Genomic DNA, 57,671 nt, shown 5'->3' with positions numbered 1-57,671 from the left:
TAATGCTTTTTATATCTTAGGAGTAATCTATATGGTGTTAATTATCTCTTCTGCAAGATATATTGAAAAACCTCCTGTAGGTTATGTTCCTGAAGGGTACAATGAAGGAGAAGGGAGGGTTATTAAAGAAGATTTATCTAATATTACTGCTATTGAATCTTTAAATTCACCTCGTTTTTACTATATCTGGATAATGATGTTTATTAACATTGCTTGTGGTATTGCAATTATTTCTGCAGCAAGTCCAATGATGCAAGAAAAGTTAGATTACACACCTATGCAAGCAGCAGCAATTGTTGGTTTTATTGGAGTTTTTAATGGATTAGGAAGAATTACTTGGTCTACATTATCTGACTATCTAGGCAGAGCAAATACTTTTATTTTATTTTTTGCTTTTCAAGTTTTAGCATTCTATTTCTTACCTAAAATTGGAGTTGAAAGTGTTTTCTTAATAATTTTATTTACAGTAATTACAATGTATGGTGGTGGTTTTGCAATGTTACCCGCTTTTTTAGGAGACTTATTCGGAACAAAACAATTAGGCGCAATTCATGGAATGGTATTAGCAGCATGGGGATTAGCAGGTGTTATTGGACCCACAATTTATGATATGGTAAAAGAACAAACAGGTTCTTTAGATACCACTTTAATCATTTTTTCAGGATTATTTGTTGTTGCTTTAATCGTTTCTATTTTGATGAAAATATCTATTACAAAATCAGAAAAATTAAAAGAGAGTGCGTTAATTATAGCAGCTTAATTTTTTTATTAAAATAATTTATAAAAAGTGCTTTCATTTATTGGAAGCACTTTTTTGTGGTTAAATAGTACAAATTAGTTACTGAAATTATGAGACGAATACTTCCTTTTTAGTTTATATAATTTATCAAAAATTAAAAATCTGTACACTTTATTTAATAGAAAAATTAAAACTTTAAATTTAATTTAAAACACTCATTAGATGATTTTTATCAGTTTTAATTACTTGGTTTAATAGTACTTTTAGGAGTGCTTATGACGAAGCAAATATTAAAATTTTATAAATCAAACATATTATGGAAGTATTACAAAAAGTAAAACCCCGTGTGTATAAATTTGGGGATAAACAAGCTGATGGAAACAGCAAAATGAAAAATTTATTAGGAGGTAAAGGAGCTAATTTAGCTGAAATGAGCGCTATTGGTATTCCGGTTCCTCCAGGATTTACAATTACTACAGAAGTTTGTACAGAATATAATTTATTGGGTCAAGAAGCAGTTGTAGAAATGATTAGAAAAGAAGTAGAAGCTTCAATCGAAAACATTGAAACTTTAATGGGAACTAAATTCGGAGATAAAGAAAATCCGTTATTAGTTTCTGTACGTTCAGGAGCCAGAGTTTCAATGCCTGGAATGATGGATACTGTTTTGAATTTAGGAATGAATGATAAAGTTGTTTTAGGTTTAGCTAAAAAAACAAATAATGAGCAATTTGCTTGGGATTCTTATCGTCGTTTTATACAAATGTATGGTGGTGTTGTTTTAGGAATGAAACCTGCTTCAAAAGAAGACATAGATCCTTTTGAAGAAATCATGGAAAATCTTAAAGAGAAAAGAGGCATTGAGTTAGATACTGAGTTTACAATTCAAGATTTAAAAGACTTAGTGTTCGATTTTAAAGATGCGGTTAAAAAAAGTACAGGCCACAACTTTCCAACAAATCCTTGGGATCAACTTTGGGGAGCAGTTGTTGCTGTTTTTAATAGCTGGAACGGAAATAGAGCCGTGTATTACAGAAACATGCATGGATATCCTGCAGATTGGGGAACCGCCGTAAATGTACAAGCAATGGTGTATGGAAACATGGGAGAAAATTCTGGTACAGGGGTTTGTTTTACGCGTGATGCTGGTACAGGAGAAAATGTTTTTAACGGAGAATATTTAATTAATGCGCAAGGAGAAGACGTTGTTGCTGGCGTAAGAACACCACAACAAATTACAAAATTAGGTTCTCAACGTTGGGCGCAATTAGCAAAAGTTGAAGAGGAAGATAGAATAGAAAATTATCCGTCATTAGAAGAATTAATGCCTTCAATTTTTGGTGAATTAAATGCGTATCAAAATACCTTAGAAAAGCATTATAGAGATATGCAAGATATGGAGTTTACAATGCAAGATGGTAAACTTTGGATTTTACAAACTAGAAACGGAAAAAGAACAGGTTCTGCAATGGTTAAAATTGCTATGGACTTGCTAAAAGAGGGAATGATTGATGAAAAAGAAGCGTTATTGATGGTAGAACCAAATAAACTTGATGAATTATTACATCCTGTTTTTGACTCTAAAGCATTAAAAAGTGCGAATGTAATTGCGCAAGGTTTACCTGCTTCACCAGGAGCAGCAACTGGTAAAATTGTCTTTTTTGCTGATGAAGCAGGTAAGTACAAAAATAGTATTTTAGTAAGAATAGAAACTTCTCCTGAAGACTTAGAAGGAATGAATATTGCTAAAGGTATTTTAACAGCAAGAGGTGGTATGACGTCTCATGCAGCTGTTGTGGCTCGTGGAATGGGTAAATGTTGTATTTCTGGAGCAGGAGCTTTAAAAATTAATTATAAAAAAAGAACGTTAACAGTAGATGGTCATGAATATCATGAAGGAGATTGGATTTCTTTAAACGGTTCTACTGGTAATATTATTGAAGGAAAAGTTGCAACTATGAAACCAGAATTAAGTGGTGAATTCGCAGAATTAATGGAACTTTCAGACAAGTACGCAGTAATGAAAGTTAGAACCAATGCAGACAGTCCTAAAGATGCAAAAATTGCACGTAGTTTTGGGGCACAAGGTATTGGTTTAACAAGAACTGAGCACATGTTTTTTAATGTAGATAGAATTAAGGCAATGCGTGAAATGATTTTGGCAGATACTGTAAAAGGTAGAAAACAGGCTTTAAAAGATTTATTACCAATGCAACGTGAAGATTTTGAAGGTATTTTTGAAGCAATGAAAGGTTTCCCAGTAACGATACGTTTACTTGACCCGCCTTTACACGAGTTTGTTCCTCATCAATTAGCAACTCAAAAAGATTTAGCAGAAGAAATGCATATTTCATTACAAGCGGTTAAAAATAAAGTAGCTGAATTAGAAGAGTTTAATCCGATGCTAGGTCATAGAGGATGTAGATTAGGAAATACCTATCCAGAAATTACAGAAATGCAATCGCGTGCAATTATTGAAGCAGCTATGAATCTTAAAGAAAAAGGGATCATTTGTAAACCAGAAATTATGATTCCTTTGGTAGGAACTGTAAAAGAATTTGAAGCACAAGAGCAAATTGTTAGAGCTACAGCAAATGCAATTTTTAAAGAAAGAAATAGCAAAGTTGAATATTCTGTAGGAACCATGATAGAAGTTCCAAGAGCAGCTTTAATGGCTGATAAAATAGCAGAAAAAGCAGATTTCTTTTCTTTCGGAACAAATGATTTAACACAAATGACTTTTGGTTATTCTCGTGATGACGCTGGAAGATTCTTACCTATTTATATTGAAAAAGGAATTCTTAAAAATGATCCTTTTGAAGTTTTAGATCAAGAAGGGGTAGGGCAGTTAGTAAAAATAGGTACAGAAAGAGGTAGAAGCACAAAACCAGGTTTAAAAGTTGGTATTTGTGGCGAACATGGTGGTGAACCAAGTTCTATAGAGTTTTGTTATAATACAGGAATGGATTATGTAAGTTGTTCTCCTTATAGAGTGCCAATTGCAAGGTTAGTTTCTGCTCAAGCAACCATTAAGTCAATTAAGTAATATTTCCATAAATTTAACTTGATTAAAAAACCCAGAAGTGTACTACTTCTGGGTTTTGTTTTATATAAAAAAGGCTTTTTGATAATAAGCACTAATTTTTTAATGTTATAAAAGTAAAAAAGACCAAATAATTAAATTTGATCTTTTAAACTTCGTAGCAAATATTATTATTATTATTAATAACAATAACACATTTTCCCCACACTAAACTCATTAATGAGCTTAGTACGCAGCAAATATATTAAGGTTTTAAAAAAAAAAAATGTAAAAAAACGTAGAAGTTTACTTTTTTAAGTATGTTTTTAAACCTTGACTCCTAAACAATTTAAAATCTTTATAAGAATAAGAAGAATTCTAATAATTAGGAATTTTGTTATAATTCAGGATTGGATTATGTGGTTTTTTCGCACTACAGAACGGTAATTTCGAAATCAGTATCAGTCTAGGCGGTAATTAAATATATGAAGTAATTTTTTATAATTTCACTTTATGAAAAATCCAGAAGCGCACTACTTCTAGGTTTTTTATAAAAAATATTTTTCAGTAAAAACTATTAATTTCTTTAATGTTGTAAAAGTAAAAAGACCAAATAATTAAATATGAAGTTTTTAAACTTCATAACAATAATTATAACCATAAAAACTATAAAGTCCTCTAACTAAATGTATTAATTATTATAACTATAAATGCTGTAAAAAAAACGGAGAAGTTTACACTTTTAAGTATGTTTTTAATAATGGGTAATCTTCTTTAAAAAATGTTTTTAAATCTTGATTCATAAACAATTTAAAATCCTTAGAAAAATGAGAAGAATCATAATAGTTATAGTTATAAATTAAATCTCTAAGTTTAATTTCTTTAGAAAGGTATTTCTTCATTAAATTAAGAAAACGATATTGTCTTATATATCTTCCTGGGGTTAAACCTACTATTTTTTTAAAATGTACTTCTAATGATTTTTGTGACATCGAGATTTCATCTACAATGTCTTGTACACTCAATAAACCATTTTTTTCTCTAATAAGAGAAATAGCTTGATCAATTTGTTTGGTGTTTTTAGTTATATGCAGTGACATTTTTAAAAAAAACAAATTTAAATTACTAATCAAGTCATTAGAATCTTTAGAGTCTTTAAAAATTAATAAAAGTTCATTATGAAAGGTTTTATTAATTTGAGATAAAGGTGCGTGTTTGTTTTCTAATTTAGAAACATCAATATTTAGTAATTTATGAAGCGCTGTTGGGTGTAAATTAGCGCCTTTAGAACTTGTAATAGAATCTGTTGAAAAATAATATGACCTAAAGTATTGCCCAGTAACCATAAGACCTTTCATCGATGTTTCATTACCATCAAAAGTCACTTTTTGAACGCCCGTTCCAATATAAAATAAATGTGTTACTCCAAGAGGTATAATAACGGATTTAAAGGGAAGATCACTTTCACTAAAAGAAAGATCGAAATATTCTTCAATTAAATTAGGTACTTTATTAGAGTCAAAATAAGTATGTTCCATAGCGATTCAAATGTAAGACTGCTATAAACTAATTATATGTAAATAATCGTAAATAATTAGTTTTCACCTTCTTATTCTTATTAGAAACTTTTGTTTATAGATACTTTGTGGTATACTCGTTTCAATTGGCATGAGAAGACTCAAGATATTTGTAAATTTAAACGATAAGTTAAATTTCTTTAGCGCGGTATTTTCTCTGTAAATGCAGGGAATTAAAAGTGAAATGATACTCGAAGGTAGTTATTTATTATTTGGACGCTTAAACGGTCTTTTTACGACGATTTTTACCGAAGAAAGTAAAAAGGATACTGTTTGATTTTCTACTACAAAAAAAAATCAGCTTTTAGAAGAATCTAAAAGCTGATTTAATTATAATATAAGTTTATACTTATTTGTTTTCAATCCAATTTTTAGCATTTACAAAAGCTGCTAACCAAGGAGAAACTTCATCTTTTCTGCCTTCTGGATAGTTTGCCCAATTCCATTGGAAAGTAGAACGCTCAATATGTGGCATTGTAACTAAATGTCTTCCCGTTTTATCACACAACATCGCGGTGTTAAAATCAGATCCATTTGGGTTGTTCGGGTATCCTTCATAACCGTATTTTGCTACAATATTATAGTTTTCTTCTGCTTCTGGTAAATTGAATTTTCCTTCTCCATGAGAAATCCATACGCCTAATTCTGTGCCTGCTAAACTAGATAACATTACAGAATCATTTTCTTGAATTTTTACAGAAGTAAAAGAACTTTCATGTTTTTTAGAATCATTATGAACTAATTTACCATGTACTTTATGTTCAGGATTAATTAAATCTAATTCCATCCATAATTGTGCTCCGTTACAAATACCAACAGATAAAGTGTCTTCTCTCTTAAAGAAGTTCTTTAAAGCTTTCTTTGCTTTTGCATTGTATAAAAATGCACCAGCCCAACCTTTAGCAGAACCTAAAACATCTGAATTAGAAAAACCACCTACAGCACCAATAAACTGAATGTCTTCTAAAGTTTCACGACCAGAAATTAAATCTGTCATGTGAACATCTTTTACATCAAAACCAGCTAAATACATTGCATTCGCCATTTCACGTTCAGAATTTGAACCTTTTTCACGAATAATTGCTGCTTTGGGACGAGATTGCTTCGTTCCACTCGCAATGACAGGAAGTTTTCCTGTAAAGTTCTCTGGAAATTTATACGATAAAGGCTGATTTTTATAATTATCAAAACGATCTTGAGCTAAATTATTAGCCGTTTGTTTTTGATCTAATAAGAAAGAAGTTTTATACCAAACATCTCTCATTTCAGCAACATCAAAGGTGAATTTTTCTTCACTATTTTGAATGTTTACAGTTCCTGAATTGTTTGCGGTTCCAATATTGAAAAATTCAATGTTATTTTCTGATAAAATTGTTTCTACAGAAGCATCTGCTTGAAAAACAATTCCTGAATTTTCAGCAAATAAAACCTTTATAGCATCTTCTTCATTTAATGATGAGATGTTAAAATCTGCTCCTAAATTAACATCCGCAAAACACATTTCTAATAAAGTTGTAATTAAACCACCAGAAGCAACATCATGTCCTGCAGTAATTTTATCCGCTTTAATTAATTCTTGAATTGTATTAAAAGTGTTTTTTACAAAAGCAGCATTTTTTACATCAGGAGCTTCATTACCAATCGTATTTAAAACTTGGTAAAAAGAACTTCCACCTAATTTAAATTCATCTTGAGAAATATTAATATAATAGATGTTTCCTCCATCAACTTTTAAAAGAGGTTCCACAACTTTACTTATTTCATTACAGTTTCCTGCAGCTGAAATAATAACAGTTCCTGGAGCAATTACTTCATCATCAGCATATTTTTGCTTCATTGATAAAGAATCTTTTCCGGTAGGAACATTGATTCCTAAATCTATAGAAAATTCTGAAACTGCTTTTACTGCTTTGTATAAACGAGCATCTTCACCTTCATTTTTACAAGGCCACATCCAGTTTGCAGAGAGCGACACGCTCTTTAAGTTCTCTTTTAAAGGTGCCCAAATAATATTTGTTAAAGATTCTGTAATTGCATTTCTACTTCCTGCAGCAGGATCAATTAAGCCAGAAATAGGCGAGTGCCCAATTGAGGTTGCAACGCCTTCTTTTCCATTGTAATCTAACGCCATTACACCAACGTTGTTCAACGGAATTTGTAACGGACCAACACATTGTTGTTTGGCAACTTTACCACCAACACATCTGTCTACTTTGTTTGTTAACCAATCTTTACAAGCAACCGCTTCTAATTGTAAAACTTGCGTTAAATAGTTTTTAAAATTCTTAACTTTATATCTAGAATTCTTATAGTTTCTTTTTACAGTCTTATCTGTTAACACCGTTTTAGGAGAAGCACCAAACATGTCTTCTAAAGCTAAATCCATTGGTTTTTCACCTGTTGATTTAGATTCAAAAGTAAAACGGTTATTTCCTGTAACTTCACCAACATCATAAATAGGAGAACGCTCTCTATCTGCAATTTTATGTAAAGTATCTAAATGTTCTTCAGCAATAACCAATCCCATTCTTTCTTGAGATTCGTTACCAATAATTTCTTTTGCTGATAATGTAGGGTCTCCAATTGGTAATTTATCTAAATCGATTTTACCACCTGTATCTTCTACGAGTTCTGATAAACAATTTAAATGTCCACCAGCACCATGATCGTGAATAGAAACAATAAAGTTTTCTTCACTTTCTACCATTCCACGAATTGCATTTGCAGCACGTTTTTGCATTTCTGGATTCGAACGTTGTACCGCATTTAATTCAATACCGGAATCTAATGCACCTGTATCTGCAGAAGAAACTGCAGCGCCACCCATTCCAATTCTGTAGTTTTCACCACCTAAAATTACAATTTTGTCTCCTTCTTTTGGAGTATCTTTTAATGCTTGATCTGCTTTTCCATAACCAATTCCACCCGCTTGCATGATTACTTTATCATACCCTAATTTTCTTGGTTTAGATGCACTAGAAGAAGAGTTTTCTTCATGTTCAAAAGTTAATACAGAACCCGTAATTAATGGTTGTCCAAATTTGTTTCCAAAATCGGATGCTCCATTAGAAGCTTTTATTAAAATATCCATTGGAGTTTGGTATAACCAATCTCTAGCTTCAAATTTGTTTTCCCAATATCTTGTGTTTTTAACTGAATCTATAGAAGCTTCTAAACGAGAATAAGAAGTCATGTAAACAGCAGTTCCTGCTAAAGGTAAAGAACCTTTTCCTCCTGCAAGTCGATCTCTAATTTCACCACCAGAACCAGTTGCAGCTCCATTAAAAGGCTCTACTGTTGTTGGGAAATTGTGTGTTTCTGCTTTTATAGAAATTACAGAATTAAAATCTTCTGTTTGATAAAAGTCTGGTTTGTCTGCTGTTTTAGGAGCAAATTGTTCCACTTTTGGGCCTTTTATAAAAGCAACATTATCTTTATATGCAGAAACAATATCGTTTGGAAACTGTTTAGACGTTTCTTTTATTAATTTAAATAATGATGTTGGCATTTCTTCTCCATCAATAACAAAAGTTCCGTTAAATATTTTATGTCTACAGTGTTCTGAGTTTACTTGGCTAAATCCAAATACTTCAGAATCTGTTAATTTTCTTCCAATTTTTGTAGCAACACTTTCTAAGTAGGCTACTTCTTCATCACTTAGTGATAAACCTTCTTCACTATTATATGCAGCAATATCTTCAATATCTAAAATTGCCTCTGGTTTGATCTCGATTGTAAATGACTCTTGATGTAAACCATTAAATTTTTCAGAAATCATTGGGTCAAAATCAGTAAAATCTTCAGTAGAAGTAACAAATTCTTCAATCCTGATGATATCTTTAATCCCCATATTCTGAGTAATTTCAACTGCATTTGTACTCCAAGGAGTAATCATTGCTCCTCTTGGACCAACAAAAAAAGCATCGATGGATGTTTCTTCTATTTTTGGTTGATTAGCAAATAACCAAGTCAGTTTAGTAATTGTTGTCTTCGCTAAATCTTTTGTTGTTTGAACAGCGAAAACTTTACTGTCTTTATTTCCAAAGAAATGAATCATTATAGTGTGTGTTTGCTTATTGTTTTAAAAATGCAAATTTACTTTTTTTCAATTTAAAAACGTAAGGTTATTTTAATTGAAATTTAATAGTTGTTTACGTGTTTATTAAACAAAAAAGACTGTCAATAAAGACAGTCTTTTAAAAGATTTTCAATTAAATATTAATTTTTTAATTTTTAATCAATTTTTTAGTAATTGATTTATTATCAATACTCATTTTCACGATATATATTCCTTTCGATAACTTAGAGACATCTATGCTATTTTTGTTTGCTGTTATTTTTACAGACTTTACAATTTTACCTAATACATTGTAAATATGAACATCTGTATTGTTGCTTGTTTTAATGTAAATTGTATTTCCGTTTGTTGGGTTTGGATAGATTTTAAACGTGTTTAAAATACTATTATCTTTAACACTTAAGGTACCATTGTAATTACCAATATCACTTACTGTGTTAGAAGGGAAATAACTCCATTCACCTTGCTCGCTATATTCTGTGTTTGGTTCTGTTATATCGTTATTTCTTCGTAATGTTATATTTTGCGCAAACATATCTGTACCATCTAAATCTCCAATAATATCTATTAAAACATCATTTTTAAAAAGACCAACTCTATCATTGCCATTAAAATTCATCGGTGTTACGTCTGCAACTTCCAAATCTTTTTCCTCATGTAATTTAGTTAAGGTCGTAGATCCGTTTATAATTACATACACATCATTAATAGTAATACTTCCTACTAATTGTAATGGACTTTCCCAATTGCCTTCGGATTGTCTTTTGATGGTATACGGAGATAAATCGATGTTGTTACTTGTTAAATTTACAATTTCTAAAGCTTTGTTTTCTACAGAACCTTCAACGTATTCCGAGAAAAACAATTCTGAGACATCACTACTACCGTCTGAAGTAGTTCCATTAACAGCTGTAGATTGTTCAGACATATTACTTGCAGAATCTTTAGCTAAAACACGTACACTGTAAGTTGTGGAAATGGCTAAACCGGTAACATCATAACTAGTATTCGCAGTAGATCCGTTTAGCGCTCCGTCAATAAAAACTTCATAAGCCGTTACAGTAGAATTATCTGTAGAAGCAGTCCAGTTAACTCTAAAGCTTGCTCCTGTTTGATTGGATATGGTAATGTTTGTAGGCACAGTTGGTGCTTCATTATCTGTTAACGTAGTTCCATTGACGGCTGTAGATTGATCAGATTTATTATTGGCAATATCTTTTGCTAAAATTGTAACCGCATAAGAAGTGTTAGAGCTTAAACCCGTTAAGGTATAGTTTGTAGACGCAGTTTCTCCGTTTAACGTTCCATTAGCATATACTTCATATTTTGATACTGCTTCATTATCTTCAGAAGCAGTCCAACTAGCATCTATAGTAGAAGTAGTTGCATTACTAAGGGCAACATTTGTGGGCACTGTTGGTGCTTCATTATCATTAGAAGTATAAATCCCCCAAGAATCTTCCGCAGGTGTTCCTCCCCAAATTCTAGTTGCTAAATAAGCGTTGTCTATAAATGGATTTCTATTTCCTTGAGAATAGTTCTCATTTGAATCGTGATAAGTATTTCTTTGTCTTTCAAAATCAGAAACAGGATCTGCTGCATTCCATTCTAAAAAAAGATCAATCATATTTGCATCTATACTATTTACATTACCCACACCTACTCCTTTTGGTAGACATTGATTGCCGTAACGCAAATACATATACATCATCATTCTTGAAATATCACCTTTCCATTCTTCACCAGGGTACCAACCTCCAGAAACACTGCCTGAATTACCAGAACCATTTGCAAATTTTAAGCTTCCTCTTTGACTATTGTATTGAACATCTGAAGGACGTAAATGATGTGCATCTGCTCCAGGACCAGAAGTACCAAGATTTGGGTTTCCTAAAGATTTTGCGTAGGTATGTTCCCTATTCCAATCTCCTTGATCTCCACTATTGTCATTTATTCCTCTTGTTCTTGCGGTTGTTCCGCTTGATGAATATCCATAAATTAATAAAACTTCTGAACTATTCTCTGGATTTACATCCGTAGCTTTTAGTGCGTCCCAACCATAAGATAAAATATTTGTATGCGCATTTATCGTTTTAGTTGCTAAGTTTTCTTTTAGACTTAAGCCGTCAGCAGTTAGGTCTACATCGTTATAATAAGATTCTGCTTGCGCATTTATTAATAAAGTAAAAAAGACTGATAAGAAAAGTAGTATTTTTTTCATTTTTTAGTGTATTACAATTAGAATATAAAAACGACTCATTTTGAGTCGTTTTAGTGAATTTCTGTAAAAATAAAAATTAGTTTTTAATTAATTTCTTAGTAATAAATTGTTTGCCTGAATTAATTTTAACTAAATAAATTCCTTTAGCTAATTTAGAAATATCAATAGTATTGTTACTTTTTGTTACTTCTGATGTTGCAACTGTTTTTCCTAAAACAGTGTATATGTTAATTGTTGCATCTTCAGTAACACTAAAATAAACGCTATTTCCATTTGCTGGATTTGGAAACATTTTAAATGATTCAAAAACAACATTTTTAGTACTTAAAGTGGAAGAATGACTACCGATACCATCAAAAGTATTTGCATCTAAAATATCCCATTCAGCAATGTTAAATGTTGTGTTTGTCTCAGAAATAGTTGCTTTTCTTCTGTATGTTTTATTTTGAATATGATCACTAGAATTACCTTCTTCACCAATAATATCTATTAAAATACCATTTTTATACAAACCAACTGGGTCATTACCATTAAAATTTAAAGGAGATCCATATCCATAAGGAGAAGTTTCTATATTTGGTGGCCCAAATAAATCAGCCTCATTTAAAAGTTCTGGTTCTGTTACATCAGCATAGGCAATAACAAAAACATCACCAGGAATAATACTGGAGTTTCCTAAAGGATAATTATCTACCCAAGCACCACCATTAGATTGTTTCTGAATAGAATAGTCTGCTAAATTTATGGTACTTCCTGTAAGGTTTACAATTTCAATTGCTTTTTCATTACTACTTCCTTCAACATATTCAGAAATAAATAATTCTGTAATTCCGTTAGAAGTACCGGCTGTTGTAGTTGCAGTTACGGCATTACTTTTAGCGGATTTATTATTGTCTGAATCCGTTGCTAAAACTTCTACGGTATAGGTTGTAGAGGTATTTAATCCGGCTACGGTGTAAAAAAGAGCTGTTGTCGTTGCATTCAAATTGCCATCAACAAAGACTTCATAACCACTAATACTATTATTATCTGTAGAAGCAGACCAAGAAACTTTAAACGAAGAATCTGTTTCATTGCTTACAAGAACATTGCTTGGTATTGTTGGTGCCTGTGTGTCGCCATCAGTAGTGCCATTTACGGCAGCACTTAAAGGGGACATATTGTTGATAAGGTCTTTTGCAAGAATAGTAAAACTATAGGTTGTATTCGTGTTTAAATCAGAAATGGTAACATTGGTATTGGTTGTTTGAGCTTCTAAAACACCATCTACAAATACATTGTATCCTGTTACACCCTTATTATCTGTGGATGGATTCCAAGAAATATCAATAGAATTTAAATCAATGTTACTTAGCGTAACATTTGATGGAGTAGTTGGTGCTTCTATATCTGTTTTTTTATAATAATCCCATCGATCTTCTGCAGAGTTTCCACCCCAAATTCTTGTTGCTAAATAAGGGTTGTCTATAAATGGATTTCTATTTCCTTGTGCAGCACCATTTGTTGTATTTTCGTGATACGTATTCCTAGCAATTTCAATATCCGAAACAGGGTCATCTACATTCCATTGTAAAAATAAATCAATCATATTATCTTCTGTAAACTCATTGCTACCCACGCCTACATCAGAGGGCAAACAAACGGAGCCATAATGAATGTACATGTACATTAACATTCTTGCTGCATCCCCTTTCCATTCATCACCAGGATACCAAGCGGATGTGTTTGGGCCGTCTAAACCAGGAAAAGTATCGGTAGAGAACTTGGAGTTACCAGTCCCTCTGCCGTATTTTCTGTTGTTTCTTGTTGAATTACGGGTTCTATCCGCAGCTCTTAAATGGTGTGCATCAGTAGCTGGGCCAGGAATGTCTGTATCTAATGGTGGATTTGCCAAAGACTTAGGGAAAACATGTTCTCTGTTCCAAACAAAACTATCTCCGTCTCCAATATCTTGCAATCTTTCATCCCTAGAATAGTCATTTGTAATGTCGGAATCCGAGCCATTTTCCCAACCATAAAATAAAATAACATCTCCTTGAAAACTTGCATTTACGTAGGCATCTGTTGCTATAACCGCGTCCCAAGTATCAGGAGAACTGCTAGTGTATGGTAGTATATTTGTATGTGCTGCTATTGTTTTAGCTGCTAATTCATCTTTAAGTTGAATTCCAGCTAATGTTAGATCTACATCATTATAGTAAGACTCTTGAGAAAAAGAGACTGAAAATGATGTAATAAAAATTAATAAGAGTAGTTTTTTTACCATTTAGATTGAGATTAAATTAATAAACAAATACTTTCTTTTTCTGCAATTATAACTCTAAACCTAGCAATAAATTAGGAGTTTTATTTTCTTTCTAAAAGCGCCATATAAAATCCGTCAAAACCAGAAGTATGTGCTAATACCTTTTTGTCTGATACAAATATAAACTCTTTTCCGGCTTCAGATGTTAAGAAAGTCTTAACTTGTTCTTGATTTTCTGATGGTAAAATAGAACAAGTTGCATACACCATTTTTCCACCTGGTTTTACCATTGTAGAATAACTTTGCAATATTTCTTGTTGTATTTTTTTAATATTGTCTATAAATTCAGGTTGTAATTTCCATTTAGAATCTGGATTTCTACGAATAACACCTAATCCAGAACATGGAGCATCTATTAAAACTCTATCAGCTTTACCGTGTAATTTTTTTATAGGTTTTGTAGAATCTATAACACGCATATCTATATTATGCGCTTTGTTTCTTTTTGCACGAACTTTTAATTTACGTAATTTACTTTCGTAAATATCCATTGCAATAATTTGCCCTTTATTTTCCATTAAAGCAGACAAATGCAATGTTTTACCTCCTGCACCAGCACATGTATCAATAACTTTCATACCTGGTTTTACGTCTAAATATGCAGCAACTAATTGAGAAGAAGCATCTTGTACTTCAAAAAATCCATTATGAAAAGCTTCTGTTTTAAAAACATTTGCCCTTTCTGGTAAAATTAAAGCATCTGGATGATTAGGAACAAATTCTGTAATTACATTTTCTGCATGTAACTTTTTTTGTAGAATTTCTCTAGAAATATTTAATGTATTTGTTCTTAAAATTACTTTTGCTTGCTGATTTAAAGCGGCTATTTCTTTGGTCCAAAGATCTTCTCCTAATTCAGAAACACACAATTCATCCATCCAATCTGGAATAGATTCTCTGTATTTTCTTGTTCTAGACAGTTCTGCAAAACGACCTTTAATTTTTCTTTCGGGTACATCACCAATTTGGTTCCAATCTGGTAAAGGAATTCCTCTTAAAATACACCAAACAGAAAATATTCTCCAAATATTATCTCTATCAAAAGGTGCTTTTACTTCAGCAATTTCTGCATATAAACGATTCCATCTAACAATTTCATAGATAGTTTCTGCAACAAACTTTCTATCTCTTGCTCCCCAACGTTTATCTCTTTTTAATGCTTTTTCTACAGCTTTATCTGCATAAACGCCTTCGTTAAAAATATCACGAATACTATCTATAACTGCAAAAGTTAAATTTCTATGTAATCTCATTTGTTAATTTCTATAGGAATACAAAACTACAATATATATAAATGTTTTGCTTTGTACTTCGATGTTTTGTTAAAATTGTTTTTAAAAATAAAAACTTTCTTGAAAGTTACCGTTTTATAGTAAAAATCAAGAAAGAATTTTATTTATGCTACACATTTAAGTGTATTAATATTTAAAAAGTGAAGTCTATCTTTCTTTACGTCTTCTTCCAAAACCACCAGAATTTCTATCTGCACCAGAATTTCTGTCTGGTCTGTCAGAAGTTCTTCCTCTACTAGAAGAAGAATCACTTCTTCTAGATGAAGGTCCATCTGAATCTCTTTTTCTTCCAAATCCACCTTCTTTTTTATTACCAAAAGGTTTTCTACCTCCACCACCTCTTCGTCCGCCGCTACCGCCACGATCTTTTTTAGTGATTTCTATATTTACAGAACGACCATCAAAATCTGGTTGATTAGAAGAGAAAGCTTCTAATGTTTTGTCCTCGTAATTTTTATCAATTTCAAAGAAAGAAAAAGTGTCTAAAATATCTATAGAACCAATTTCAACTTTATCTCCAATATTTTGTTCGTTAATTAAACCAATTAATTTACCAGGATTCAAATTGTCTTTTCTACCAATATTGATAAAGAAGCGAGTCATGTTTTCATCTGTAGCTCTTGCTCTAGAGTTATCTTTTGAAGACAAGTCATTTAAATCTTTTGCATTTTCATAGTACTTTAACATTGTGTTAAATTCTAATGAAACAAATTTTTGAATTAACTGTTCTCTATCTAAGCCTTCTAACTTTTCGTAAATACTTGGTAAGAACTCGTTAATTTCAGATTCATTTACTTCAGTAACTTGCACCTTATCAATTAAATTCATTAATTGATTTTGAACAATTTCTTTACCCGTAGGAACTTTTGTTTCTACAAATTTCTTTTGAATGATTTTTTCGATTTGGCGTAATTTACCTTTCTCTTTTCCATTAACTAAAACAATAGAAATTCCTTTATTTCCAGCTCTACCAGTTCTACCACTTCTATGTGTGTAGTTTTCTATTTGATCTGGTAACTTATGATTTAATACATGTGTTAATTCAGTAACATCCAGTCCACGAGCTGCAACATCTGTAGCAACTAATATTTGAATTGTTTTCTTTCTAAATTTACCCATTACAGAATCTCTTTGCCCTTGAGATAAATCTCCATGCAAAGCATCTGCACTATAACCGTCTTTAATTAAATTGTCTGCAACCTCTTGTGTTTCTCTACGAGTTCTACAAAAAATGATTGCATAAATATCAGGATTTAAATCTGCAATCCTTTTTAAAGCTGGGTAACGTGTTCTTTCTGTAACAGAATAATACTCGTGACTTACATTATCTGAACCTTGATTCTTTTGACCCGAAGTAATTTCTATAGGGTTGGTCATGTAGTTTCTAGCAATAGATTCTACTTCTCTAGGAAATGTTGCAGAAAATAATAGTGTTTGTTTTGTGTCTGGTGTAGCTTCTAAGACTTTATCTAATTCATCTTTAAAACCCATGTTTAACATCTCATCAGCTTCATCTAAAACAAGCCATTGAACGTTTCCTAATTTTAAAGCTCTTCTTTTAATTAAATCTACTGTTCTACCAGGAGTTCCAACAACAATTTGAGACCCTCTTTTTAGAGATCTAATTTGATCTTCCATACTAGAACCTCCATAAACAGTTGTTACCTTAACATCAGGTAGATATTTACAAAAGTCTTTTATATTATTACCAATTTGTACAGCTAACTCTCTTGTTGGAGATAATATAATTGCTTGTACATTACCATTACTTTCATCTAAAAGCTCTAGTATTGGTAAACTAAAGGCAGCAGTTTTACCTGTACCAGTTTGTGCAAATGCCTTTAAATCGTCTTTTGAAGAAATAATTTGTGGAATTGCTTTTTCTTGAATAACAGTTGGTTCTTCATACCCTAAATCTGTTAATGCTTTGTTGATAGGTTCTTTTAAACCTAACTCTAAAAATGTTGACATACTGTGTTTTTTGTAGATTCACAGAACGCCCACCTGCAAATCCGATTTATATTTATCGACTTGTTTATTTTTGAGTTTATTACCCAGAAATTTAACCGTGCAAAGGTACAGTAAAATAAGCTGAAAATAAGAACTAAATTAGTTAATTATTTTTCACTTAATTTCTTAAGCTGAGAATGTATGTTTTTTGAAGAAATTGATGCATACCCATTTTCTACTATTCCTTTTTTATTAATAAGTATTACTCTAGGCATTTTGCTAGTTAAGAAGCTGTTATCTTTGCTTTTAGTGTCTATAAAAAATTGATTTTTTATATCTAATTGATCAATTTTATCATTTTTACTACCGTTAATTTTTACTTGGATAAATTGTATTTCAGGAAATTTATTAGATAAAAAACCAATTCTTGAAGAGATATATTCTTTAGAAACAAATTCTGGGTTCCAAAAAAATAGAAAAGTATTCTTATCCGTAATGATTTCTTTAATTGAATGCCTTGTTTTATTAAAATCTATAATTGAAAAATCAGGTATTTTATTTCCTTTGTGTAAAGACTTATTGTCTGCTAAAAGTTTTTTAATAATAGATTTATCTTCTTTATTGGAACTTAAGTCAAAAAAAGTTTCAAAAGCATTTTGATTAACATTACAGCTAGATTTTCTGTAAAAATGCCCAAGAACTGTTTGTTTTAAAAATGCATTTTTAGATTTTTCTGAACTTATTTTAGTATTGATAGTCTTTAATAAATCTACCGTAAAATTAGAAGAGTATTCATTAGTCATAGGTTTGTGACCTAAAGAATAGGTAACATTGTATAAGTAATTTCTCACATATGTAATGTAAGGCGCATAATACATTAAAGAATCTTTATTAAAATTTAATGTTTCTCTATACGTGTAAAAAGAGTTTTTAATTTCTGGAAATTCTTTCGAGTTAGAGTGCTTTACATACATAATAGGATATCTTTCTGCTCTTGCAAAAAGAGGGTAGGTTAGTGCTACTTTTAAGATATCTCTATATCCTTCCGTTTCATCTGTATGGTTTTCTATGTAGTAATTATAAGTAATTAATTTTGTATTGATTAAAGAGTCTATCTTCCATTTAAACTTGTCCGGGTCTAAATTATTAAAAATGTAAAAATTCTTTTCATCTTTTTCGTCCTCTAAAAAACAATCAATTAAAATATTATTTCTTTCAGCTCCTTTACCTGCAAAAACTAAAGATTCATCAAAATCCCAAGTATTTAAACGCAGCATTAAACTGTCTTGTGGTTCTAAATAAATATATTGATTTTCTTTACCGTGAATAAAATAGTAGAGACCTTCTTTTGCATTCTCTAATTTACCAAAAAACTTGTTGTTTTCATCTAAAAATAAAGTATCAACAACTTCTTCTTTAGAATATAAGATTACATATTTAGATTTTGGATTTATTATTTTACCACCAAAATATGTAGAAACATTTTTAGGACTTGAATTACAACTAACCAAAGCGATAAGTAAAAAAAATGGGATGTAATTAAATAATTTTTTTATCATATGTTAAATTGAGGGGTCATAAAATCTTCCATCAAATTTAGGGATTCAGCTTTGTTAATATTGTTAATTCGATGTTAAAAAAGTGGTAAAAAGAGGATTCAATTTTAACACTTTCAATTCTTTAAAAAACCGTTGTAAAATCTACCCTAAAAAGAGAAATCAATTTAGTACTTTTGCACAAAATTAAAAAACAAGATTATGTTATCAGTTTCTAATTTATCTGTACAGTTTGGTAAGCGTATACTATTTGATGAAGTAAATACAAAATTTCACACAGGAAACTGTTATGGAATTATTGGCGCAAATGGAGCGGGGAAATCAACATTTTTAAAAATTATTTCAGGAGTTCAAGAACCAACATCTGGTCAAGTTCACTTAGAATCAGGTAAAAGAATGTCTGTTTTAACCCAAGATCATTATGCTTTTGATGAGTTTCCGGTGTTAGAAACTGTAGTAATGGGAAATAAAGATTTGTTTAAAATTAAAAAACAAATTGATGATTTATATGCAGATTATACAGATGAAAATGCAGAGAAGATAGGAGAACTTCAAATAGTTTTTGAAGAAATGAATGGATGGAATGCAGATTCTGATGCTGCTGCCATGTTATCTAATTTAGGAATTAAAGAAGATTTACATTTTACTTTAATGAAGGATTTGGATGGTAAACAAAAAGTACGTGTTTTAATAGCGCAAGCACTTTTTGGTAATCCAGATGTTTTAATTATGGATGAACCAACCAATGATTTAGATTTTGAAACGATAGCTTGGTTAGAGAACTTTATTGCAAATTTTGAGAACTGTGTAATTGTAGTATCACATGATAGGCACTTTTTAGATGCAGTTTGTACACATATTTCAGATATAGATTTTAGTAAAATCAATCACTATTCTGGTAATTATACTTTTTGGTATGAATCGAGTCAATTAGCATCAAAACAAAGAGCACAACAGAATAAAAAAGCAGAAGATAAGAAGAAAGAATTAGAAGAATTCATCCGTCGTTTTTCTGCCAATATGGCCAAATCTAAGCAAGCAACTTCTCGTAAAAAAATGATCGAGAAATTAAATGTTGAAGATATTAGACCCTCAAGTAGAAGGTATCCAGCAATTATTTTTGATAGAGATAGAGAAGCGGGAGATCAGATTTTACATGTAGAAGGGTTATCTAAAAGCTTTGAAGGCGAGAAATTATTTAATGATGTTCACATCAATTTAAATAAAGGAGATAAAGTAGCCGTAATTTCTAAGAACTCTAGAGCAATTACAGCTTTTTATCAAATTATTACTGATAATGAAAAAGCGGATACTGGAGAATATAATTGGGGAGTTACAACGACACAATCATATTTACCACTAGATAATTCATCGTTTTTTCAAGACGGAGAATTAAATTTAGTAGATTGGTTAAGACAATATGCACAAACAGAAGAAGAACGTGAAGAAGTTTTTTTACGTGGATTTTTAGGAAAAATGATTTTCTCTGGTGAAGAAGCTTTAAAGAAAAGTAACGTTTTATCTGGAGGAGAAAAAGTACGTTGTATGTTATCTAGAATGATGATGAAAAGAGCAAATATTCTAATATTAGATGAACCTACAAATCACTTAGATTTAGAATCTATTCAGTCTTTAAATAATTCTTTAATTAACTTTAAAGGAACCATGTTGTTTTCTACTCATGATCATGAGTTTGCACAAACAGTTGCAAATAGAGTTATTGAGTTAACACCAAAAGGAGTTATAGATAGATATGCTACTTTTGATGATTATTTAGCAGATCCAAAAGTGAAAGAATTACGTGAGAAAATGTATTCTTAGTAATTAAAAATATTTAATTTAAAAAAGGAAGCTATTTAGCTTCCTTTTTTTTTTGAATATATAAGTGATAAATTATTTTTTCTGTAAAGGACTAATAATTTTTACATCAGAAAAAGAAATTGCACCTCTAATAACACCATCAATAGTTTTCTTTAAAGCCTCAATTAATTGCATTTTTAATTGCGATTTATGGTAAATTAAACTCACTTCCCTTGCTGGTGGAGGATTTGTAAATTCACGTAAATAACTTTTATCAACGTCATTTAAATCTAATGTATGTAAATAAGGCAGCAACGTCATTCCTAAACCTTCTTTAGAAAGTTTAATCAAAGTATCAAAACTTCCACTTTTTACTTGAAATCTTTTTTTATTATCAGTTTTATGTGTTCTACATAAATTAAGAACACTATCCTTAAAACAATGTCCGTCTTCTAATATTAAAATATCATCCATTTCTAACTCATCTGCAGTAATTGTTTTATGATTATATAGTCTATGGTTTTGAGGTACTAAACCTACAAAAGGTTCATAATATAATGGTTTTTCTTTTATGTTTTCATTCTCTAAAGGAGTCGCAGCAATAGCCGCATCTATATGTCCATCTGTTAGTTTTTTAATAATTTCTTCTGTAGTCAACTCTTCAATAATTAATTTAACTTTTGGATGTTTTTTTGTAAAATTATTTAAAAACATTGGTAATAAAGTGGGCATAATTGTAGGGATAATTCCCAATTTAAACTCACCTCCAATAAATCCTTTTTGTTGATGAACAATATCTAGAATTCTATTACTTTCATCAACAATAACTTTTGCCTGTTGTACTATTTTTTTTCCAACTTCGGTTAATTCAATTGGTTTTTTAGATCGATTAAATATTTTCACATTCAATTCATCCTCTAACTTTTGAATCTGCATGCTTAATGTTGGTTGCGTAACAAAACTGTGCTCCGCTGCAACAGTAAAATTTTGATACTCTGCAACTGATAGAACATATTTTAATTGAGTAATAGTCATTGGTATAAAAATTTTTGATAAAGATATTAAAACTATCAATTGTAATTATAGTTTTAAGGCTTAAATTTATCATAAATTTACGGTATTAATAAAAAAGGATAAAGACATGAACAAAACAATTTTAGGATTAGATAAAAAAGAAACTGAATATTTAGCACTAAATTTAAACGGGTTATTGGCTAATTTTCAAATATATTATCAGAACTTAAGAGGTTTACATTGGAATATTAAAGGAAAGAACTTTTTTGAATTACATGTAAAGTTTGAAGAGTTTTATACAGATTCTCAAATTAAAATTGACGAAATAGCAGAACGTATTTTAACTTTACAAGGAACACCATTACATACTTTTTCAGACTATATAAAAGAAGCTTCTGTGCCAGTAGGAAATAATATTTCTAATGATGTAGAGGGTGTTGAGTTGGTTGTAAATTCTCTTTCTGAATTACTTAAAATCGAGAGAGTAATTTTAGGTCTTTCAGATGAAGCTTCTGATGAAGGCACAAACTCTATGATGAGCGATTTTATAGCTGAACAAGAAAAAACAATTTGGATGTTAAATGCGTGGTTAGGAAAGTAAAAAAATAAAAATTTAAAATAAAAAAAAGGAACTCAGTTGAGTTCCTTTTTTTTATTTTAATAGGTAAGAAAATCCAATGTCTAAACCTAGAATATTGTATCCATCATTTGGTTTTTGAAAATTTAAATTAGAAACATGCCCAAAGCTGGTTCCAAGATATAGTTCGTATCTTTTTAATGTTTTATATGAAAACCCTAAAGAGAAATTTTCTATAAACGTAAATCCTTTTGCTAAACGTTCTGTTCTTGCATCAATGTAAGAAAAACCTAAACTTATTGCTCCTAGTAAATTTAACTTTTCTGTTAATTTCTTTTTTGCTCCAAAACCAAACTCTAAACCATATAAGTTCATGTTTTTGACTTGTGTAAATTCAGTTCTTTTTTCTAAATAATTTTCCTGATCTGGAGTTATAAATTGCTCGTTAATCAACTGATGTTTTATAAATTGGATCTGAGGCTGTATTATTAATTCTAGGTCAATATTTTTCCAATTTCCAATGTTAAAAAAAGCCTGAGCTTTATAAGTACTTGTAGTATATGTATAATCTAAATCATCAAAAAAAAAATTTTCATTTGTACCAAAACTGTATAAAAAACCAACTTTATAAGGTTTTAGAATAGGTTTATTTTTCTCTTGACTATAAGAAAGCAGCACAACAAAAAGTAAAAAAATACTTAAAAAACTATTTTTCATTAAGAAAACATTTTTGCAACCTTTTCAGCTTTTCTATTCTCTGAATAATCGTAAAAACCTTCACCAGATTTTACACCTAATTTTCCAGCCATTACCATATTTACTAATAACGGACAAGGAGCATATTTAGGGTTTTTAAATCCATCATGCATTACATTTAAAATAGACAAACAAACATCTAAACCAATAAAATCTGCTAATTGTAAAGGTCCCATTGGATGCGCCATTCCTAACATCATAACCGTATCAATTTCTTTAACACCAGCAACTCCGTTGTATAAAGTTTCAATAGATTCGTTAATCATTGGCATTAAAATTCTGTTGGCAACAAAACCAGGATAATCATTCACTGCAACCGGAGTCTTATTCACTTTTTTAGAAAGTTCAACCGTAAATTTCATCACATCATCAGAAGTATTATAACCTCTAATAATTTCCACCAACTTCATAATAGGAACAGGATTCATAAAATGCATTCCAATCACTTTATCTGGTCTACTTGTAACAGCAGCAATCTGAGTAATAGAAATTGAAGACGTATTTGTTGCCAAAATTGTGTCTTTTGGGCAAGCTTCGTCTAATTCTTTAAAAATTTTAGATTTTAAGGCTAAATTTTCAGTAGCAGCTTCAACAACCAAACTTGCATTTGTTACCCCTTCTTTTATAGAAGTATAGGTAGTAATATTACTTAAAGTTTGTTTTTTATCAGCTTCAGAAATTTTTTCTTTAGCAACCATTCTATCTAAATTCTTAGAAATAGTAGCCATTCCTCTGTCTAAAGCAGCTTGTGAAACATCAATTAATTGTACATTATAATTAAACTGAGCAAACGTGTGGGCAATTCCATTTCCCATTGTTCCAGCTCCAATAATTGCTATATTTTTCATTGTAAAAAGTTTTTATTTGGGCGTTTTAACAGGCTTTCGCTACTCGCTTTTTTGTCAGAAAAAGACAAAAAGAGCTCAAACAAACCGCTCAATCCCTAACGCGTTTATTTATTAATTTTTAGAAACAATCTATAATTTGTTGTGCAACTCTAAGAGCTTCAGCTCCTTGGTGTAAACTAACAATAGGTGTTGTATTATTGTTTATTGCATCTGCAAAAGAATCTAGTTCATCTAAAATAGCGTTGTTTTTACCAACTTCAGGATTATCAAAATAAATTTGTTTTTTAACACCTTCTGCATTTTGTAAAATCATTGCAAATTCATCTGGTTTTTTAGGAACCTCTTTCATTCTTACAACTTCAGAACTTTTTGCTAAAAAATCGACAGAAATATAAGCGTCTTTCTGAAAAAATCTAGATTTACGCATATTTTTCATAGAGATTCTACTTGCAGTTAAGTTTGCAACACAACCGTTTTCAAACTCAATTCTAGCATTTGCAATATCCGGAGTTTCAGAAATAACAGAGATCCCACTTGCGTGCACACTTTTTACTTTAGAGTCTACAACAGAAAGAATAATATCAATATCATGAATCATTAAATCTAAAACCACAGGAACATCTGTTCCTCTAGGATTAAATTCTGCTAATCTGTGAGTTTCAATAAACATTGGTGTATCAATCATTTTATTAACTGCTATAAATGCGGGGTTAAAACGCTCTACATGACCAACTTGTCCTTTTACATGATGTTGACTCGCTAATGTTTTAATTGCATCTGCTTCTAAAACAGTTTTTGTAATTGGTTTTTCAATAAAAATATGACGTCCTTTTTCAATAGCTAATTTTGCACAATCAAAATGAGAAAGCGTTGGTGTTACAATATCTACAACCTCTACTGCATCAATTAAATCTTCAATAGAATCAAATAATTTATACCCAAAGTCTTTAGCAACTTTTTGTGCATTTTCTGTAAACGGATCATAAAATCCTACTAATTCATATTTCTCTGATTGTTCTAATAAACGAAGATGAATTTTTCCTAGATGACCTGCACCTAATACTCCTGCTTTTAGCATAAACTCTTGTTTTTGTATGTTTTACGATTTTTAAAAAACCGACAAAAACAAAGATACAATTTTATAAGAATTTATTTAGATTTATTAGTATTTTTAGACTTTAGAAAAATAGAATAATTGAAAGACACTGCAAAACATCAAGGGCTTAGAAACCAATTGGCTAACGTATTAGAATTAAAAGGAATTACAGATAAAAATGTATTGAATGCAGTGCGTCAAATTCCACGTCATTTATTTATAGATAGTAGTTTTGAAAACCATGCATATCAAGACAAAGCATTTCCTATTGCAGCAGAGCAAACAATTTCTATGCCTTATACAGTAGCGTTTCAATCGCAAACGTTAGAAATTAAAAACGGAGATAAAGTTTTAGAAATTGGTACAGGTTCTGGTTATCAAACTGCCGTTTTGTTAGCGTTAAAAGCAGAAGTATATTCGATAGAAAGACAACGAGAATTGTTTAAAAAGACCTCTTTGTTTTTGCCAAAATTAGGCTATAAGCCAAAGAAATTTATTTTTGGTGATGGTTATAAAGGTTTACCAGAACAAGCACCTTTTGATAAAATTATAGTTACTGCTGGTGCGCCATTTGTACCAAAACCATTGTTAGCACAATTAAAAGTAGGAGGGCTGTTGTTAATTCCTGTTGGAGATAAAACACAAATTATGACCTTGTTTATAAGAAAATCTGCCAAAGAATTTGAAAAACATGAGCTAGGCGATTTTGCTTTTGTACCAATGTTAGAAGAAAAGAACTAAAAGCGTAATTTTTTTGGTATTCTAAAAATGGATGTTATTTTTTTTACTAACTGCCAACTGCCAACTGCCAACTGCCAACTGCGAACTGTTCACCGCTAACCGCTAACCGCTAACTGAATACTAATCAACTCTTTCCCAGTAAGCTGTTTTTCCAAAAAGAGAGATCCCTATATAACCGCGTAATTTTAATTTATTACCTTTTATTAGTCTCACATAGCATTTGTAAACTTTTCCATTTCTAGGATCTAGAATTTCTCCGCCAGACCATTCATCTCCCTCTTTTTCTAAACCTGTTAAAATGTTTAAACCTAAAATAGGTTGGTCTTTACTTTCTCCTTCACAATCTTTGCAAAGTGCATTTTTTCTTTTAGGATTTGTAATTTCTACCACTTTAGCAAAAGCTCTTCCTTCTTTTTCATAAACTTCAATAACAGAGTCTATTTTACCAGTTGCATCATCTTTAGAATTCCATTTTCCAAAAATAGTTTGTGATTGCGTGGTAATTGTTATTACAAAAAATAATAAAATAAAGGATTTTGTTTTCATAAAATGACTTTTTGTAAATATAGAAAAACTTTATAAAAACTTGTTACCTACAATTAGGCAGTTTTTATTTAGTCATATTTTGCATCAAAGCTGTGTACCCATTTTCCTTGAACTAAAAGTATTTGTTCAATGACATCTCTAACACAACCTTCACCACCTTTTTTGTTAGAAATATATTTACTAATTTTTTGAATTTCTTGAACAGCATCATTTGGGCAAGTAGGCAAACCAACCAATTTCATAACCGGAAAATCAGGAATATCATCTCCCATATACAAGACATTCTCTGGTTTTAAATTATACTTTTCTACCAATTCATTGTATTGTTTAATTTTATCATGAGCGCCTAAGTAGATATCTTTTATTCCTAAATTGGCTAAACGTTTTCTTACACCTTCATTTGTTCCTCCAGAAATAATACAAACATTTAAGCCTTTATCTACAGCAGTTTTAAGGGCAAACCCATCTTTAATATTCATGTGTCTTACCAACTCTCCATCTGGCATTATTGTTACCATTCCGTTTGTTAGAACTCCATCTACGTCAAAAATTAATGTACTTATATTGTGTAATAATTGTTTATAGCTTACTTCCATTTTGGATTGATTTTGTAATTGTTTTATAAATTTCTTGTTGATTTTTATTTAGTAATTCTAAATGATTTTCAATGGTATTTTTATCATTTCTAATTGCAGGTCCTGTTTGTGCTTCTTTAGGTGAAAGTATTTCAATTTTTGAAGCCGTTTCTTTAATTAATGGTTTTAAAACGTCAAACGGAACATTGTGTTCGTTGCAAATGTCATTCCCGATTTTATATAAATGATTTGTAAAATTATTTACAAAAACGGCAGCAACATGTAATGCTTTGCGTTGCTCAGAATTTACAGAATATACTTTTTCTCCTATTGATTCAGCTAATTTTTTAAGTACTAAATAATCATTTTCATTTTCAGCTTCCAAACAAAAAGGAATTTTAGAAAAGTCGACTTTTTTATCTTTAGAAAAAGTTTGAAGCATATAAAAGACACCTTTTCTTTTACTATTTTTTAATACGTTTAAATCTGAAGCTCCAGAGGCATGAACAACAAAAGAGTTTTCTATTTTTGATGAAACTTCTGCAATTGCATCATCAGAAACTGCAATAATAGTAACATCTGCTGCTGGAATATTTTCTAATTTTCTAGAATTAATTTGTGTAACTGTTACATCTTCAGCTTTTAACAAAGCATTATTAAGATGTGTAGCTACGTTTCCCTTACCTATTACTACTACTGAAATCATAAAACGAAGATATTGAAAATTATTGGAGGATTAGAAACGTATTTAGTAAATTAGCTATAAAATAGGATACAAATGAAAGAATCAAAAAAACTAGGAATAAACACAACTTGCGTTCACGTTGGTGAAGTAAAAGATGAGCAATTTAAAGGAGCAATCTCGCCAATTTACATGTCTACTTCTTATGCTTTTGATGGTGTAGATGTTAAACGGTATCCACGATATTTAAATACACCAAATCAAGAAATGTTGCGTAAAAAAATAGCAGCTTTAGAGCATACAGAAGATGCTTTGATTTTTAGTTCAGGAATGGCTGCAATTTCTAATGCTATGTTAGCTTTTTTACAAAAAGGGGATCATGTAATTATTCAACAAGTAATTTATGGAGGCACGTATAATTTTGTAGTTTCAGAATTTGATAAATACGGAATAGAATATTCTTTTACAGAAAGTGATAATGCGGATGATTTTAAAAGCTTAATCAAAAAAAACACCAAGATTCTTTATATAGAAACACCTTCAAATCCATTATTAGGGATTACAGATATGAAAGCAATTTCTAAAATTGCCAAAGATCATAGTATTATAACAATGATTGATAATACGTTTGCATCACCTATCAATCAAAATCCTGTTGATTTTGGAATGGACATCATTTTACATTCTGCAACAAAATATATGGGTGGTCATTCTGATATTTCTGCGGGTGCAGTTGCGGCATCAAAAGAGCATATAGAGCAGATTTGGAAAACAGCTATTAATTTTGGTGGTAATTTGAGTGATCAAACAGTTTGGTTATTAGAGAGAAGTTTAAAAACCATGAATTTGCGTGTAAAGGAGCAAACAAAAAATGCGCAGATTATGGCTGAATACTTTGAAGGTAATCCTAATATTGATAGCGTTTATTATCCAGGATTAAAAAGTCACCCACAATATGAAATAGCAAAAAAACAAATGAAAGGTTTTGGTGCCATGCTATCCTTCGAATTGAAGAAAGGAATTGATGCAATGAAATTTCAAAACAGTTTACAATTGATAAAACCTTCTATGAGTTTAGGAGGTGTTGAGAGTACAACTGTAAGTCCTACACAAACTACACATGCGCTATTAAATGAAGAAGAGCGCCTAGAAAGAGGAATTAAAGATGGATTAATCAGGTTTTCTGTAGGTATTGAAGAAACAGAAGATTTAATTTCTGATATTGAACAAGCAATAAAAAAAGCAAAGAATTAAATCTTTGCTTTTCTGAAATCAAACTTTAGATGAAGTTGTAAAGACAATCTGTTAAAACTTTTTGTCTTATAACTATGTCTTGCATATCCGAATTGCAAATTCATGTTTTTATTAATTTTGACACCTAAACCCGCATACGCTCTGTTTTGGTGAAAATCTAACCCGTTCATTAAATGATAATGAATTTCATCATAAATAGAAATAGAGACCCTTTTATTAATTGGAAATGAACTTTTAAAACGATAACGGATTCTATTCTTTAATTTATATGCTGTTGCATATTCAATAAAACGTTGTTCTAATCTGAATCTATGTGATAGAGAAAATGTATTTACTTTATGTTTTACATTAATTTGTTCAAGAATTCTATTTTCTATTAAATATGGGGTACTTGTTTCTTCAAAAGTAGTGTCTATGCTGCCGTAACCATATCCAACACCAACAGAAACTGCTTTATTAATAGTATAGTTTAAACCTATAATTCCTAATAATAAATGTTGATTATCTAAAATTTCATAATTCCAGTTCGTTAAAGAACCACTGATCGTAAATTTATCAGAAATTTTGTTTGAGCTTGTAATTTCAAACCAAGACCCTAAAGTATTTTTACCTGTATTCTGAGCATTTATTTTTATAATTGTAAATAATAATAAGATGTATACTAGTCTTGTTTTCATAATGTCTACTCCTAATCACTTGTTATTTAAATAATGATTTTTATTGTTTAAAATGGCCAAATAATTGGGACTAATAATAATGTTGTAATAATGAATAGTATTAAAAGTGGAAGACCTACTTTAAAATAATCCATAAATTTATAATTACCAGAACTCATAACCATCGCATTTGTAGTTGTACCAATTGGTGTTAAAAATGCAGTTGATGCACTAATTGCAACTGTAATTAGTAATGGTTCAGGTGAAATTCCTATTGTGCTAGCAGCTAAAAGAACAATTGGTGCCATTAATACAGCTGTTGCAGAATTATTAATAAACTGACTAAATGTGGTAGTTAAAATAAAGATTCCTGCTAATAATAAGGTTGGATTATCTTTTCCTAAGAAATTAATTAAAGAATTAGAAATCATTTCTGCTGCACCCGTTTTCTGAATTGCAACGCCCATAGGAATCATAGCAGCAATCATTACAACACTTGTAAAACTGATACTTTTATAAGCCTTAGAGAAAGGTACGCACCCTGTAAATAAAACAATACCTGCAGAAATTAAAGCAGCAATTGCTCCAGGAACTATTTTTGCTACTAACATAATAATCATTAAAGCTAATGCTCCTAATGCAATGTAAGATTTTGGTGTTAAGTCATCTACATCTTTTAACATTTCTTCTGGGCTCCCAACAACAACAATATTTTTATGTTGGTTTTTTAATTTTTCAATGTTTTCCCAAGGACCTCTAATAATAAAGCTATCTCCTGCTTTTACAGTTATTTTATCTTCTAAATAGGGTTTTTTATGTCTAGAAGTTGCTAATAATTGAATTTCATATCTTTTAAAGTAGTCTTGTAATTTAATTTCTCTACCAACTAAACGAGATTTTGGAGTTACAATAACTTCAGACATACCAACTTCTTGATTAATTAAATTGGTTCTTAATTCTGTTTTTGCAGATTCTTTTGGTAATAAACCTAATCTAAATTCAATCATTAATTTATTAATATCTTCGGTTTTACCTTTTATAGTAATAATATCATGATATCTTAATTCTGTATCATTTTCTGGTATCTCAATATAAGGTTGCGTCCCTTTTAGTCTATTTGGATGTCTTCTTTTTAAACGGATTACATTCACATGAAAATTGGTTTCTAAATCCCAATCACTAATTTTAGTATTAATTAATGGCGAGATAGAACGTATTCTTAATCTGTAATAATTATCTTCAATTTGATAAGCTTCAATCCATTCGTGTAAAGTAGAGTCTATATTTATAGGTCTATTATTCGTTTTGTTTTCTGGTAATAATCTAAAACCAATATATCTAAAATAGACTAATGCTATAATTAATAGCGGTAAACCTATTAAGCCAAATTCAAAGAATGAAAAACCTTCAAAACCAGCATCAATTAAAGCATTATTTGCAATAATGTTTGGTGGAGTTCCTGTTAATGTTAATAATCCACCTGTATTAGAACCAAAAGCAACAGGAATTAAGATCTTTGATGGCATTGTACCAATACTCCAAGCAGAAGATATCGTTGCAGGTAATAAAGTAGCTACAGTACCAGTATTACTAACAAATCCTGATAAAACTCCAGAACCCAATGTAATAATAACTAATAGCTTTGGTACACTTTTACCCGCTAATTCAATTAATTTCTTACCTGCTAAAGCTGTCCAACCTGTTTGAGATAAACCTTCGCCAATAATAAAAAGAGCAGCAATCATTATAACTGTAGGATTGCTAAAGCCACTTAAAGTTTCACTTAAGTTCAAAATTCCGCATAAAAATAAACTCAGCATAGATACCAATGCAATTACATCTGGAGCGTATTTTCCCCAAACAAATAATCCAATGGTAATTGCTAAAATAACGAGCATTAAAATCATAATTTTTTTTTATAGTCTTGTTGTTAGATGGTGTAAAATTATGCTGATTAGACAGGTGTTTTTATGACATTTATCATACCTAGAAATAATCTCTAATTTTTATGATAATCTTAAAAAAAAGACCCAATTTTATCTAAATACAAATACGAAAACGTAATAGAAATAACGCCTTCTTAATTTTTCTTTTAAAATTGATTATTTTTGAGGATTCATTTTATTCTTTAATTGAAGATTAATGAAAAAAAGTATAAAATTGTTGTCTATTTGTATAACAATAGAATGTTTTTTATGATAAAAACGGATAAAATTTTAATATGTTTTAAATGAGTACATTAGGTATGAAACTAGATATTTTAGCTTTTGGAGCACATCCAGATGATGTAGAATTAGGTTGTGGAGCAACTATTGCAAAAGAAATTTCCTTAGGAAAAAAAGTAGGTATTGTAGATTTAACTCGTGGAGAATTAGGGACACGTGGTTCTGCTGATATAAGAGATGTAGAAGCAGCAAATGCTGCAAAAATCTTAGGCGTTACTGTTAGAGAAAATCTTGGTTTTGCAGATGGGTTTTTTGTGAATGACAAAAAGAACCAATTAGAGGTTATTAAAATGATACGTAAATATAAGCCTGAAATAGTATTATGTAATGCTATTGATGACAGACATATTGATCATCCGAAAGGAAGTGATTTAGTTTCTGATGCTTGTTTTTTAAGTGGATTATTAAAAATTGAAACAGAGGTAGAAGGGAAGCGGCAGGAAAAATGGAGACCAAAACAAGTCTATCATTATATTCAGTGGAAAAATATTGAACCTCATTTTGTTGTTGACGTAACAGGATTTATGGATCTTAAGATGAAATCGGTATTTGCTTACACTTCTCAGTTCTACGATCCTAAGAGTAATGAGCCAGAAACGCCAATTACGAGCAAGAATTTTACAGATAGTATAGATTATAGAGCAAAAGATCTAGGAAGGTTAATAGGAGTTGAATATGCAGAAGGTTTTACCTCAGAACGTTACGTTGCTGTAGAAAATTTAGATAAATTAATTTAATTTTATTTCTTTAAAAAGGAAAAAAATATTTATATTTGCACCCGCAATTATATGGTGGTTGTAGCTCAGTTGGTTAGAGTATCGGTTTGTGGTACCGAGGGTCGCGGGTTCGAATCCCGTCTTCCACCCAAAAATAGAATCCTTCTCATTATGAGAAGGATTTTTTTTTACAATAGAATTTAAAATGAATTTAATACTTCCAACACCTCATTTTTTTTTCTAACAGAAACAGGAACGTTACTTTGATCCTTTAAAATTAAATAGCCTCCGTCAGACTTTATAAACTCTTTAATGTATTTGGTGTTTACAAGGTGACTTTGATGAACTCTTAAAAAACCCACTTCTTTTAACATATCTGCATAATATTTTAATGTTTTTGAAACCAAAATATTTTGTTGATCATTAAAATAGAAAGTAGTGTAATTATTATCAGATTTACAACGGACTATATCTTTAAGATTAACAACAATAATTTTATCTGAAGTATGCAAAGAAATTTTTGTAGGTTTCTTATTAGGAGCTATTACTGCTTGTTGTAGAACATTTAATTGCTCTTTATCTGGTTGAATTTGATTTTGTGCCTTTTCTATAGAATTTGCTAAATCTTCATCAGAATAAGGTTTTAAAACATAATCTATTGCAGCAAATTTAAACGCTTTAATCGCATAAGCATCACTTGCCGTTACAAAAATGATTTTAGATTTTAATTCTGGAAAAATTTCTAAAATATCAAAACCAGTGCCGTCTCCAAGCATAATATCTAAAAATAAAATATCTGGTTGTTTTTTACGTAACAATTTGGCAGCTTCTACAACACTTTTTGCAGTTCCTATAATTTCTATTTCAGAATGATTCTTAGAAATGTCATTGGTTAACATTTCTAATGCAATTGGCATATCATCTACTAATATTGCGGTTCGTTTTTTCATAGAAATTTTTAATAATCTGTTTTTAAAGGTATTTTGAAGCTCACTTTGGTCCCTGATGTTTTTCCTTTATTGTTTGTTTCTTCAATTAAAAAAGAACTTTTTTTAGATAGGTTTTTAATTCTTTCTTTGGTTACTTTTAAAGCAACTGAATGATGACTCTCATTCTCTTTTTGTTTTTTAGATTGATGAATTCCTATTCCATTATCAGAGATTCTACACTGTAAAAATTGGTGTTTTACTTCAAAAGAAATAGTGATTTTTCCCTCTTTAGAATTTAGCTGAATTCCGTGTTTTATACTATTTTCTATAAAGGGTTGTATTAACATTGGTGGAATTAAAATTTCTTCTGAATCTATATTATTTAATGATGTTTCTATAAAATACTCAAAAGTTTTTGAACTCATTTGTTTCTCTAATTCCAAGTAATTCTTTAAAGATTCAATTTCATCTTTTAAGCTAATTTCTTCTAAGCGAGAATTGTTTAAGACACTTCTTAAAAGAAGGGAAAATTGTGAAATAGTTTTATTTAATTCAATTATTTTTCCTGAATTACCCAGTGCTTTTATTCCGTTTAAAACATTAAAAATAAAATGCGGATTCATTTGCAACTGCAACGCTTTTTGCTCTAAAGTAAGTAAATGATTTTCTAATTGTAATTTTTTTACTTCTTGTTGATTTTTCTTTTTAATCTTTCTAATAGTAACATCAATTAAAAGAGCAAATAATAAAAGAATAAAGGCAAAACTTAATATTAAAAACCAAGGTTTTTTATAGATAGGAGTGTCAATAGAAAAAGAAAAATATTTTTCTTCACTTAATTGTAAACCTTTTTTAGATTGTACTACAAATGTGTAATTTCCTTCATTTAAATTAGCAAATTTAACGTTGTTATTTTTGCTCCAAGGAGAAAAATTACCTTTTAATTTGTATCTGTATTTAATGTTTTTTGGGTTGCTTAAATCTACTGTTTTATAAGAAAATGAGATGTTGTTTTCTGTTGGTTTTAAAAGTAAGTTACTTGTGTTTAATGAAGAGATACTTTTATAATTAACGCTTATATTGGCAATAAAAATAGTTGGTTTTATTCCTTTTTTCTTTCTATTAGAATGCTTATTACTATTAAAATCTGAGTTTGTATACTTATAAAGTCCTTCTTTTTTTGAGGCAATCCAAATATTATTTTGATTGTCTTTAAAAACGGTATTTATCTCATTTGAAATTAAAGAATTGTATTTGTTTATTTTCTTTTGAAAAGAGAAATCATTGAGGTTATAAACCTCAATTCCGTTTCCATTTGTGATCACCCAAAGTTCAGTATCAATCTTCTTTATTGAAGTGGTCTTAACTTCAGAATTTATGCTTCGTTCAACTTTAAGATTCGTAATAATTTTAATGCCATTTTTAGAAGTTGCTACTATTATTTTGTTCTTTTCTAAAAGGAGCGAAACACTATTGTCTTCTAAAACTTTATTAATTCTTGTTGGTTTTACAAGTTGATCTATATTCCATAAAGCTCTATTTGTAGCTATGTATATTGAGTTTTCTGCAAAAAGAACATCATTTATAATAGAAAAATCTATTTGTGTACTAATTGGTAAAGGTTGTAAATAACCTTCTTTGAATTCAAAAATTCCCTGGGTTGTGCAGCATATAATTTTATTATCGATAGAAACAATTTTTATTACTTTTTCTTTTCCTAAAGAGGTGATTTCGTGCTCTTTTTTAATGAATAATCCATGGTTATAACCAATAAATAAGGCATCGTTTTTATAAAAAAGAGCATTTGCTTTTGAACTACTGTGTAAATTAAAATGTTTGAATTGATTTCCATCAAACCGAACTAATCCTTTATCTGTTGCCAGCCATAAATAACCAATTTCATCTTGAATAATGTCATTAATAGATAAACTTGGTAAGCCATCTGATAGTGTGAATATCTGTAATTTATTTCGTTGAGAAGCAATCTCAACAGAAATAAAAAGTAGTACAAACAATAAGACTTTACTATATATATTCATCAGAAACAAACTTACTAATTAAAACGTCATTACACCATTTTTAATTTTGTGTAATGACGTTTATCAATTTAAAAAAGCTCCTTGAGGCTTTGCATCAAGGTTTCTTATATAATTGTCATTCCCGTTATATTTTACTTCATAGCGTATAATCGCTTGTTATCTGTGTCTGGTTCTATGTGTTGTAATTCTCCATAAGGTTTAATTAATGGTTTTAAAACACATAAAACAGTGGTAGTTCCTTTAATTATTAATTTGCTGTTTTTTAAACTCCAATTCCATCTAAATTTCTCAATTGGCACATTGTATTTGCTTAATTCTAACTTTAATTCTTCTTGTTGTTCAATCCAATCCATTACTTCTTCTTGCATTGTAAACGTTGGTATTTCATCATCAGAATTGTGGTAATCAAATTCCCATTTTAGTGGAATATTAAATTGTATTGTATAGGCTTCACCAACATACCTTTCTTCTTTATTATTTAAAGCATCAAACCAATCTATCTCTTTTTCTTCTAAATATTTTCTTGAAATTTCTTTCGATAAATCTGTTTTCCCTGGTGAATTTGCAGTTGGATAAAAAACGTAATATGGTTTTGCTAAATAATGTTTAGAGAATTCTCCGCCAAAAACTGTATGATAAGGAGATGCTACAATTTTTGGGATTGTAATATTACAAAAAGCATCTTTTAGAGTTTTCATTAATTCCTTGTTTTCTGATAAACCAGAGGCGTGAAATACAATTTTTGAGTTGGGATTTACTACTTCTTCTAATGCGGGTAAATTTCCTTGCGTAATATTTTTTCGGAGTGTTTCTGCAGTAACTTTTTGTCCATTAATGACCGTTTCTAAATCCATTCCTTTAAAAGGGTTGCTTTTGGTTACAATATGGATTTCTCCAAAAGGAACTTGAGAAACATTATTATTTAGCCAAGAAATGATTTCTTCTAAAGAATATTGTTGGTTAATTATTTCAAACTCTTTTTCTTGAAAAAATAATCTTGCATCCGCATAAAAAGTTGCATCTCCTTTATCTATTCCTGCAATAAATACAACAGGTTTTCTTGTAAAAGTTTCAACCATTTTTTCTGAAGGAGTAATGCTGTGTTCTGCAAGTAAAACAGGTTCGTTTTCTGGTTTAGGGTCCGTTTTATTGCAACTAATAAAAGAACTGGTTGCTAATAAAATACTTACTACAAATGCCGATTTTCTTAATAATGTGTTCATCTTTTCTGATTTTTAAATGTTATTATACATCAAAAGTAGAAGAGAAGTTGGTATTAATCTTAGGTGTTTTAGAATTCGTAGGTTGTTAATTAGAATTCGTAAAATAAATTGAAATTAAGAATAATTTTATTGATTATAAACAACCAGTCTTGTTAATCCTTTTTCATTTGGATTTTCTGCAAAAGAGCGCAAATACACATCCATATATTTAATAATTCTTTCTTCTGGGTAGAACAATACTTTATTATCATACTGTGCCCATTCATTCATATTTAGATAGGCGTTCCCATTTTCAAAACGATAAAAAAGTTGAATATGTTCTGGTAAAGCATCTTCTAACTCTTCATTGATAAAAACATTGTAATAGTTTAAATCTGCAGTAAAAAAATGAAAAGACAACAAGCTATCATAAAAACCTGTTACGTTATTAGTAAGCGGTAAAATGAGTGTAAAAATTAGAATCGCTATTTTTTGTTTGTTGAAAAATGATACAAAAAATTCGAATGCATTTGTGGTTTTTAATCCCCAAAATAAGAGAACAACACTCAACATATTCTGAATATTCCAAGGAACAACATTGTAGCCATAACCAAGATAAAAGAGAAGAAAAGTAATAATTCCATGCATTGATAAAATAAATAACACACCCAATTTTCGAGTTTTATTAAATAATAATAAAATGCCCATTGATGCTTCTAACCAAGGAACTAAATATGTAAAAGCAACTAAAAACCATTGTGGTAAAAAACTAAAATGTTTGTTTAAAGCTGTTAACCATTGTATGTAAAAGGCTTCATTTACTTTCTGAATTCCGCTCCAAAAATAAGTAGCAAAAAAGAGTAAAATTATTGCATAAAGTACTTTTTTAGGAGGTACTTTTCTATTAAAGATTTCAATAGCAAAGAGTGTTAGAAAACTTTGGTAGAAATAGGGCTGAAGCCTATTTTGATCTATTAAAGCTAGAAAAACATAGAGTAGAATTACAACCCAACCTTGCCACCTTTTATTCTGAAAAATATAAACGATCTGAATAATAAAAAAGAACCCAGCTAAAATATAATCAAAAGGATATTTAAGTATTGGCAACCAATCAAATAAAGGAATTACAGGAAATACTTTAGTGGCAACCCATAATTTTGGAGCATACATCATTAAAATTAGAACAGGAATAATTGCAATTATTCTTACCCAATTAACTTTTTGTTTGTCTGTTAGGTTTGTAATCATTTTACTTTCTTTTATTTCTATCGGTTGTCATTTCGAAATGAGATTTTTAGCGATTGAGAAATCTCATTTTTATTAAATGGCACTTACTTAATTTTTTTACTATTTGTTCACAAACAAGTTTAGCCCTGATTGAACGGTTTGTTTGAGCTCTTTTTTATTCCTTTTTAGGATAAAAAAAGCGAGTAGTGAAAGCAGGAAATAGCTTCTACTAAACCAATTTCTCCGCCAAATACTTAGCTGTGTACGATTTTTTATTTTTAGCTAATGCTTCTGGCGTTCCTTGAAATATTAGATTTCCACCTTTTTTTCCACCATCTAAACCTAAATCAATAATATAATCTGCACATTTAATCAACTCAATATTATGTTCTATCACAATAATAGAATGTCCTTTATCAATTAACGCATTAAAAGAAGCTAATAATTTCTGAATATCATGAAAATGTAACCCTGTTGTTGGTTCATCAAAAATAAACAACGCTTTGTCTTTTGTGTTTCCTTTTACTAAAAAGGAAGCCAATTTTATACGTTGCGCTTCTCCACCAGAAAGGGTAGAAGACGATTGTCCTAATTTTACATATCCTAAACCAACGTCTTGCAAAGGTTTTAGTTTACTTGCAATTTTAGTTACTAAATTTTCTGAGAAAAAAGCGACTGCATCATCAATGGTAAGATTTAAAATGTCATCAATAGATTTTCCATCAAATTTTACTTCTAAAACTTCTTTTTTGAAACGTTTTCCGTTACAAACATCACATTCTAAATGCACATCTGCCATAAATTGCATTTCAATAGTAACTTCACCTTCACCTTTACAAACCTCACAACGTCCCCCTTCAACATTAAAAGAAAAATGTTTTGGTTTGTAGTTTCTTATTTTAGATAATTTCTGATTAGAATACAACATTCTAATATCATCATAGGCTTTAATATAGGTTACAGGATTTGAACGAGAAGAACGGCCAATTGGGTTTTGATCAATAAATTCTACGTGTTTTATGTTCTCAAAATTTCCTTTTATTTCTGTGTGTTGCCCAACTTTATCTCCATAGCCAATTAGTTTTTTTTGCATCGATGGATACAAAATACTTTTCACCAAAGTACTTTTACCAGAACCAGAAACTCCGGTTATTACTGATAAACAATTCAAGGGAAAAGTAACATCAATATTTTGTAAATTATGTTCTCTCGCACCAATAATTTGAATGCTATTTTCTGATGTTCTACGTTTTTTAGGAACTTCAATTTTTAAATCTTCATTTAAATATTTTGCTGTTAAAGAATCGCTTTTTAAAATGTCTTTAAAATTTCCTTCCGCAACTACATGTCCACCAAAAGTACCGGCTTCAGGGCCAATATCTATAATATAATCGGCTTCTTTCATGATATCTTCATCATGTTCAACTACAATAACTGTATTTCCTAAATCGCGTAAATCTTTTAAAACTTTAATTAATCTTTCTGTGTCTTTTGGATGCAAACCAATACTAGGCTCATCTAAAATATACATAGAACCAACTAGCGAACTACCTAAAGAAGTTGCCAAATTTATACGCTGACTTTCTCCTCCAGAAAGTGTGTTTGAAGTTCTGTTGATGGTTAAATAATTAAGGCCAACATCATTTAAAAATTGCAATCTATTATTGATTTCTGTCAACAAACGTTTTCCAATTTTTGCGTCGTATTTATCTAATTTTAGGTTTTTAAAAAACACGGTTAATTCATCTAACGGAAGTGTAACTAAATCAGAAATTGTTTTCTCATTTATTTTTATATAATCGGTTTCTTTACGTAAACGTTTACCATTACAAGTAGTACATTTTGTTTTTCCTCTGTAACGAGAAAGCAATACTCTATTCTGAATTTTATAGCTTTTTTCTTCTAAAGCAGTAAAGAAATGATGAATTCCGTTGAAACTTTTATTTCCATTCCAAACTAACTCTTTTTGTTTTTCAGAAAGTTCAAACCAAGGTTTATGAATAGGAATATCAAATTGGTAAGCAACTTCAATTAAATCTTCTTTATAATGAATGTAAGAAGGCGTTTTAAAAGGGAAAATACAATCTTCAAAAATTGATAAACCTGTATTTGGAATTACTAATTCTGCATCAATACCAATAACATTACCATAACCTTCACAAGTTGGGCAAGCACCATAAGGATTGTTAAAACTGAATAAATGTGTGTTTGGTTCTAGAAAAGACATTCCGTCTAAATCAAACTTATTGCTGAACTCAGCTACTTTATTATCTGCTAGATTTTGAATGAAACAAACCCCTTTTCCTTCAAAAAAAGCAGTCTGAATTGCATCTGCTAATCGGTTGTAAAAATCTTCATCATCTTTGGTAATGATTCTATCAACAACTAAAAATAAATCTTCATTTTTAAACTCATCTTGTGGGAAATCTGTAATTCTATATACGTTTTCATTCCATTTTAAACGCGCATACCCTTGTTGTTCTAAAACTTGTAAAACTGTTTTTAAATCTCTATTTTCATCAATAACAATAGGAGCAAGTAATAATAATTTTGTTTTGTCTGTAAAATTTTTTACAAAATTTACTACATCAGCAACCGTATCTTTTTTTACTTCTTGTCCAGAAATGGGAGAGATGGTTTTACCAATTCTTGCATATAATAGTTTAACATAATCGTATATTTCTGTAGATGTGCCCACTGTAGAACGTGGATTTGTAGAATTTACTTTTTGCTCAATAGCAATTGCGGGAGAAATCCCTTTTATATAATCTACTTTTGGTTTGTGTAATTTTCCTAAAAACTGACGCGCATAAGAAGATAAACTCTCTACATAGCGCCTTTGTCCTTCTGCATAAAGCGTATCAAAAGCCAAAGAAGATTTTCCAGAACCAGAAAGACCCGTAATTACTACCAATTTATTTCTTGGAATAACAACATCTATATTCTTTAAGTTATGGAGTTTAGCTCCTTTAATTATGATGTTTTCTTTAGGATTTATAGTAGATAAGTCAGCTTTCATTTAGTTTAAAAATAAGCGTTAAAAATACCACTTTTTTAATCGATTTTTAATAGAATGAAAAAGTAATTTGTTAAAATAGTTGTTGATTCGGAAAATAATATTGATATTTGCAGTTCTTAAACATCAGAAAATTAGACGCATATAGATAAAAAATTACTTTAAAATTATTATTAATAATATAAACGAGAGGCTTTCTAGCTTTTCTTAAAGTAATTTGTTATGCATACAAAAACTATTTCAGACAGTATTTTAGTAAGTGATTATATAAAAGGAAATGAAGCTTCTTTGTCTATTTTAATTAAAAAACACAAGCAGCGTTTATATAGTTTCATTTATAGTAAAATTCAAGATAAAGATCTTACAGAAGATGTTTTTCAAGATACTTTTATAAAAGTAATTAGAACGTTAAAAAAAGGTAATTATAATGAAGAAGGTAAGTTTTTACCTTGGGTTATGCGTATTGCGCATAATTTAGTTATAGACCATTTTAGAAAAACGAATAGAATGCCCTCTTTTAAAAATACAGATGATTTTGATATTTTTTCTGTTTTAGGTGATGGAAGCCTAAATGCTGAGAAACAAATTATACAAGAACAGATTTATGATGATGTTAGAGAGTTAGTAAAAGAGCTGCCAGAAGAACAAAAAGAAGTTTTAGTTATGCGTATGTACAAAGACATGAGTTTTAAAGAAATAAGCGAAAACACTGGGGTTAGCATCAATACAGCATTGGGTAGAATGCGTTATGCTTTAATAAATATGAGAAAATTAATAGAAAAACATAAAATTATTTTAGTGAATTAATAATAAATGTAAAATTGTTTCGTTAATAGTTTATAATCAATAAATTAAATAGCTTATACGATGCAACTTTACTCAAAAAAGACATCTAATTTACAGATGCAACCTACAGATGAAACAATTCAGTTTTTGATTAATTTTTCCAAATCGCTAACTTTTGTGAAAACTAAATCAGAAGACTTCATTGAATTGAATTTGAATTAAGAGTGGAAAAAGCTTCAACTATTGTTGGGGCTTTTTTTAATTTGGGCGTTACCTAAAGGTCGGGCTTTTTACTATATCTTTTTCTGATGCTGAATTTAGTTTAGCATCTCTTTATTAATAAAAGCAATTTAATTATTTATAACAGATACTGAATCCTGTTTCGCATAAAAAGGATGCCGTTTCAATCCCTAACGCAACTATTTGCCAATAAATAGAAGGCTATTTTTTATAATAATCATCTAAAACCGATTTTCTTCCAATCGTTTTTGTAATAATATCTTTTTCTAAATTCCAACCTCTTGCTGGCGAATATTCTCTTCCATACCAAATCATTTGTAAATGTAAGTCGTTCCACAATTCTTTCGGAAATAGTCTTTTGGCATCTTTTTCTGTTTGTGTAACATTTTTTCCGTTTGATAAATTCCAGCGCCACATTAATCGATGAATGTGAGTATCAACAGGAAAGGCAGGAATACCAAAAGCCTGACTCATAACAACACTTGCTGTTTTATGGCCAACAGCTGGTAATTCTTCTAAACCTTCAAAACTTTGGGGAACTTCGCCATTATATTTTTCAATCAAAATTTTAGACAAACCATAAATTCCTTTACTTTTCATTGGTGATAAGCCACAAGGTCTAATAATTGCTTTAATTTCTTCCACAGACATTTTTACCATATCAAAAGGGTTGTCTGCTTTAGCAAACAATATTGGTGTAATCTTATTAACTCTTACATCTGTACATTGTGCAGATAATAGCACAGCAATTAATAATGTGTAAGGATCTTTATGATCTAAAGGAATTGGAATCTCTGGGTATTTTTCCTGAAGTGTATCAATTACAAATTGTACTTTTTCTTTTTTTGTCATCTTTTAGATTTGCAAATTTTCTAGGTTTTCAAAGTTACAAAGTTAGTATAATATTTAATTTTTATTTCTTACTTAAAATTTATTTTTCAGTTTGTATATTTGTCACAAAAAATAGATATGACAACCTTAAAAGTAGGAGATAATGCTCCTCAATTTGAAGCAAAAGACCAAGAAGGGAATACGGTAAAATTAGCAGATTATGCGGGTAAAAAGCTAGTTTTATTCTTTTACCCAAAGGCTAGTACACCTGGTTGTACGGCAGAAGCGTGTAATTTAAGAGACAATTATCAATCTTTTTTAGCAAAAGGATATGATGTTTTAGGTGTAAGTGCAGATTCTGCAAAAAGACAACAAAATTGGATTGATAAACATCAATTACCATTTTCTCTTTTAGCAGATGAAGATAAAAGTGTGATAAATGCTTTTGGAGTTTGGGGACCAAAGAAATTTATGGGAAAATCCTATGATGGAATCCATAGAACTACTTTTGTAATTGACAAAACGGGTATAATTGAAGATGTAATTGCTAAAGTAAAAACCAAAGCACATGCTGCTCAGATTTTAGAGTAAAATTATTGAAATATTATTATATTTAAAGGGGTTGATGAAAATCAGCTCTTTTTTTTTGTTAAGTATACGTATTTATGTATACTGTATATTTTTTTATTTTTCATTTTCTTTGAAGACTTAAAAACCGGAAACAAAGGTATTTTAACCTCAAAATTAATAAAAGAATAATAAAGGTAAGTGAATTTGTTTTGATTTGAGAAAACGAGTTAATATAAGCCAATTTTTTTTTTTTTTTTTTTTATTTAAAGCAACCATTATTGAGTGTTTTTTTTATATTAAATGAAAATTAAATTTATTAGTAGTAATAAAAAAATATCAACTAAAAAATTAAAGTAAAAACATAAAAAATTAGATTTATATACATTTTTAATGTTTTTTTAACATATTTACAATACATTTATAATCAATAAGCTGATATTATTTTGAAGTTTATCGATGGGTTATGGTATTTTACCGTTATAAAATGTCTATTGATAGTGAATATGTTTATATTTACATTCTTAAATAAAAAAAAAACTAAGAAACTAACCAAATTTATTAAACTATGAAGAAAATTATTTATCCTCTTTTACTGAGCTTATGCTTTGTATCGGTATCTATTGCACAAGAAACAATAGACTTATTGGATACAACAGAAGAAACAGAAGAAACAAAGGGAAGAATGAATGCCTTAGGAGTCTCGGCAGGATTCCCAGGTTTTGCTGTTGATTATTCTAGAAAGATTTCAGAACATTTTAGTGCCAAGGTAAGATACAATTTTTTTAAAATTGAAGATTATAAAGCAGGAGAATTAGATATTAGTGGCAATGCAGTGACTGGTATAGTATCTGCAGAATCTAGTACACTAGATCTGTTGATAGAAATGTTACCTTTTAAAAACTCTTCTTTTAAATTAGTTGGAGGTCTTGGTGTTATTAATAAGATGAAATTAGACATCTTGATGGAATATGAAGAATCCGTTACTTTTGGAGATGTTGTGCTTACAAAAGAAGATTATGGAAATTTAAACATTGGTTTTTCTTGGGAAAAAGTGGCGCCGTATTTAGGTTTTGGTTTTGGTAGAGCTGTACCAAAAGGAAAATTAGGTTTTGGTGTAGAGTTAGGTTACTATTATAGTCAATCTCCAAATATTTCTTTAGATGCAACTAAACTTTTAGCACCTACAGCAAGTCAAGAAGAAAAAGTACAACAAACATTTAAAACTTGGGAATTTATACCTTTGTTTCAATTTAGATTAGCATACGCATTTTAAAATAAAATAAAAACATGAAAAATACTTACAGAATAACAATAAAAAAAATTAAGAAAATTTTCTCTTTTGCTTTCTTAGCACTAACAGTTTTTATGGTTTCTTGTGAAATACCAACAGATCCAACAGGCATCATCGAATTAAGATTAGATACTAATGTCTTTACTCATAAAGGTTTTATAGCGATAACAGATTTAGCAGATCAGGATAATTTAGCGGGTACTGCATTAACAGCTAAAGTTATTACAGACGATTCTAGACCAAATTTTTTAGTTACTGAAGGAGGTTTTTTTAAGGATACTTGGGATATAAATGACGGTATCGCTGCCTTCGCCGTAAATCCAAGTTACAGAGGTTTTACTGAGCCTATAACTTTTAATTTGGAAATTTCTGGTAAAGATTATTTAACGAAAAATCTTGAAATAACGATTTCTCCAGCAGATTCTATAACAGAAATTAGAGCAACGTTTTTAAATATTAAAGAAGTGCCATCAGGTGTCGCAGTTGCACAACAAACGGCTGCACTTGCTAGTGGTGGCTCTAATACAGCAGCAATTACTGTAGCTACAGAAGCCTCTTCTACCAATACAGCGGCAGAAATAGTAGTACCTGCAGATAATTCTTTTTTAGATGCTAATGAATCTAAAATTACTTCCGGTGATTTAACGGCACAAGTTGTATATTTTGACGGTAACGATGAAGAGGCAAGTAGGTCTTCTATAAATGGTAACGCAAAATCTATCGTAGATGAAAATGGAGATACTTTAACAAATGCTATTATAAAGCCAGTGGCAACAGCAGATATTAATATGTTTGTAGGAGCTACGGAAGTAAAGAAATTTGAAAAAGAAATAACGGTTTCTATGGATATTAGTGCGACTTATATAAACCCAAAGACAGGGCAAGCTGTAAAAGCTGGAGATGAATTTAGCATTTATTCTACAAGTGATAATGGAAATTGGGTATTTGAAAATAAAGCAGCAGTGATTTCTAGAAATGGTAAATTAGTGGTAGATTTACAAACAGATCATTTAAGTACGTTTACAATAGGTGCGGTTGTTACATTATGTAATAGCAAAAAAGCATATATTAATTTGGGAAGCAAAGGTGCTTATTTTGAAGCATCTTATGAAGCAGTATTTAAGGATGCTCAAGGTAATAAATTAGCAGAAGGTACCGCAGTAAAGAAAACGGTGTCTGGTGAAACTTTTTTAGAAATAAATAATGCTCCTTCGGTGCAAGCTACACTTACGCTTAATGGTACTGGAACATCTATGACTACTGATCTTATCGATTGGTGTTCAGGAAATGCTAATGTATCTCAAGGCACTTTAGACCAGGCAATACCAGATGGTGATACGGTTGAATTAAATATTTCAGCTAAATGTAGTGGTAGTTCTTCTATAGTGCCTAATCAGGTTAGAATGAAAATAGAATATGTATCAGGTTCTGGTGAGTATTCTGATGTAGGTTTGATAAAAGACGGTAAAATTTCAATTCCAGGTGTTACCTTAAATAAGCAATATAATTTACAATTATTTTATGATGGGAACTCTGGTAAGGGGACTTATACTTTTAATAAAACGGTAATGGATATCTTAAATTATCCATTACCAGGTAATGTTTGTGCAGAATTAGGTTTATAATATAAAGTAGGTTTTAATTACTTATGAATTAAATCGTAAAAAAAGAGTGGATGAAAATCTGCTCTTTTTTTTGTTTCTTACTATTATTAAAAATAAAGTTTTATTTTTAATTGAATAGATATCCATATTGTCTAAAATTTGTGGATGTTGAAATTACGTATAGATAGGTCTAAAAAGTAAATTTCAAAGTCCATTTAAAATTTCATTCCAACTTTAAAGTTTAAAACGCTACCGGTCATAAAATTCGGAACTCTAAATTGATTTTTAGAATATACATCTCTAACCCAAGTATTGGTAATTGAGTTTTGAATATCAAACAGATTAAAAAGCTTTAAACCCGCTTTAAATTATTTAAATTGAGAGAGTTGTGTTTATTTGCATCTGTAAAAACATAAGGAATACCCAAATCTACACGTTTATAGTCTCTTAAGCGTGCTTGAAATTTATACACATCTGTAAACGCAGGTGCGACTCAAGGAACTACTGTATTATAAACTAGATTCAAATTTAAATGGTTGTTTTTTGTGCAATTACAAAAGATGGTATTGGTACTAAAAAGAGTACAATATTTCTATTCGTTTAAATCATAATTAATCTTATGAATAATTTATATAAAAAAATAGCTTGAGAAAACTCAAGCCATTTTTTTTATGAAGTATTTTTAGGTATGTTTTTCAGAAAATTAGTTTTTCACTTCAGGAACTTTTATTCCTAATTTTTCAATAACACTATTTGTAATATCAAATTTTTCATCAATATAAGCAAATTCATTTCCTGTAAGCGTTAATATTTGAGTGTACCCATTTTCTTTTGAAATTGTTTCTATAGCAACACTTAATTTTTTATACAATGGTCGCATTAATTCATTTTGCCTCAATTGCATTAATTGAGTTCCATTTTTTTGATATTTATTAATATCAGCTTCTAGTTCACCTAATTCTTTTAAGTTTGTTTTCTTCATAAGCGGTCCAAGAGTTTCTTCTTCCTTTTTAAAAGTTTCAACTTTTGTTTGGTATTCTTTTACCTTAATAGAAAAAGAAGAATCTAATTTAGCACCATACTCTTGTGATTTTTTTAAAACAACTTGTCTTTCTGGCATTAACTGAATTATATATTCACTGTCTACAGTACCAACTTTAGATTGTGCAATAGAAATTGTGCTTAAAAAAGCAATAAAAATAAAAATAATTTTAGATTTCATGTTATAATTTTAGTGTGGCAAAGATATAAAAGTGAATGAATTATGAAAATCTGAAAGCTTTAAAAAGCGTTAATTTTATCAGAAATTTTAGAAATAATAGTATTTACATCAGTTTGATAGTCAAACCATACTGTTTCTTTATCTTTTTTAAACCAAGTTAACTGTCTTTTAGCAAAACGTCTTGTGTTTTTTTTAATTTCAGAAATTGCAAATTCTTTTGTAAAATCGCCATCAAAAAAAGAGAATAACTCTCTGTAGCCAACAGTTTGTAAGGCATTTAGATCTTTGTTTTGATGTAAGTTTTTAGCCTCTTTTAACAAGCCATTTTCTATCATACTATCTACACGTTTATTTATTCTTGTGTAAATAATTTCTCTATCGGTATTTAAACCAATTTTTATTGAAGTGAAATTTCTTGGCGTTTTAGGTTTGTTTTTAAAAGTGGAGTAGGGAGTTCCTGTTCCAATACAGATTTCTAAAGCTCTAATTACTCTTTTAGGATTATCAATTGTAATTGTATTGTACGTTTCAATATCTAATTCTTTTAATTTTTTTTGAAGAAATTCTAGACCTTCTTCCTCTAACTCTAAGGTTAATTGTTGTCTAATCTTTAGGTCAACTTTTGGAAAATAATTCAATCCTTTTAAAACGGCATCTACATACAATCCGCTTCCACCAACCATAATTTGAATTGGGTTTTCTAAGAAAAGTTCATCGAGTTTAGTTAGTGTATCTCTTTCAAATTCACCAACATTATAATCCTCAAAAATACTTCTATTTTGTATAAAGTGGTGTTTTGCAGCTGCTAATTCCTTTTCTTCAGGTACAGCAGTTCCAATCGTCATTTCTTTGTAAAATTGTCTAGAATCACAAGAAATTATATCCGACTTAAAATGTTTTGAAAGTTGAATACTTAAAGCGGTTTTACCAATTGCTGTTGGACCAACAATAGTAATTAAAAAATTTTTAGAATTCATTTTAATTTAATTTACTTCCGCAATTATAACAGAATTCTGCGCCATCTTTATGGCCTTCAGCTGCGCAATGTGAACAAGACTGTGTATTAATATCTATTGAATTAGAATTGTTTTTTGTTATTTCTGAACTAACAATACCCGTTGGAATAGCAATAATACCATACCCCAAAATCATAATAATACTTGCAATAAACTGACCAAAAGGTGTATGTGGTGCAATGTCTCCATAACCAACTGTGGTCATTGTTACAATTGCCCAATAAACACTTCTAGGGATACTTGTAAACCCGTTTTCAGCACCCTCTATCATGTACATAATGGTCCCTAAAATTACACATAGAATAATTACAAAAAATAAGAAAACTAGAATTTTTGCTCTACTTGCTTTTAATGAAATTAGTAATTTATTAGATGCTCCTATATATCTTGCCAATTTTAAAATTCTAAAAACCCTTAATAACCTTAGTGCTCTTAAAGCTGCAAAATGATGTGAACCAATAAAAAATAATGAAAGATATTTAGGTATGGTAGATAGTAAATCTATAATACCATAAAAGCTAAAAATATACTTTAGAGGCTTTTTTATAGAAACAACCCTTAAAATATATTCTATTGAAAAAAGGATGGTAATAATCCATTCAGAAATATTTAAGAAATTATGATATTTATTATCTAAATGCTCTACACTTTCTAACATTACCAACAATATACTAGCAAGAATAGCTACTAATAAAATAACATCAAATAATTTTCCAGCTCTTGTATCTGCTTCATAAATAATTTCATGAAGTCTCTCTTTCCAGGATGTTTTTAATTTTTCTTTCAAAAATATTTTTATTTTGTACAAAGGTATGGTATAAAAATTAATTTTTTTAATCAATTTTCCTCAATGTTTTAAAGGGTTTTTAAAAAATAAATAAAAAAAAGCAACTTTTATAAAACCGAAACTTCTTTTGTTGCGTAAGTATATGTGAGAATAATTTAAAAACTAAAAACACTCACCATGAAAAAAACAAAAATTTTATTAGTAGCCGGTTTATTATCAATAGCTGGTTTAATTTCAATTGCAGCAGATCATATTGATGCGCCTGCAGTTGCAGGAGGTTCTGCAGACATTACAGACTTTTATGCTTTCCAAGGAGAAGACACAAGTACAATTGCTTTTGTAGTAAATACGCAAGGTTTATTGTCTCCATCAGCAACTTCATCAGCAGCTTTTGATGAAGGTGTATTAATTGAGTTTAATATTGATACAAATGGCGATGCTGTTGAAGAATTAGTAATTCAAGCAATTGCTAGAGATGGCAAAATGTACTTTTTTGGGCCAGTTGCACCTAATGCAACAGGGTTAAACAGTACTATATTAGAAGATGCATCAATTACAGGAGTTGTAGAAATAAGTTCTTATGGAGCTGCAGCAATAACTTCTACAAACTCAGCTGGAATGAAGTTTTTTGCAGGCCCAAGAGATGATCCTTTCTTTATGGACTTTGCACAATACGGAGAAATTATTGCAGGTAATGCAACAGCTTTTAATAGCCCTGGAGCAGATACATTTGCAGGATCAAATGTAATGTCTATAGTAGTTGAAGTACCAAAATCTTTGATAGGTGGTTCTGGTTCTATAAATACTTGGGTAGAAGCAAAAAACAAACAATAATTATAAACTTATAAAATAAACGATTATGAAATTAAATATATTAAAATATACAGCACTAGTTTTAATGTCATCATTTATACTAATTGGATGTAATAATAATGACGATACTATGGCACCAGTAGTAATAGAAGGACCAGATTATAGTGGTACTTATGCTCAAGCAGATCAAATGGGAAGACCTGCTGTAAATACAGTATTTGTATCTAGTGATAGTAAGGACATGTTTAACACAACAATTCCTTCTGAACAAGGAGCAGCATTTAAAGCAATGTTTCAAGCTAATTTAGAAGGACTAAGTCCAGCTTTTAATAACGAAACTGATGCGAATGCTTTAGGTCTTACTTCAGATGCTTTTTCTGGTGTGTTAGCAACAGATGTTTTAACAGTTACCTTAGATGGCAAAACAACTTTTTTTGATGGTGAGAACGTATTAACAGGAAGAGCGCTTGCAGATGATGTAATTACTGTAGAGTTATTATTAATTTTTGGTGGAGAAGACTTTACTGAAAACCCTACATTATCTAATGATAATGTAGATGCAAATGACAAAGAATTTTCAACTTCTTTTCCTTATTTAGCATCTCCTTGGTAGAAAATTAAAATTAATAGAAAGTGCATTTACTCTTTAGATGTACTTTCTATTAAAATAAAATATCAACAATTAAAATTTTATCCCATGAAATATAGAACACAAATATTTTTTCTAATCTCTTTTGTTTTTTTAGTAAGTTGTTCACCTTCTTTAGAAAAAAACAAAATTACAAGTACCAAAGATTATGAAGGGTATTTAAAGTCTTCTGAAAACAATCAGTTGAAAACAGTACAAGCTGATTTTAATTTTTGGGAGTCAAAACTTAAAGAAACTCCTAATCAATACCCTTATAATGTAAAATTAGCGTCAAATTATAATACGCTTTTTAAAATTACAGGTAAAATAGATTTTTTAAAGAAAGCAGAAAAAAATTTGATTGTTGCTAATGAAAAAATCAATTATACAAATTCAGGTTATTTAAGAAGTTTAGCCAGAAATTATATTTCTCAACACCGTTTTAAGGAATCTTTAGCTTTGTTATTAAAAGCAGAAAAGCTTGGACAAAACTTAAAAGGAACTCAAAAAATGTTAATTGATGTATACTTAGAGCTAGGTAACTATGCAAAAGTAGAAAGTTATTTAACCGAAATAAGAGACATAAATGATTTTGATTATTTAATCAGAATTTCAAAATATAATGATCACTTAGGAAATCTAGAGGATGCAATTAATTATTTAGAAAAATCTTTAGCAATTGCAAAATCAAAAAAGAATGCATCTCTTTTAAAATGGAATTATACAAATTTAGCAGATTATTATGGACATGCAGGTAGGATTAAAGATTCGTATAATGCTTATTTAAAAGCGTTAGAAATTGATTCTAATGACGCTTATGCAAAAAAAGGAATTGCTTGGATTGTCTATTCTTATGAAAGAAACCCAGAAGAAGCATTAAGAATTTTAGATGAAGTTTCTAAAAAGAATGCATCACCAGATTATTATCTTTTAAAAGCAGAAATAGCAGAATTTATGAACGATGAAGAGAAGAAGGAGACTAATTTAGCCTTATATTTTTCTGCAATTGATACTGAAATGTATGGAGATATGTATAATAAATACAACTCAATTTTATTAGCTGATGATTTTAAAACCATAGATAAAGCTTTAGAAATTGCAAAAATTGAAGTTAAAAATAGACCAACAGCACAATCTTATGATTTGTTAGCATGGTCTTATTACAAAAAAGGCGATTATAAAAAAGCATTAGAAATTACAGAAAATCACGTAATTGGTCACACTTTTGAACCACAAGCTTTATTACATGCTGCTCATATTTTAAAAGTAAATGGCAAGGATTCTGAAACAATTAAACTAAAAGAAGAATTATTAGGAAGTATTTATGAATTAGGTCCATTGACTGAAAAAGAGATTCAAAATATTTAAAATAGTAAACTACCTAATAATGAAACCAACTATAATTACTTGCCTTTTTATGGCATTGTTCTGTACGCAAATTAAAGCACAAACATTAAAGGGAAGGGTTTTAGATTCTGATAATCAATTAATTGAAAATTCGTATGTGTATAATTCTACAACAAATTCACACACTCATACAGATGTAAATGGTAATTTTATTTTAGAAAAAACGTTTGTAGGAAATACTATAGAAGTAGGAATTTTAGGATTTAAGAAAATACAATTTATTGTTTCTGACACCAATTTTGGAGATCCAATAATAATAACTCTTGAAACGCAAGTTTTTCAATTAGAGGAACTCGTTTTAAGAAAAGAAATTAATGCGATTAACACAATTGCAATGATTGATTTAAAAGTGAATCCTGTAAAATCATCACAAGAAATTTTAAGAAAAGTTCCAGGATTATTTATTGGTCAGCATGCTGGAGGAGGAAAAGCAGAACAGATTTTTTTAAGAGGTTTTGATATTGATCACGGTACAGATTTAGCAATTTCTGTTGATGGAATGCCTGTAAATATGGTTTCTCATGCGCATGGACAAGGTTATAGTGACTTGCATTTTATTATTCCAGAAACGATTAAAAAGATAAACTTTGGTAAAGGTCCTTATTATTCTAATAAGGGAGATTTTGCAACGGCAGGTTTTGTCGATTTTTCAACAAAAACAAGTCTTAAAAATAATGAAATTTCTGTTGGTTTTGGAGACTTTAATTCCTTCAGAACTTTAGGAATGTTTAATATTTTAGAGGAAACAAAGAAGCAAGATGCTTATGTTGCACTAGAGTACATAGAAAATGATGGTCCTTTTGAGTCGCCACAAAGTTTTAACAGAATTAATATTTTTAGCAAATACAGCGCTTTTATAAACGGCACAGATAGAGTAACAGTTACGGCATCGCATTTTACAAGTAATTGGGACGCTTCTGGTCAAATTCCTCAAAGAGAAGTGGCTAATGGAAACATTTCTCGTTTTGGATCTATTGATGATACAGAAGGAGGATTTACTTCTAGAACAAATTTTAATGTTGAGTTTTTTAAAAGACTTGCAAACGAATCTATTTTAAAAACGAATATTTTTTATTCTAAATACGATTTTGAATTGTATTCAAATTTTACTTTTTATTTAGAGGATCCTATAAATGGAGATCAAATTAAACAAAAAGAAGACAGAAATATTTTTGGAATGAATGCTCAAATTATTTCTGATAAAACATATGGAGATATTGATGCTAAGTTTATTAAAGGAATTGGACTTAGGTATGATAATGTAGATGATATAGAGTTATCGCACACATTAAATAGAAGAGAAACTTTAGAAGAAATTCAATTAGGAAAAGTAGTACTAAGTAATTTTTATACATTTTTTAATTCTGAATTTGAAATTGGAGATTTTAAAATTTCTCCATCGGTAAGATTAGATTATTTCAAATTTATATATAATGATGACTTGCAAACCAATTACCAAACATTGTCAAAAACAAAAGCAATTGTCAATCCAAAATTAAACCTCTTATACAATCAAAATGATAATTTACAATGGTTTGTAAAATCAGGAATTGGTTTTCATTCTAATGATACAAGAGTTATTCTACAACAAGATGCAAGCAAAATTCTGCCAAGAGCTTATGGAATGGATTTTGGAAATATTTGGAAACCAGCAAAAAAATTGGTTTTAAATACAGCATTTTGGTATTTATTATCTGAAGAAGAATTGGTGTATGTTGGTGATGCAGGAGTTATTGAGCCTTCTGGAAAATCAGAAAGAGTTGGATTTGATTTAGGTTTGCGTTATCAATTAACTGATAAATTATTTTTTGATACAGATGCTACCTATACTAAAGCAAGAAGTTTAGAAAACATAGCTGGAGAAAATTATATTCCTTTAGCGCCAGATTTTACAATGTCTGGAGGATTATCATACACAAATACAAATGGATTTTCGGGAGCAATAAGATACCGTTTTATAGATGATAGACCAGCAAATGAAGACAATTCAATTGTTGCAGAAGGATATTTTGTGAGTGATTTAAATATAAACTACAAAGTAAAAAACATGAATTTTGGAATTGCTATTGAAAACTTATTTGATGTAGCATGGAATGAAACTCAATTTGCAACCGAATCAAGATTACAAAATGAAGTAGCTTCTGTAGAAGAAATTCATTTTACACCAGGATCTCCATTTTTTGCAAAAGCAACAATTAGCTATCAATTTTAAAATTGTTAATAGCCCCTAATATTTTAATTATTACCTATAAATTGTGGTGATTTTTAAGTTGAAGTGTCAGTCTTTACTTTGCTGACGCTTTTTTTCCTTTACCAACCTATTTACTTTAAATACTACTTTCTGTAAGAGGGGTCTAAAGATTTAGGAGACTCTTTTTTGAGTTGTTTAACTCCATTCTTATTATTCCATCTAGTAGTACAATGAAAAAGTGATGAAAAAAAATCCGTTAAAATTATTTAACGGATCTTTTTATGTTTGTTATGTCTTACTTTAAGCAGGTATTGTTCCTAATGTATATAATTGGTCTAATGAAGGAGTTTTACTTCCTCCAGCTGGTTCTAAAGTGATTCCCCAAGCTTGTTCACCATCATTAGAATCAAACGTAAAAATCTTGTTTGTATCTGTGATAAAAGTATCTAAAGTTCCCATACTCGTTGGAGTTAATGGGTTTAATTTTAAAGACCAAACTTGGTATACTTTTCCTTTTGGTGGATCTGGTAACCCTTTTACATCTAAATAAATACTTTTTGTTTTCTTATCTAAATATACTTTAGCATATGCTTCTGGCGCAACCGTTTGTCCTTTAAGTGGAATAGAAATAATATCATTATCTCTAAAAATAGTTATTAATTTTTCTGCTTCAGCTAAGCTATTAGAAGATTTTTCTATCTGAAGTTCCATTTGTTGTCTTTCTCCAGTTAATTGGTTTTTTAAGGCGTTATTCTTATTTATAGACCAAATAAGTGTACTTCCAATTAAAATAGAAGCTGCCCAACCAGAATAATTAACCCAGTTATTTTTTCTATTAGTTAATGAAATCACTTTTGTTTCATCAAGTAAACTTAGTTTTGTTTTAATTTTCTTAAAAAAACCTTTGGCATCTTTTGATGTTAATGCGGCAGTTAAAGTAACAATTGAGTTTTCTATACCTTCAATTTCATTTAAAATTTCAGGGTGTTTCTTTATCATCTCATAAACTTCTTCATTTTCTTTATTAGAAAGTGATCCAGCTACGTACAACTCTAAAATTCCAGATTTTATGTATTCTTGTGCTTCCATAATTTATTCTCTAAGTTGTTTTCTTAGTTCATTAATACAGTTTCTATTTCTAGTTTTAATAGTTCCTAAAGGTATTTCTAAAGTTTCTGATACTTCTTTTTGAGTATAGCCTTTAAAATAGATAAGCTCTATTACTTCTTTACACTTTTTAGCTAATTTTGTTACAAACTCTTTTATTCCAATACCGTTAGTTTGAGAATCTAAACTTTCATTGTTCTCTAATATATCTACGAAATAATCTGCATTTTGGTTTTGTTTAGAATTTTTAAATGCTTTTGATCTTGTGTGGTCTATTGCAGAATTCCTTGCTATATTTAAAATCCAGGTAAAGAAACGGCCTTTTTTTGCAGAATATTTTTCTGAATTATTCCAAGCTTTAATAAATACATCTTGTACAATTTCTTCTGCAACATCATTATTTCTTACAATGTTGTTTATAATACCCAAAATGCTATTACTGTACATCATATATAACTTCTCAAAAGCTTTAGAATCTTTATTTTGAAATTGTGATATTAGTAATTCTGTTGACATAGTTTTTACGTAATTTGTGCTAATCTACCTTAATTAAATAGATTAAATAAGAATTTTTAGCTATAATAATTTGTTTGTAAAATTCTTATAAATATGAATATGCTTGAACAGAATATTCTTTTTTACTCGTGCTAAAACGTATAAAATTATTCCTATTTGAGAGGGCTTTTATTTTTGCGTAAAAATGATATTACAAATAAATAGTAGAAGTAGGGTTAGCTGTAACTTGTTTATTTACAAGCGAATAATTTTCTGAACTTTATTTTTGTTTAAATAATTTTTAACAATAGTTTTTGCTATTTCTTTATCTTCTAAAGGTGTAAGTATTGTTTTAAGTATGTCTATTTGGTTTTCTTGATACGCTAAATTGGTGTATCCAAAACCAAATACTTCATTATTTTGTATTAAAACAATAGCATGTTCTTCAATTTCTCTTCCTTTATCAATAATAATAAAGTCTTCATTATTAAAGTTCTGAGTAGTTATTTTGCGTTTCTTTTTAAAGTTATATTTAGGAGATAACGCTTCTAGTTCAACATCATATTTTAAACGTGTAAAAAGCTCATTTCCTGTTTTTTCAAAAGAAATAGTAGTTGCTCTATCTTGAACTTTAACGGCTCTTTTCGTTGTTTTTAAAAAGAGCTTATTTACTTCAGAGTTTATATTTTTTCCTCTTCCAATAAAAATAACTTTTCCTTCAGAATCATGAACATAAAAAACGCCTAAAACTTGAGGAATAGAGTCTATTAAGTTTTTTACTTTTTCTTTTTCTAATCTTTTGTCGTGGTATTTTATAGAACTCTGTATGATGGCCTTATTAATATCTTTTTCTAAAAGTAGTTTAAAAAGTTGTACAGTTGCCAACGCATCTCCAGAAGCTCTATGTCTATCTGTCATTGGTATTCCTAAAGCTCTAGTTAATTTACCTAAACTATAAGAAGGTTGATCTAAAATTAGTTTCTGACTTAATTCTACAGTACAAAGTGTATTTCTATCAAAATCAAAACCTAATCTACCGTATTCTGTGCTTAATATTCTGTAGTCAAATGAAGTATTATGAGCAACAAGTGTACAATCTTTAGTGATCTCTACAATCCTTTTTGCAACTTCATAAAATTTAGGCGCATTGCGCAACATGTTGTTGTTTATACCTGTAAGTTTAACAACAAATTCTTGAATAGGTATTTCAGGGTTCACTAAACTAATGAACTGATCTACAACTTCATGTCCGTCAAATTTATAGATAGCAATCTCTGTGATTCCTTCTTCATTAAATTTTCCTCCTGTGGTTTCAATATCTAAAATAGCGTACAAATTATCTTCTTTAGGGTAAAATTAAGGTTTATAATTACGATTGCCAAATATAGCGCTACCAACACGAATCATAGTACTACCATTTTCTATTGCTAGTTCATAGTCACCACTCATTCCCATTGATAAAATTTCTAAATTAGAATGTTTGCTTTTAAGAGCATCAAAAAAGTTTTTAAGTGCTGTAAATTCTTCAGTTAATTGATTTTTATCATCTGTAAAGGTTGCCATTCCCATAAAACCAACAATATTTATATTTTGTAGCTCGGCGAACTCTTCAGATTCTAAAATTGATGAAATTTCTTCAAAAGACAATCCAAATTTAGTTTCTTCTTTCGCAATTTTGGCTTGTAATAAACAATTAATAATTCTATTATTTTTTTTGGCTTGTTTGTTTATTTCTTTCAATGTTTTAAATCGATCAATACCATGAATTAAATCTACAAAATGAGCCATATACTTTACCTTATTACTTTGTAAATGACCAATCATATGCCATTTTATGTCTTTGGGTAATGCATCATATTTTTCAACCATTTCCTGAATCTTATTCTCACCAAAGATGCGCTGACCTGCATCATAAGCTTCTTGTAAATCTTCAATAGGTTTTGTTTTAGAAACCGCTACTAAGCTTACATTATCAGGAATTAACTTTTTTATGTCCTGTATTTTTTTTTGTATTTCCATGAAGTTTTCTTTTTAATTAAATAAT

44 protein-coding genes and 1 tRNA gene (1 of these 45 only partly in view) are annotated in these 57,671 nt (G+C 29.7%); 16 read left to right on the top strand and 29 right to left on the bottom strand.

Annotated features, from left to right (window positions below):
- Together BTO04_RS04715 and ppdK are read left to right on the top strand one after the other, a co-directional pair.
- On the top strand, positions 1–760 hold the 3' portion of the coding sequence (locus tag BTO04_RS04715) for an OFA family MFS transporter (protein ID WP_087563399.1). The gene continues 500 nt to the left of window position 1, outside the view; 760 of the gene's 1,260 nt are visible here — the last part of the coding sequence; its start codon lies beyond the left edge, outside the window; its stop codon occupies positions 758–760.
- 295 nt (positions 761–1,055) lie between these two features.
- Positions 1,056–3,785, top strand: a complete 2,730-nt coding sequence (ppdK, locus tag BTO04_RS04710; RefSeq protein WP_087563398.1) for a pyruvate, phosphate dikinase — start codon at positions 1,056–1,058, stop codon at positions 3,783–3,785.
- Positions 3,786–4,495: 710 nt separating this feature from the next.
- Here ppdK and BTO04_RS04705 read toward each other — a convergent pair.
- The 7 genes from BTO04_RS04705 to BTO04_RS04675 form a co-directional block, all read right to left on the bottom strand.
- Positions 4,496–5,299, bottom strand: a complete 804-nt coding sequence (locus tag BTO04_RS04705; RefSeq protein WP_087563397.1) for a helix-turn-helix domain-containing protein — start codon at positions 5,297–5,299, stop codon at positions 4,496–4,498.
- Between the two features lie 388 nt (positions 5,300–5,687).
- A complete protein-coding gene (purL, locus tag BTO04_RS04700) occupies positions 5,688–9,395 on the bottom strand; it encodes a phosphoribosylformylglycinamidine synthase (protein ID WP_087563396.1) in 3,708 nt (1,235 codons plus the stop codon).
- Between the two features lie 169 nt (positions 9,396–9,564).
- On the bottom strand, positions 9,565–11,637 hold the full coding sequence (locus BTO04_RS04695) for an endonuclease (RefSeq protein WP_087563395.1): 2,073 nt from the start codon (positions 11,635–11,637) through the stop codon (positions 9,565–9,567).
- Between the two features lie 76 nt (positions 11,638–11,713).
- A complete protein-coding gene (locus tag BTO04_RS04690; protein WP_087563394.1) occupies positions 11,714–13,903 on the bottom strand; it encodes an endonuclease in 2,190 nt (729 codons plus the stop codon).
- Positions 13,904–13,983: 80 nt separating this feature from the next.
- Positions 13,984–15,195, bottom strand: coding sequence for an RsmB/NOP family class I SAM-dependent RNA methyltransferase (locus tag BTO04_RS04685; protein WP_087563393.1), 1,212 nt, complete (start codon positions 15,193–15,195; stop codon positions 13,984–13,986).
- 186 nt (positions 15,196–15,381) lie between these two features.
- Positions 15,382–17,205: a DEAD/DEAH box helicase gene (locus BTO04_RS04680; RefSeq protein ID WP_087563392.1), complete on the bottom strand. Its 1,824-nt coding sequence runs from the start codon at positions 17,203–17,205 to the stop codon at positions 15,382–15,384.
- A gap of 146 nt (positions 17,206–17,351) precedes the next feature.
- Complete coding sequence (locus BTO04_RS04675) at positions 17,352–18,743, bottom strand: hypothetical protein (RefSeq protein ID WP_087563391.1); 1,392 nt, start codon at positions 18,741–18,743, stop codon at positions 17,352–17,354.
- Between the two features lie 198 nt (positions 18,744–18,941).
- On the opposite strand from BTO04_RS04675, the gene BTO04_RS04670 reads away from it, so the two are divergent.
- Positions 18,942–20,561: an ABC-F family ATP-binding cassette domain-containing protein gene (locus tag BTO04_RS04670; protein ID WP_087563390.1), complete on the top strand. Its 1,620-nt coding sequence runs from the start codon at positions 18,942–18,944 to the stop codon at positions 20,559–20,561.
- A 72-nt stretch (positions 20,562–20,633) separates the two neighbouring features.
- Here the strand turns inward: BTO04_RS04670 and BTO04_RS04665 are convergent, their stop codons facing one another.
- Positions 20,634–21,575: a hydrogen peroxide-inducible genes activator gene (locus BTO04_RS04665; protein WP_087563389.1), complete on the bottom strand. Its 942-nt coding sequence runs from the start codon at positions 21,573–21,575 to the stop codon at positions 20,634–20,636.
- Between the two features lie 106 nt (positions 21,576–21,681).
- Here BTO04_RS04665 and BTO04_RS04660 point away from each other — a divergent pair, with 106 nt between their 5' ends.
- Positions 21,682–22,155, top strand: coding sequence for a Dps family protein (locus tag BTO04_RS04660; protein WP_087563388.1), 474 nt, complete (start codon positions 21,682–21,684; stop codon positions 22,153–22,155).
- 51 nt (positions 22,156–22,206) lie between these two features.
- Here the strand turns inward: BTO04_RS04660 and BTO04_RS15475 are convergent, their stop codons facing one another.
- From BTO04_RS15475 to BTO04_RS04645, 3 genes are all read right to left on the bottom strand, one after another.
- A complete protein-coding gene (locus BTO04_RS15475; protein WP_232455951.1) occupies positions 22,207–22,848 on the bottom strand; it encodes an acyloxyacyl hydrolase in 642 nt (213 codons plus the stop codon).
- A complete protein-coding gene (locus BTO04_RS04650) occupies positions 22,848–23,735 on the bottom strand; it encodes a 3-hydroxyacyl-CoA dehydrogenase family protein (RefSeq protein WP_087563387.1) in 888 nt (295 codons plus the stop codon). The genes BTO04_RS15475 and BTO04_RS04650 overlap by 1 nt, the downstream gene beginning before the upstream one ends.
- Before the next feature lie 118 nt (positions 23,736–23,853).
- Positions 23,854–24,813 (bottom strand): Gfo/Idh/MocA family protein, encoded by a 960-nt coding sequence (locus tag BTO04_RS04645; RefSeq protein WP_087563386.1) that lies wholly within the window; start codon positions 24,811–24,813, stop codon positions 23,854–23,856.
- A 117-nt stretch (positions 24,814–24,930) separates the two neighbouring features.
- Here BTO04_RS04645 and BTO04_RS04640 point away from each other — a divergent pair, with 117 nt between their 5' ends.
- Entirely contained in the window at positions 24,931–25,572 is a 642-nt protein-coding gene (locus BTO04_RS04640) for a protein-L-isoaspartate(D-aspartate) O-methyltransferase (RefSeq protein ID WP_087563385.1), read from the top strand.
- A gap of 120 nt (positions 25,573–25,692) precedes the next feature.
- Here BTO04_RS04640 and BTO04_RS04635 read toward each other — a convergent pair whose 3' ends face one another.
- From BTO04_RS04635 to BTO04_RS04625, 3 genes are all read right to left on the bottom strand, one after another.
- A complete protein-coding gene (locus BTO04_RS04635; protein ID WP_087563384.1) occupies positions 25,693–26,118 on the bottom strand; it encodes a DUF2147 domain-containing protein in 426 nt (141 codons plus the stop codon).
- A gap of 68 nt (positions 26,119–26,186) precedes the next feature.
- Positions 26,187–26,714: an HAD family hydrolase gene (locus BTO04_RS04630; protein WP_087563383.1), complete on the bottom strand. Its 528-nt coding sequence runs from the start codon at positions 26,712–26,714 to the stop codon at positions 26,187–26,189.
- Positions 26,698–27,399 (bottom strand): Rossmann-like and DUF2520 domain-containing protein, encoded by a 702-nt coding sequence (locus BTO04_RS04625; protein ID WP_087563382.1) that lies wholly within the window; start codon positions 27,397–27,399, stop codon positions 26,698–26,700. The genes BTO04_RS04630 and BTO04_RS04625 overlap by 17 nt, the downstream gene beginning before the upstream one ends.
- 72 nt (positions 27,400–27,471) lie before the next feature.
- Here BTO04_RS04625 and BTO04_RS04620 point away from each other — a divergent pair, with 72 nt between their 5' ends.
- The gene (locus BTO04_RS04620; RefSeq protein WP_087563381.1) at positions 27,472–28,629 is read left to right on the top strand and encodes a PLP-dependent aspartate aminotransferase family protein; all 1,158 of its coding nucleotides are present in this window, start codon (positions 27,472–27,474) and stop codon (positions 28,627–28,629) included.
- Here the strand turns inward: BTO04_RS04620 and BTO04_RS04615 are convergent.
- Together BTO04_RS04615 and BTO04_RS04610 are read right to left on the bottom strand one after the other, a co-directional pair.
- Positions 28,626–29,306, bottom strand: a complete 681-nt coding sequence (locus BTO04_RS04615) for a DUF2490 domain-containing protein (protein WP_087563380.1) — start codon at positions 29,304–29,306, stop codon at positions 28,626–28,628. The genes BTO04_RS04620 and BTO04_RS04615 overlap by 4 nt on opposite strands.
- Positions 29,307–29,353: 47 nt before the next feature.
- Positions 29,354–31,183 (bottom strand): SLC13 family permease, encoded by a 1,830-nt coding sequence (locus tag BTO04_RS04610; protein WP_232455950.1) that lies wholly within the window; start codon positions 31,181–31,183, stop codon positions 29,354–29,356.
- Between the two features lie 347 nt (positions 31,184–31,530).
- On the opposite strand from BTO04_RS04610, the gene bshB1 reads away from it, so the two are divergent.
- Together bshB1 and BTO04_RS04600 are read left to right on the top strand one after the other, a co-directional pair.
- The gene (gene bshB1 / locus BTO04_RS04605) at positions 31,531–32,247 is read left to right on the top strand and encodes a bacillithiol biosynthesis deacetylase BshB1 (protein WP_087565334.1); all 717 of its coding nucleotides are present in this window, start codon (positions 31,531–31,533) and stop codon (positions 32,245–32,247) included.
- 53 nt (positions 32,248–32,300) lie between these two features.
- Positions 32,301–32,376, top strand: a tRNA-His gene (locus BTO04_RS04600).
- 50 nt (positions 32,377–32,426) lie between these two features.
- Here BTO04_RS04600 and BTO04_RS04595 read toward each other — a convergent pair.
- The 5 genes from BTO04_RS04595 to uvrA all read right to left on the bottom strand — a co-directional run bounded on the left by BTO04_RS04595 (position 32,427) and on the right by uvrA (position 40,642).
- Positions 32,427–33,176, bottom strand: a complete 750-nt coding sequence (locus tag BTO04_RS04595; protein WP_087563378.1) for a LytTR family DNA-binding domain-containing protein — start codon at positions 33,174–33,176, stop codon at positions 32,427–32,429.
- A gap of 8 nt (positions 33,177–33,184) precedes the next feature.
- Entirely contained in the window at positions 33,185–35,194 is a 2,010-nt protein-coding gene (locus tag BTO04_RS04590) for a sensor histidine kinase (protein WP_087563377.1), read from the bottom strand.
- A 131-nt stretch (positions 35,195–35,325) separates the two neighbouring features.
- Positions 35,326–36,417, bottom strand: a complete 1,092-nt coding sequence (locus BTO04_RS04585) for a hypothetical protein (RefSeq protein WP_087563376.1) — start codon at positions 36,415–36,417, stop codon at positions 35,326–35,328.
- A 126-nt stretch (positions 36,418–36,543) separates the two neighbouring features.
- The gene (locus tag BTO04_RS04580) at positions 36,544–37,644 is read right to left on the bottom strand and encodes a MauE/DoxX family redox-associated membrane protein (RefSeq protein ID WP_087563375.1); all 1,101 of its coding nucleotides are present in this window, start codon (positions 37,642–37,644) and stop codon (positions 36,544–36,546) included.
- A gap of 208 nt (positions 37,645–37,852) precedes the next feature.
- Positions 37,853–40,642, bottom strand: coding sequence for an excinuclease ABC subunit UvrA (gene uvrA, locus BTO04_RS04575; RefSeq protein ID WP_087563374.1), 2,790 nt, complete (start codon positions 40,640–40,642; stop codon positions 37,853–37,855).
- Positions 40,643–40,861: 219 nt separating this feature from the next.
- Between uvrA and BTO04_RS04570 the strand changes: the two genes are divergently transcribed.
- A complete protein-coding gene (locus tag BTO04_RS04570) occupies positions 40,862–41,446 on the top strand; it encodes an RNA polymerase sigma factor (protein WP_087563373.1) in 585 nt (194 codons plus the stop codon).
- Between the two features lie 420 nt (positions 41,447–41,866).
- Here BTO04_RS04570 and nth read toward each other — a convergent pair whose 3' ends face one another.
- Positions 41,867–42,517, bottom strand: a complete 651-nt coding sequence (nth, locus tag BTO04_RS04565) for an endonuclease III (RefSeq protein WP_087563372.1) — start codon at positions 42,515–42,517, stop codon at positions 41,867–41,869.
- A 117-nt stretch (positions 42,518–42,634) separates the two neighbouring features.
- Here nth and bcp point away from each other — a divergent pair, with 117 nt between their 5' ends.
- The 3 genes from bcp to BTO04_RS04550 all read left to right on the top strand — a co-directional run bounded on the left by bcp (position 42,635) and on the right by BTO04_RS04550 (position 45,982).
- Positions 42,635–43,087: a thioredoxin-dependent thiol peroxidase gene (gene bcp / locus BTO04_RS04560; RefSeq protein WP_087563371.1), complete on the top strand. Its 453-nt coding sequence runs from the start codon at positions 42,635–42,637 to the stop codon at positions 43,085–43,087.
- A 544-nt stretch (positions 43,088–43,631) separates the two neighbouring features.
- On the top strand, positions 43,632–44,339 hold the full coding sequence (locus BTO04_RS04555) for a hypothetical protein (RefSeq protein ID WP_157662431.1): 708 nt from the start codon (positions 43,632–43,634) through the stop codon (positions 44,337–44,339).
- A gap of 14 nt (positions 44,340–44,353) precedes the next feature.
- On the top strand, positions 44,354–45,982 hold the full coding sequence (locus tag BTO04_RS04550) for a hypothetical protein (RefSeq protein ID WP_087563369.1): 1,629 nt from the start codon (positions 44,354–44,356) through the stop codon (positions 45,980–45,982).
- A gap of 682 nt (positions 45,983–46,664) precedes the next feature.
- Here BTO04_RS04550 and BTO04_RS04540 read toward each other — a convergent pair.
- The 3 genes from BTO04_RS04540 to BTO04_RS04530 are packed head-to-tail and all read right to left on the bottom strand — an operon-like array spanning position 46,665 to position 48,986.
- Entirely contained in the window at positions 46,665–47,183 is a 519-nt protein-coding gene (locus tag BTO04_RS04540) for an OmpH family outer membrane protein (RefSeq protein ID WP_087563368.1), read from the bottom strand.
- A gap of 59 nt (positions 47,184–47,242) precedes the next feature.
- Positions 47,243–48,160: a tRNA (adenosine(37)-N6)-dimethylallyltransferase MiaA gene (miaA, locus tag BTO04_RS04535; RefSeq protein WP_087563367.1), complete on the bottom strand. Its 918-nt coding sequence runs from the start codon at positions 48,158–48,160 to the stop codon at positions 47,243–47,245.
- Position 48,161: 1 nt separating this feature from the next.
- The gene (locus BTO04_RS04530; protein ID WP_087563366.1) at positions 48,162–48,986 is read right to left on the bottom strand and encodes an ion transporter; all 825 of its coding nucleotides are present in this window, start codon (positions 48,984–48,986) and stop codon (positions 48,162–48,164) included.
- Positions 48,987–49,163: 177 nt separating this feature from the next.
- Between BTO04_RS04530 and BTO04_RS15590 the strand changes: the two genes are divergently transcribed.
- The 4 genes from BTO04_RS15590 (at position 49,164) to BTO04_RS04510 (ending at position 54,046) form a co-directional block, all read left to right on the top strand.
- On the top strand, positions 49,164–49,820 hold the full coding sequence (locus BTO04_RS15590) for a DUF4331 family protein (protein ID WP_087563365.1): 657 nt from the start codon (positions 49,164–49,166) through the stop codon (positions 49,818–49,820).
- 25 nt (positions 49,821–49,845) lie between these two features.
- Positions 49,846–50,412, top strand: a complete 567-nt coding sequence (locus tag BTO04_RS15585) for a DUF4331 family protein (protein ID WP_087563364.1) — start codon at positions 49,846–49,848, stop codon at positions 50,410–50,412.
- Positions 50,413–50,496: 84 nt separating this feature from the next.
- Entirely contained in the window at positions 50,497–51,795 is a 1,299-nt protein-coding gene (locus BTO04_RS04515) for a lipopolysaccharide assembly protein LapB (protein ID WP_087563363.1), read from the top strand.
- Positions 51,796–51,814: 19 nt separating this feature from the next.
- Positions 51,815–54,046: a TonB-dependent receptor gene (locus BTO04_RS04510; RefSeq protein WP_087563362.1), complete on the top strand. Its 2,232-nt coding sequence runs from the start codon at positions 51,815–51,817 to the stop codon at positions 54,044–54,046.
- Between the two features lie 279 nt (positions 54,047–54,325).
- Here the strand turns inward: BTO04_RS04510 and BTO04_RS04505 are convergent, their stop codons facing one another.
- The 4 genes from BTO04_RS04505 to BTO04_RS04490 all read right to left on the bottom strand — a co-directional run bounded on the left by BTO04_RS04505 (position 54,326) and on the right by BTO04_RS04490 (position 57,646).
- A complete protein-coding gene (locus tag BTO04_RS04505; RefSeq protein WP_087563361.1) occupies positions 54,326–55,114 on the bottom strand; it encodes an anti-sigma factor in 789 nt (262 codons plus the stop codon).
- 3 nt (positions 55,115–55,117) lie between these two features.
- Positions 55,118–55,648: an RNA polymerase sigma factor gene (locus tag BTO04_RS04500; RefSeq protein ID WP_087563360.1), complete on the bottom strand. Its 531-nt coding sequence runs from the start codon at positions 55,646–55,648 to the stop codon at positions 55,118–55,120.
- Positions 55,649–55,882: 234 nt separating this feature from the next.
- Positions 55,883–56,962 carry an exonuclease domain-containing protein gene (locus BTO04_RS04495; protein ID WP_087563359.1) on the bottom strand — a complete coding sequence of 360 codons (1,080 nt, stop codon included), beginning with the start codon at positions 56,960–56,962 and terminating at the stop codon, positions 55,883–55,885.
- A 21-nt stretch (positions 56,963–56,983) separates the two neighbouring features.
- Positions 56,984–57,646 (bottom strand): YggS family pyridoxal phosphate-dependent enzyme, encoded by a 663-nt coding sequence (locus BTO04_RS04490; RefSeq protein ID WP_087563358.1) that lies wholly within the window; start codon positions 57,644–57,646, stop codon positions 56,984–56,986.
- Positions 57,647–57,671 lie beyond the last annotated feature (25 nt).

Origin of the sequence: Polaribacter sp. SA4-10, assembly GCF_002163835.1 — a bacterium.
GTDB lineage: Bacteria > Bacteroidota > Bacteroidia > Flavobacteriales > Flavobacteriaceae > Polaribacter.
Note: the sequence above shows the minus strand (reverse complement) of the source record. Positions and strands in the feature narration are given on the sequence as shown.

Excerpts from the sequence above, each read along its gene's own strand:
- ppdK (WP_087563398.1), top strand. The coding sequence starts at position 1,056 with ATGGAAGTATTACAAAAAGTAAAACCCCGTGTGTATAAATTTGGGGAT.
- BTO04_RS04705 (WP_087563397.1), bottom strand. The coding sequence starts at position 5,299 with ATGGAACATACTTATTTTGACTCTAATAAAGTACCTAATTTAATTGAA.
- purL (WP_087563396.1), bottom strand. The coding sequence starts at position 9,395 with ATGATTCATTTCTTTGGAAATAAAGACAGTAAAGTTTTCGCTGTTCAA.
- BTO04_RS04695 (WP_087563395.1), bottom strand. The coding sequence starts at position 11,637 with ATGAAAAAAATACTACTTTTCTTATCAGTCTTTTTTACTTTATTAATA.
- BTO04_RS04690 (WP_087563394.1), bottom strand. The coding sequence starts at position 13,903 with ATGGTAAAAAAACTACTCTTATTAATTTTTATTACATCATTTTCAGTC.
- BTO04_RS04685 (WP_087563393.1), bottom strand. The coding sequence starts at position 15,195 with ATGAGATTACATAGAAATTTAACTTTTGCAGTTATAGATAGTATTCGT.
- BTO04_RS04680 (WP_087563392.1), bottom strand. The coding sequence starts at position 17,205 with ATGTCAACATTTTTAGAGTTAGGTTTAAAAGAACCTATCAACAAAGCA.
- BTO04_RS04675 (WP_087563391.1), bottom strand. The coding sequence starts at position 18,743 with ATGATAAAAAAATTATTTAATTACATCCCATTTTTTTTACTTATCGCT.
- BTO04_RS04670 (WP_087563390.1), top strand. The coding sequence starts at position 18,942 with ATGTTATCAGTTTCTAATTTATCTGTACAGTTTGGTAAGCGTATACTA.
- BTO04_RS04665 (WP_087563389.1), bottom strand. The coding sequence starts at position 21,575 with ATGACTATTACTCAATTAAAATATGTTCTATCAGTTGCAGAGTATCAA.
- BTO04_RS04660 (WP_087563388.1), top strand. The coding sequence starts at position 21,682 with ATGAACAAAACAATTTTAGGATTAGATAAAAAAGAAACTGAATATTTA.
- BTO04_RS15475 (WP_232455951.1), bottom strand. The coding sequence starts at position 22,848 with ATGAAAAATAGTTTTTTAAGTATTTTTTTACTTTTTGTTGTGCTGCTT.
- BTO04_RS04650 (WP_087563387.1), bottom strand. The coding sequence starts at position 23,735 with ATGAAAAATATAGCAATTATTGGAGCTGGAACAATGGGAAATGGAATT.
- BTO04_RS04645 (WP_087563386.1), bottom strand. The coding sequence starts at position 24,813 with ATGCTAAAAGCAGGAGTATTAGGTGCAGGTCATCTAGGAAAAATTCAT.
- BTO04_RS04635 (WP_087563384.1), bottom strand. The coding sequence starts at position 26,118 with ATGAAAACAAAATCCTTTATTTTATTATTTTTTGTAATAACAATTACC.
- BTO04_RS04630 (WP_087563383.1), bottom strand. The coding sequence starts at position 26,714 with ATGGAAGTAAGCTATAAACAATTATTACACAATATAAGTACATTAATT.
- BTO04_RS04625 (WP_087563382.1), bottom strand. The coding sequence starts at position 27,399 with ATGATTTCAGTAGTAGTAATAGGTAAGGGAAACGTAGCTACACATCTT.
- BTO04_RS04620 (WP_087563381.1), top strand. The coding sequence starts at position 27,472 with ATGAAAGAATCAAAAAAACTAGGAATAAACACAACTTGCGTTCACGTT.
- BTO04_RS04615 (WP_087563380.1), bottom strand. The coding sequence starts at position 29,306 with ATGAAAACAAGACTAGTATACATCTTATTATTATTTACAATTATAAAA.
- BTO04_RS04610 (WP_232455950.1), bottom strand. The coding sequence starts at position 31,183 with ATGCTCGTTATTTTAGCAATTACCATTGGATTATTTGTTTGGGGAAAA.
- bshB1 (WP_087565334.1), top strand. The coding sequence starts at position 31,531 with ATGAAACTAGATATTTTAGCTTTTGGAGCACATCCAGATGATGTAGAA.
- BTO04_RS04595 (WP_087563378.1), bottom strand. The coding sequence starts at position 33,176 with ATGAAAAAACGAACCGCAATATTAGTAGATGATATGCCAATTGCATTA.
- BTO04_RS04590 (WP_087563377.1), bottom strand. The coding sequence starts at position 35,194 with ATGAATATATATAGTAAAGTCTTATTGTTTGTACTACTTTTTATTTCT.
- BTO04_RS04585 (WP_087563376.1), bottom strand. The coding sequence starts at position 36,417 with ATGAACACATTATTAAGAAAATCGGCATTTGTAGTAAGTATTTTATTA.
- BTO04_RS04580 (WP_087563375.1), bottom strand. The coding sequence starts at position 37,644 with ATGATTACAAACCTAACAGACAAACAAAAAGTTAATTGGGTAAGAATA.
- uvrA (WP_087563374.1), bottom strand. The coding sequence starts at position 40,642 with ATGAAAGCTGACTTATCTACTATAAATCCTAAAGAAAACATCATAATT.
- BTO04_RS04570 (WP_087563373.1), top strand. The coding sequence starts at position 40,862 with ATGCATACAAAAACTATTTCAGACAGTATTTTAGTAAGTGATTATATA.
- nth (WP_087563372.1), bottom strand. The coding sequence starts at position 42,517 with ATGACAAAAAAAGAAAAAGTACAATTTGTAATTGATACACTTCAGGAA.
- bcp (WP_087563371.1), top strand. The coding sequence starts at position 42,635 with ATGACAACCTTAAAAGTAGGAGATAATGCTCCTCAATTTGAAGCAAAA.
- BTO04_RS04555 (WP_157662431.1), top strand. The coding sequence starts at position 43,632 with ATGAAGAAAATTATTTATCCTCTTTTACTGAGCTTATGCTTTGTATCG.
- BTO04_RS04550 (WP_087563369.1), top strand. The coding sequence starts at position 44,354 with ATGAAAAATACTTACAGAATAACAATAAAAAAAATTAAGAAAATTTTC.
- BTO04_RS04540 (WP_087563368.1), bottom strand. The coding sequence starts at position 47,183 with ATGAAATCTAAAATTATTTTTATTTTTATTGCTTTTTTAAGCACAATT.
- miaA (WP_087563367.1), bottom strand. The coding sequence starts at position 48,160 with ATGAATTCTAAAAATTTTTTAATTACTATTGTTGGTCCAACAGCAATT.
- BTO04_RS15590 (WP_087563365.1), top strand. The coding sequence starts at position 49,164 with ATGAAAAAAACAAAAATTTTATTAGTAGCCGGTTTATTATCAATAGCT.
- BTO04_RS15585 (WP_087563364.1), top strand. The coding sequence starts at position 49,846 with ATGAAATTAAATATATTAAAATATACAGCACTAGTTTTAATGTCATCA.
- BTO04_RS04515 (WP_087563363.1), top strand. The coding sequence starts at position 50,497 with ATGAAATATAGAACACAAATATTTTTTCTAATCTCTTTTGTTTTTTTA.
- BTO04_RS04510 (WP_087563362.1), top strand. The coding sequence starts at position 51,815 with ATGAAACCAACTATAATTACTTGCCTTTTTATGGCATTGTTCTGTACG.
- BTO04_RS04505 (WP_087563361.1), bottom strand. The coding sequence starts at position 55,114 with ATGGAAGCACAAGAATACATAAAATCTGGAATTTTAGAGTTGTACGTA.
- BTO04_RS04500 (WP_087563360.1), bottom strand. The coding sequence starts at position 55,648 with ATGTCAACAGAATTACTAATATCACAATTTCAAAATAAAGATTCTAAA.
- BTO04_RS04490 (WP_087563358.1), bottom strand. The coding sequence starts at position 57,646 with ATGGAAATACAAAAAAAAATACAGGACATAAAAAAGTTAATTCCTGAT.